The sequence below is a fragment of the Vibrio sp. 10N.247.311.47 genome (assembly GCF_041467535.1).
Classification (GTDB): domain Bacteria; phylum Pseudomonadota; class Gammaproteobacteria; order Enterobacterales; family Vibrionaceae; genus Vibrio; species Vibrio crassostreae_C.
On the sequence record NZ_JBFSUR010000019.1, the window covers coordinates 57672 to 101591 of the forward strand.

The following is a 43920-nucleotide window of genomic DNA, read 5'->3' on the forward strand; positions in this document are numbered from 1 at the left end:
GTCTTTATACAGCTCGCCTGTGTGTTGCTTTTTATCTTTCACTTCGGTCGGGCGAATGCCTTTACCAAATAGATCGATGGCGAACACGTTGTAACCGAGTTCGTTGAGCATCTCAGAACGTTTCTTTTCGTAATCGGTTAAGCCATCCCAATCGTGTATTAGCAGTACTAAAGGTGCTTGGTCACTGGCCTCACTCCAATAACCTTCGTAATCCATCCCATCGACTTGGTAAGTGACGTTTTCTCCTGATATCGCAGAGAAGGGCAGTAAAACTGAAAACAGGCCGAGTGTAGTGAGTTTTCGCATGCGTAATTCCTTTCGATGACAATTGACGTTCCAATCGAAAGTATAGATAACGCGATGATTCTCGCCAGATTTCTGTCTCTAACTTGAAATGTCTGGCAGGGATAGCAGGTGGCTATTACTGATAAACAGCCATCGAAAGGGAGTGCGATGGCTGTTCATGATGCGCTGAGAAATTCTCAGGTCCGCAGAAACGCGGGGGGTATTAGAGTAGAAAAGAACGGATTACTACCAAGTAGCGTTATCAGCGGTGTGACTACTTCGAAGTTCTGGGTACTTACGTTGATAGCGCGGCAACATCGACTCATTACCTAAGATGCCGCCTTGGTGGATATAGATGACGGTTTTTGTTGGGTTCTCTTCTTGCCATTGCTCTAGGCATTGCCACATCAATGGGTCGTAGAGCAGGTCGAATTCAATATCCGTCTGTTCTTGCAGATCCAACCAAGTTTGATAGTCCTGCTGGTAAAGCTTACCAAAGTGGTGTTTGGCTTTAAGTGGTAATATCTGCGGGTGATCGGTTTCGCCGAGTTCATTGAACTGCTGTGTTAGGTAATCACTGCCGCCAACACAAGCGCAAGTTAACACTGGGATGTTGTGCATTTTTAAATGCTTATGCAGATACAGAGCTGTGCTGCCTGTGCCTGCTGGAAGTGCTACCACGAAATCGTGTTTGTTTTCGAAACGCGTCCAGCTGAGTATTTCAATCGCCAGTTGCTTCACGCCGTATTCAGAAAGCTGAGAGCGTCCACCTTCTGGTAACACAATGCATTGTGAGTCAGGTTGTCTTACTTGCTCAATATACTCTTGTGGATGAAGCTCAGAGCCTGTTTCTTTGACTGAAATAACCTTAGCCCCGAGATCGATAGCGCCACGGTAGTTGCCGAGTGGGCGTTCTTGTAGCCATTGAGGCAGGTGGTCGACGTAAAACTCAAGCGTCCAGCCTTTGATTTTCGCAAGTGCGGCGAGTGAGAACAAGGAGTTAGCCTGAGCGGAACCATAGCTTATTAGAGTGGTGGTGTTTGGGCTATCGTCTTCCAGTAGCTTCATGAACTTTCTGGCTTTGTTGCCGCAAAAGTGGGAGTGAAGCTGATCGTCACGCTTTAAGAAAAAGGTGTGCTCGTTGTATTGATGTTGAGTTACAGGGCTATTATTTAGTTTCATCGCACTTAGACAAAATGCTGACTCAGAGCCAGCATTTATAGTTCAAATAGGACTGACGAGTATCTAGTAGCTAGGGACCGCTGTAAACCAACTAAATCAAGTTTTCGTTCGATATTGAGCTTCGAACTATGAACTCATTTACTCTGGGGTGGATGCGGATAGATCGGTTTGAAAGGTGATCTTAGCGGTACATCCACCACAGCTGCGATTGACCAATTCAAAGCCCCATTGGAAGCGTTGACATAAGTCCTCGACAATCAATAAACCTAACCCATGCCCATTTGGATTGTATTGTTCTTGGAGGCCTTCTCCTTGGTCTTCAATCACAACACTCTCGTGGGACAGAGTGACCGTTACGGTGCCACTATTGGTCGCTGCAATGGCATTTCTCAACAAGTTTCCGACCAACATGTTCATTATCGCGCTGGTGGCTTGAATGGTGGGTTCGGATTGAACATGCATGGAAATTTCGACGTCTTTCTCATCTGCCTGTGCTGAGTTTTTTGAGACGATAGCCTCTAACTCTTGTTGGCTAAACAGTCGCAGTGGCGCATCGTCACTGTTTCTTTCGTAACGCACGAGGCCGAGTAGGGCATCGACCATCTCCGACATCTGAACAATGGCTTCGTCAATGCGCTCAATTTGGCGAGATTGAAATTCGGTGGTTTCACTTCTTAGCAGTAATTTATTTGCGCCACGAGCGACCGTTAACGGTGTTCTTAATTCGTGACTTGAGTAACGAGCAAACGCTTGTTCACGTTTGAGTAAGGAATTGATTTCTCTTCGGTACTGATTGAGTTGATCTGTGAGCTGACGAAATTCAACTGCGGCGTCGTCATTGACACTAAATTCTTCATTGAGGTTGAGCTTATTGGATTCCAATTGTTCGGAAATAGAGTTAAAGGGTTCAATCAGTCGTTTAGATAAACGATAGAGTAGAGCACCAAAGCTAAAAATTAGAATAGAGAGTAACGTTAGTACGAAGGTGGTCGCATAAACCAGTTCGTAAATCTCAAACTCGACGCGGTCGATCTCGGAAAGCAGAACGATTGGGTGGGTTTGACCTTTATCAGAATACTCACCAACATACACCATGCGAGAGTTAGGTTCTTCACCTACCTCGCCAACAAAGCTTTCTTTGCCTTTAATGTATTTGAGGTATTCGGCAGGTATCAATGAAAGATCATTGTAGGCGATTGTCAGGTCATCAATTCTTAACGTACCGCTTTCCCCTGCTTGGAATAAACCAACCGCATAGTTACGGTCGATCAGGATGCGTCTTTCACCGACGCGATCTTCTGACATGTAGAGTGCGGCAACAAAGACTAAATAGACAAAGGCCGATACAATCACGGCCATTAACCCAAAGAAAACCGCTAAGCGGCCGGTTAGGGTTTTGGTGCTCGTGAGAACATTTAAAATCAATTCGATGACTCCAGACGGAATCCAACTTTAGGGACGGTAATCAACATCTGAGTATCAAACGGCTTGTCGAGTTGGTTACGTAATTGATAGATGTGACTGCGCAACACGTCATTGTTGGGTTCGTCTTCTTCCCAGAGTTTGTAGGAAATATCTTCGCGAGTAACCACTTCTGGTGCTTTTTGGCACAACATCTCAAGGATGGTGTAAGTGGTTGGGTTGAGTGCGAGTAACTTATCTTGACGGTAAGCTTTACGCGTTTTTTGGTCGATGGTGAGTTCATCAAACTGCAATTTAGAAGAAGCCACTTTTCCTCGGTAACGACGAACAAGCGCTTTCATTCTGGCTTCCAAAATATCCAAATCAAAAGGTTTGGTTAGATAGTCATCGGCACCATGCTCAAACCCTTTTAACATATCATCGCGGCTATCTAACGCAGTCAACATCAAAATAGGTGTCGCGTTGCCTTGGTCTCGCAGTTTATTACAAACCGTGAGGCCGTCCATTCTTGGCAACATCAGATCCAATATGATGATATCAAATGAGTTTTCCAACGCGAGTTGCAGGCCGAGTTCGCCGTTGTCCGCATAATCGAGTTCCATGCCAATACACTCAAAATAATCAAACAAGACACCTGCGATTTCACGGTTATCTTCGACTAATAGAACTCGTTTCATTTTGATTCTCATACAGAAATAGACGGTAACATTATCCTGAGTGAGCGTGAAAAATATGTCAATAACATAACTTTCACTTATGAGGGGGTAGATTGGATTCAGATTAAAAAATAGAAGAACGTATTATGTCTGAACTTCATATTAGCCGACCTAAAGTCTCCACATCACGGATCAATCCCGCCGTTTCACTATCGATCATTGTGCCGTTTTACGATGAACAAGAGGTGTTAGAAGAGTTTCATTCTCGCTTAACCAAGGTACTGGATAGCTTACCCATCACCAGTGAAATTGTTTATGTCGATGATGGCAGCAAAGACAACAGCTTGGATTTGGTGAGTTCATTCACTTCAATCAATAGCTCAATTTCTGTGATCGGTTTAAGCCGTAACTTTGGTAAAGAATCAGCGATGAGTGCTGGCCTCGAACACTGCCGAGGACAAGCTGTGATCTTGCTCGATGCCGATCTACAAGACCCACCCGAGCTGATTCCTCAAATGATTGCCAAATGGCGCGAAGGTTATGACGTCGTCAATATGCAGCGTAGCCAACGTGATGGTGAAACGTGGTTTAAGAAGTTTTCAGCAGCAAGCTTTTACAAAGTCATGAACGTGGCAGCGAAGATCGATGTTCCAGAAAATGTCGGTGATTTCCGACTGTTAAGCCGAGAGGTTGTCGACCATATCAACCAACTGCCTGAACGTAACCGTTACATGAAAGGCATCTTTTCATGGCCAGGTTTTAGACAAGCAACGATTCAGTTTAAGCGCGATGCTCGCTTCTGTGGCGAGACGAAATGGAACTACCTGAAACTCATCGGATTGGCGATGGATGGCATCACATCATTTTCTATCCGCCCACTGCGTATTGCGACGGCCGTTGGTGGATTAGTGGCGCTTACCGCTTTTGTGTATGGCGTCTTCATCGTGTTCAAAACCATGATGTTTGGTGAGCCTATTACTGGCTACCCATCCATGATGGTGGTTCAACTTGCCCTTGGCGGCATTCAACTTCTGAGTATTGGTTTAATGGGGGAATACATAGGTCGTATTTTCATTGAAACCAAGAACCGCCCTTTGTATCTGATTCAATCGGTGGTCGATACCCCAGCATTAAAAACACATTTTAAATTAGAGGAGTCAGCATGAGCCTGAACCGAACGCACCTATGGTATTTGTTGGCTTTTGCATTGGTTCTAAGGCTCTTATCTCTGGCGACATACCCTTTAATGGATACTACGGAAGCGCGCTATGGAGAAATGGCTCGCTTGATGGTAGAAACCGGCAATTGGTTAACCCCTCAATTTGATTACGGCATCCCTTTCTGGGGTAAGCCTCCGATGTTTACCTGGATGAGCGCGATTGGCATTGAGCTGTTTGGTTTGAGTGAGTTTGCTGTGCGTGCACCACACTGGCTAGCAGGTTTTGCGACGATTCTGTTGGTTGCATACATGGCTAAGCGTACCGGACAAAGTGCCTTGGTGGCGGCTGTGGTATTGGCGACATGTGGGATTTTCTCTATTGCGGCGGGTGCTGTGATGACCGACATGGCGTTAACGTTAGCGATGACCATTGCCATGTTAGGTTTTTACCTATGTTGGTTAGGAGGAGAGAGTTGTAAGGGAGAGGGCAATGCTGAGACTAATCGGTCTTGGGGTTATGTTGGTTTCATTGGTTTAGCACTAGGCTTGCTTGCAAAAGGGCCGGTAGCGATTGTGATCATGGGTATCGCTGTTTTCCCTTGGTTAGTATTGCAACATGGCTTCTTTGGCGCTTTCAAAGTGTTATGGCAACGCTTTCCACTGTTGTCTGGCTTAGGTGTGATGCTGGCGATTGCCTTGCCTTGGTACATCATGGCTGAAATGGCAACACCGGGTTTTATTGATTACTTTATTGTTGGCGAGCACTTTAAGCGTTTTGTTGTGAGTGGCTGGGAGGGCGATTTATACGGTTCTGCCCATGACCAAGCAAGAGGCATGATCTGGTTGTTTTGGCTTCAAGCGGCTGCACCGTGGTCGATTGTGTTGCCTATTTTGACTTTCGCCCGTCGTAAGAAAATCGCAGAAGTTAACGCTGAACATAGTGGATTGTTTTCATTCCTCGTGTGTTGGTTGGTCTCTCCTCTGATTCTTTTTACCATGGCGGGTAATATTCTTCCTGCCTATGTGTTGCCAGGCATTCCTGCCCTTGGCTTGTTGGTGGCAATGCTTGTAGTAGAAAAAGATAAGAAGTGGTTCTCGAGTGTGGCTTTAGTGCTACCTGTGTTGCTAATGATTGCATTGGTCTACCTCAACTTAGGCAAAGCGAATGAGAAAAGTGACCGTATTATCTTCGAACAGATTACGGATGAAGCGCCGAGCTTTTATGTCGGTAAACGACCGTTCTCCGGGCAGTTTTACAGTCATGGACAAGCGAAAAAGTTACTCGATGTTGAACAGTTAGATGGTATCGACAAGTTCTATCTGATTGGTAAAAGAGCGGAAGTAGAAACCAAGATTAAAGACAACGCGTTAACCTGTATTTTAGAACCGACGGTGAAGATCAAGCGCGCTCTATTTAGTTGTCATAGCCAAAACATCAAACCAAATCTATCGTTGAGCCATATTCGAAGTGATGGCGATGTTCAATTTTAACTCGTCATCGAGACTGTTTAGCCACAAGTTCGACGTGCTAAACCAAAAACTACAACCTCATCATAAGATGATTAAATTCGCTATGGTGGGGTCGGGTGGCTTTGTTGTCGATTGTGCCGTGTTTGCGTTGCTGCATTACGTTATTGGGCTGCCGTTAATGAGTGCTCGAATTGGCTCTTTCATCGTTGCAGCAACGACAACCTGGTTTGGAAATCGAGTGTTGACCTTTGAATTCAAAGGGCAGGGGAATTGGTCCGAAAAGCTGATTCAATGGCAAAAGTTCATGTTCTCTGCATCAATATCGGCGATACCTAATTTGCTGTGCTTTAAGTTGATGACTGAATTGCTGCCTGCATTTACTGGGGCAGTGTTTATCGCAATGGCGGTTGGCATCTTGGTGGGCATGGTCAGTAACTATTTGCTTAGTCAGTATTGGGTGTTTGCTCGTTAGGCTATCTTGTAACAGACACAAAAAAGCGCAGCTAAATAGCTGCGCTTTTTTGTGTTTTTACGATAGCGAAGTCAATCGGTTCGCGATATTAGCGTTGTGCTGCGCGCTGGCGGTTCTTGCCGTTACTTGCAGGTTTGCCACCTTGACCATTGCCCGCTTTGTTACGGTTTGGTTTGCCATTTCCGCCGCCATTACCTTGTGATTGCTGACCACCAGGACCTTTCTTAATGAAGCCAGTCGCTGGTTTACGAGCATTGCCATTACCGCCACCTTGGTTAGCATTACCTTGGCTACCGTTGCCGTTACCATTCGGCTTCTTGCCACCCGGTTTCTTACCAGAGTGGTTACGTGGGCTTTCGCCACCAAGACCTGGCTGAGATTTACTGTGCTTAGTCGCAAAGCGTTGTGAACCGTGACGACCAGACTTACGACGTTGTGCCGGTGTTTGTGCATCAAAGTCTTCTGCTGGTACTAGGCAGTTTGCTTTGTCACCAATTAGGTGCTGTTTACCCATGCTGATCAGTGCTTCACGGATGATTTTCCAGTTTTCAGGATCGTGGTAACGAAGCAGTGCTTTATGCAGACGACGTTGACGATCACCTTTCGGCACAGGAACATCTTCACGCTTCTTATATTTCACGCGTTTCAGAGGGTTAGTCTCTGAGTAGTACATCGACGTTGCATTACACATTGGCGATGGGTAGAAGTTCTGTACTTGGTCACACTCGTAGTTGTGCTTTTTCAGCCACATTGCAAGGTTAAGCATGTCTTCATCTTCTGTGCCCGGGTGAGCAGAGATAAAGTAAGGAATTAAGTACTGTTTCTTACCGGCTTCAGCGCTGTACTTCTCGAACATCTCTTTGAAACGATCGTAAGTGCCCATGCCCGGCTTCATCATCAGATCCAGTGGGCCTTTTTCAGTATGCTCTGGAGCAATCTTCAAGTAACCACCAACGTGGTGAGTCACAAGCTCACGAACGTATTCTGGAGATTCAATCGCTAAGTCGTAACGTACACCAGAAGCGATCATGATCTTCTTAACACCCGGTACTTTTCTCGCAGAGCGGTACAGGTCGATAGTGTGTTGATGGTCTGTGTTTAGCTTTTCACAGATTTTCGGGAACACACATGATGGACGACGACAGTTAATTTCAGCTTTTGGATCTGAACAACCTAAACGGTACATGTTCGCCGTTGGGCCGCCCAAGTCAGAAATAGTACCTGTGAAGCCCGGTACTTTATCTTTAATGTCTTCGATCTCATCCAAGATAGATTCTTTCGAACGGTTCTGAATGATGCGACCTTCGTGCTCTGTGATTGAACAGAAAGAACAACCACCAAAACAACCACGCATGATGTTAACCGAGGTTTTGATCATGTCGTATGCTGGGATTTTCGCTTTGCCGTACATCGGGTGCGGAACACGCTTGTACGCAAGGCCAAACACGTAGTCCATCTCTTCTGTGGTCAATGGAATAGGCGCTTGGTTAATCCAAAGCTCGCGATCACCGTGACGTTGAATCAGAGCACGACCTGAGTACGGGTTTGTCTCAAGGTGCAGAATACGACTAGCGTGAGCGTAAAGAATACGGTCATTGTTTAGCTTTTCGTAACCTGGGATACGAACCGCTGTAGTTTTTGCATCGTGACGAGAAGGGCGAATAGTAATAGGTTGCGCTTTTACTTCTTCTTTTTCGTCTTTCTTGGTATCACACTGAGTTTCAACTTCGTACGGGTTAACCGGAACATACGCTTTGTTCGGCTTTTCGATACGAGAAGAGTCAATGATCTTGAAGCCTTCAGGGGCCGCAGGAAGATTGATAGCAGTACCGCGGATATTGGTCAGCGTAGACATGTCTTCACCATCGGCAATGCGGTGTGCTACTTCAACCAGTGCACGCTCAGCGTTACCAAAAAGAAGAATGTCAGCTTTTGCATCAAACAATACAGAGCGGCGAACTTTATCTGACCAGTAGTCGTAGTGAGCTACACGACGTAAGCTCGCTTCAATACCACCAAGCACGATTGGCGTGCCTTTGTAAGCTTCACGACAACGTTGAGAATAAACCAGAGTTGCACGATCAGGACGCTTGCCACCTTCATTGTTCGGAGTATAAGCATCATCGTGACGTAATTTGCGATCAGAGGTGTAGCGGTTGATCATGGAGTCCATGTTACCCGCTGTGATGCCGAAGAATAGGTTAGGTTTACCTAGCTTCATGAAGGCATCTTTATTGTCCCACTTTGGTTGAGCAATAATGCCCACGCGGAAACCTTGAGCTTCAAGCAGACGGCCGATGATAGCCATACCAAAGCTCGGGTGATCGACATAAGCGTCACCAGTTACAATAATAATGTCACAGCTATCCCATCCAAGAGCATCCATCTCCTTTCTACTGGTAGGCAAAAAGGGTGCAGTTCCGTAGCACTCGGCCCAGTATTTTTTGTGTTCGTGAATAGGAGTGATATCGCTGTACATATTTCAACCTCTGATTTTTGAGGCGGGAATTATAGCGGCATGAGCCTAGACTAGCCAGTAGAACATGCCCCTGTTAGTTCTGGTGTCTTTCGTCTTTTTACGGTAAATGGCGATAAAAGAGCCATACAACAGCATAGTTGAAGCCTTGAATAACGTCGCTAATTTGTGATTTTGATTAGTGTTCGCAGCAGTTTTTGATATTATTCGCGAAAATAAGTCTGAAGAAGTAGATCCACAATGGTCGAAACGTTATTAGTACAATTTGCTCCGATGCTTTTAGGAACCCAACTGATCTTAACCCTCATCTTGGTGAAAGGGGATATTTGTCCGGGGCAGCGTGGTCGGATCCACAAGATGTTACCTGCGATTGGCGTGCTGTGGCTTGCCGTCGCTTCAGTAAAAATTGAAGCCTTTCTGGTCGTGTTCGCGATCTTTTATTTCTATTCTCAAGTTCAAACCAAGAAGACTCGCGATTCTGGTCCTATCTGGGTGATGTACTTGGCCTGTGGTTTAGCGTTGTCATATGTTGCTATACAAGCGACTGAGCAAGCAACCGCTGTTGGTATCATTACTACTTTGCTGCTAGTGGTACTGTTAGGAGCAGCGTTTGGCCATCTACTACTGACGATTGCAAGGACACGGTTGCAGGCATTTCATCGAGTGCTTCCTGTTGTGGGCGTGCTAACCGGTATGTTGGTAGTACTGGCGACCGTCGTGAGTGTTTACTCTTTGTCTGAAGCTCAATTAGAACCTGTGATTTCCACTTTGCTATTTAGTTTTGCTTTGTTGATCTCCTCAATCGTGGTGTGGTGTTGGCATTTACTGTTCGCAAGAACGCCTGAAAAGCTTCAACTGAGTATTTCGTTGTTGATGTTATTGGTGGCCGTTGTGGGTTTAACGCCAGTTTGGGCGCTTTAATCACGCACTTTCATTAATTACGTATTCTTGTTAAGAAGTGTGATCTGTTTTTTAGCGTGACGTTGGTAAGCGTTCTAAACTTAACTCTAGTCAGTGTGTTCGTAAGGAGTACGAGATGGATTTAAGCAACGTCAAAGGTTTCGATAGCATTATTTTGCTAGGAATCGTTAATGAAAAACTTCGCCTAGAATGCGATAGCTTTGAAGAGCTGATCAGCATGTATGAAATGGATACAGAAAGTGTTGTGGGCAAGCTCGATATGCTTGGCTATCAATACGATCCATTGACTAACCAGTTTAAGTCTTACTCGAGATAAGCTAAAGATTAGCGCATCTTTTATCGAAAATGACATGCATCGCGTGTTGTGGGTGTTGAGAGAAAAAAAGTCACAGATTATCTGTGACTTTTTTGTTTCTGACGAATCGATCGAGCTTAACTTAGCCATAAATCATCTTTAAACGACCTCTATGCCATCTAAGTGACTCTTACTTTGCTGTCTTGCCGTGCTAAAGAAAGCTTGCAGGTAACGTTTGTCTTTTTCTGAGTTTCTTACTGCGGCAAACAGTCTTCTTGAAAGCCCTTTACCTAACGGTTTGCTGGCTATCAAACCTTGTCTTGAGAACTCACTGATCGCCCAATTTGGTAATGCCGCGACACCTAATCCTGCCGATACCATTTGCACCAACATTAAGGTGTTGTCTGCTTGTTTCCACTTCTTAGGTTCTACACCTGCTGGTTGCAAAAAGTGCTTCACTACGTCTAAACGCTGCTTTTGAACTGGGTAGGAGAGCATAGTGAGATCGCTAAGATCTTGCGGTTCAATGCTCGCCTTTTCTGCCAAAGGTGAGTTGATTGCGGTGATCAAACGCATCTCAAAATCAAAGAGTGGTTCGTAGTGAACCTCAGAGCGAGGCTGTATATCAGAGGTGATCACCAAATCTAGCTCGCCTGCCATTAGCGCGGGTAGCGGCTCAAACCCAAAGCCTGACGAGAAATCTAGCGTTACGCTTGGCCAAGCCACTTGATATTCCTTCAAAGCAGGCATTAACCATTGGAAGCATGAGTGACATTCAATCGCCATGTGCAAACGACCATTCACATCCTCTTTCAGGCTCGCGAGTTCGTTCTCCGCTTTAGCTATTCTTGGCTGTATCTCATCGGCAAGCCTAAGCAAAATCTCACCTTCAGAGGTGAACTTAACTGGTCTAGTTTTACGTAGGAAAAGCTGACCACCGATACGCGCCTCAAGGTCTTTCAGTTGGTGAGAAAGCGCCGACTGAGTCAAGTGAAGAGAAGTTGCCGTCGCTGTTAGCGAGCCGCTGTCTCTTAAGGTAGTCAATGTTCGAAGGTGTTTAAGCTCTATCATGAGTTTTCCTCATATTCCCTAAGCCAATTCAATATTTCTTAATAATCACCCTACGGGGTTTTCTTTCATTTGTAAACGTCTAGATGTCCAGATGGATTTAATTTTTTCAGCTTTAGATTATTCAAGATGAATATTTTTAATAAACAAGATGAATATTTGGACGTTGTTCATCGTTCAGATTAGGGAGATAGTTTAGCCATCCAGACGCCTTATAAAGAACTTAAACCATAAGCTAGGCAGTTTGATCGAACACTAAAAATTATTGAATAAGGAACAGGTTCATGACTACGACAACGCATATTTTAGGCTACCCACGTATCGGCGAAAAACGCGAACTCAAATTCACTTTAGAAAAATACTGGCGCGGTGAGATTAGCCAATCAGATTTAAAGCAACTCGGTAGCGAACTAAGAAATCGTAACTGGAATGTACAAGCTGACGCGAATCTTAGCTTTGCAACTGCGGGTGACTTCGCATGGTACGACCATGTATTAACAACGACTTTACTTCTAGGCCACGTACCAAAGCGCCATACTGGTGGTTCTGAAGATGAAAAATCCTTCCCAGATTTAGATACTTTGTTCCGTGTGGGGCGTGGTCAATCTCAGGTTCAGTCGACTTGTTGCGGTGGTACGCATACGTCTAGTGACGGCACTAAAGATAGCTCTGCGGCTTCTGATATGACTAAGTGGTTCAACACCAACTACCATTACATTGTGCCTGAGTTCAGCAAAGACGATTCCTTTGAAGTGAGCTGGCCACAACTGTTTGACGAAGTGAGTGAAGCGATAAAATCCGGGCATAAGGTGAAGCCAGTTTTGTTAGGCCCGTTATCTTATTTATATCTTGGTAAAGAAGTGGAGGAGGGTTTTGATCGTTTATCTCTTCTTCCGCGCCTTCTTACCGCTTACCAAGCAATTTTGGCAAAACTCGCTAAGTTGGGGGTTGAGTGGGTTCAAATCGATGAACCAATTCTTTCGCTTGAGCTTGAGAGTCAATGGGCAGATTCATTCAAGTTGGCGTATCAAGTGATTCAAGGTGATGTAAAACTGCTGCTCACTACTTATTTTGATTCGGTGACTGATACCTTAGATAAGATAGTAGAGCTACCAGTTAATGGCCTACATATCGACTTAGCAGCAGCACCACAGCAACTTGATGAAGTAGTGGGTAAGTTACCTGAACACTGGGTACTTTCAGCAGGGGTGATTAATGGACGAAACGTTTGGCGAGCTGATTTAGCCGCTCAACTAGAGTTACTACAACCAGTGAAAGAGAAGCTAGGAGACAAACTTTGGGTAGCAAGTTCATGTTCACTTTTGCATAGTCCAGTCGACCTTGAGTTAGAAGATTCACTCAGCGATGAAGTGAAGAGTTGGTTTGCTTTCGCGAAACAGAAAGTGACCGAGGTGAGTATATTGGGTGCTGCACTAGACGGTAACCACAATGCTATCTTGGCGTGTGAAACCTACAGCCAGCCGATTGTTGCACGCAAGAGCGCGACTCATGTGAATAAGCCGCAGGTTCAAGCTCGTATTAACACCATTACCAAAACCCTAACCGAGCGAAGTGCTCCTTATGCCGAACGCGCTTCACATCAGTCTGAGGTGTTAGGTTTACCATTATTGCCAACCACAACAATTGGTTCATTTCCACAAACCGGAGAGATCCGTGTTCAGCGTAGTGCTTACCGCACTGGCAAACTGAGTGAAGCGGAATACAACACCGCGTTGAAAGGTCATATTGCGGATGCGGTGAAACGACAAGAAGCACTTGATTTGGATGTACTGGTTCATGGTGAAGCTGAACGTAATGATATGGTGGAGTACTTTGCTGAAAATCTAGCAGGCTTCCAAACTACCAAATTTGGTTGGGTACAAAGTTATGGCTCTCGTTGCGTGAAACCTGCGATTGTGGTTGCGGATATCGAGCGTGAAAAACCAATGACGGTGGAATGGTCGACCTATGCTCAATCTCTGACTTCAAAGCAGATGAAAGGCATGCTAACTGGGCCTGTTACTATCTTGTGTTGGACATTCCCACGTGAAGATATTTCACGCAAAGAGATAACCAATCAACTGGCGTTTGCGTTGCGAGATGAGGTGTCTGATTTGCAAGACGCAGGTATCAACATTATTCAAATTGATGAGCCTGCCATTCGTGAAGGTTTGCCATTGAAAAAGCGTGACCATGCAGAATACTTAGAGTGGGCAGTGGATGCCTTTAAGATTTCAGCTGCGAGTGCTAAACCAGAAACTCAGATTCACACCCACATGTGTTACAGCGAGTTCAACGAGATCATTGATTCAGTCGCTGCGCTAGACGCCGATGTGATTACCATAGAGACTTCTCGTTCGAACATGGAACTGCTGAAAGCGTTTGAAGAGTTCAACTACCCGAATGCGATTGGGCCTGGCGTTTATGACATCCACTCACCAAACATTCCTTCAGAAGAGTGGATTGTTGATTTACTTAAGAGAGCGGCAAAGAAAATCCCAGCAGAACGTTTGTGGGCAAACCCTGATTGTGGGCTGAAGACGCGTAACTGGGCAGAGACAGAAGCGGCACTGGCTAATTTAGTTTCAGCGACTAAAATGCTGCGTAAAGAGTGGGAGTCGGCAGAAGCATCAGCATAATTAAAGCTAGGGTGTTATCGTTCTAAAAACAAAAGTCTGAGAAAAGAAAGGCCTCGCATCTGCAAGGCCTTTCTTGTTTGTTACTAGCTTAACGTTAGAAATCAAATCTAGTTAATGCTCTGACATGTCTCTTTGCTGATTAGCTTTTCAACCATCAGTTGTCCGCGAGTGTTGCGAACCTTAATGTTGTAAGCCAAGCCCATGTCAAGGTTTGCTCTAACTTCAGAGTTGGTGCAGTAGCTGTTAACACTCATATCTACGACTTGGTTTAAAGGCTTAGCACCTTTAGCGTCTTGGTTGTAGATCATCATGATCTCGATAACGGTGTTTTTTGCCAGTACACGCATGACTGACAGTGGGCCATACTCAATCGGCAGGCCGGCAGATAAAACGCCAGCACGGTGTTGCGCCATCATTTCAAGCTGTCTTTGTTGGTCTTGCTCACTTGAAGCACAGCCTGCGAGCAGAGCTAAAGCCAGAGAGCCAATAATCCATTTTTTCACGTTAAAATACTTTCTTGAATGGTTTTACAATGACATTTTGGTAGACACCTGCCTCAATGTACGGATCTGCGTCTGCCCATACCTGTGCGTCCTCTAAAGAATTAAACTCAGCAATTACAGTAGAGCCAGTGAAGCCGGCTTCACCAGGGTTGTCTGAATCAATCGCAGGCATTGGGCCAGCAGTCAAAAGTCGGCCTTCATCGTGAAGTGTTTGCAGGCGTTCTAGATGTTGTGGGCGAACACTTAGGCGCTTTTCTAATGAATTTTCGACGTCTTGAGAAAAAATCACGTACCACATATTGGTATATCCTTATTTTACTTCACTGAATTGGGGGCGTTTAAATTCGCTATCTTGCTAATTTACGCGAACTAATTGGTATTGGAAGAGCTAATGATAAGAAATTGTGAAATGGTGCGAGAGAGAAGTATGGTCTTTAGCGATTTCATTCGTTGAAACTAAAGACCGTCTACATTAGCAGCTTGGTGAAAAGTACTATTTATTGATCGGGCGAGGCTTACCACCCTCATCGACAGCAACGTAGTTGAACGTTGCTCCACAAACCTTATATCGGTCGCCGATGCCGTGATCAAGTACAGGCTTAACCCACACTTCTAGGTCGATATTCATCGAGCTACGGCCAATCTTGGTGCAGTCACCATAAACACACACAACATCACCCACTGAAACCGGCTGTTTGAACTCAATACTCGATACTGAAACAGTGACAATCTTGCCGTTAGAGATCTCCTTCGCCAGTATGCCGCCAGCAAGGTCAAGCTGAGACATTATCCAACCACCGAAAATCTGGCCTGCTGCATTGGTATCAGAAGGCATCGCCAATGTGCGAAGAAGTAAAGAACCAATCGGGTTCAAAGTTGATTGAATAGTCATTGTTGTACTCTTAATGGTATTGATTGTTTTAAATTTAAATAGATGTGTTTGCCGCGCTCGCGGTGGTCGTATTTTTAACGTATTCACCGAACACAAACAATCAGTGGCCAATGATCACGAGTATCATTGGCCACTGTTAAATAGCATATTGATAATAATTGTATCAAAAAGGGGATGAGGACTCATCCCTTAGGGTTACTTCTCGTCGGTATTTTTATCCGTTAACTCGTTCTGCTGATCTTTTGGTAGATGCTTATAGATGTAGACACCCGTTAGCAAGGTAAATGCAAAAGTAGCGATCAGTAAGCCAAACACTTTGAAGTTTACCCAAACATCCAAGGGTAGGCTGAAAGCAACGTAAACGTTGAGAATGGCACATAGGGTAAAGAACAGCGTCCATGCCCAGTTGATCTTGCCCCATACCGAATCAGGCAGTGTGATCTCTTTGCCTAACATACCTTTAATCGCTGATTTGCCCATGATGTGACTGACCGTCAGGCCAATCGCAAACAGTGCGTAAACGATGGTGACTTTCCATTTAATGAAGTTGTCGTCGTGCAAGAAGATGGTCATGCCACCAAATACGGCAACCATTAGAAAGGTGATGACCTGCATTTTTTCGACTTTCTTGTAGATGAAATAAGTCAAAATAATTTGAACTGCAGAGGCAACGATCAAAGCGCCGGTCGCGGTATAGATGTCGTACATCTTATAAAGCGCAAAGAAAATAATGAGAGGAATGAAATCAAGAATTTGTTTCATGAGACACTGACTATCCAGTTAGTTGAGTTGCTGACAGTCTAACGAAAACTGTCTCGATGCTAAATAGCTCGAGACAATTGGGTGCCAATTAATTCAATCTAACCACTCATCGTGTTTAAAGAGTTGAAGCAGGTTATCGCATTGACGAGGTTTGATAGCGAGGTATCAGCTTTTTGATATCTTCAAGGTAACCTTCGCTCTTTAAGCTGTCTAAGGTGTTTTCGAGCTCTTGCTCACTCATGGCAAAACATGTCGATTTACCGGTCGTTAAGTCGAGATACTCGTGATATTCACGCTCTGTGAAGTGGCCAATTCTGTCCATTAATAGGGTTTTAATTCCATGGTGAATCAAGCCGTAATACGTATGTCTTTGTAAGGTCATAGCCTATCCTCCGTGACAAGCTGCAGTGAAACTGGTGCAACCTGCTGTATATTGGTTGGGTTATCTATGACAAAGCAACTCGAATGCCATTTTCTCCAACGGAACAGAATAAATTCCAGGCTAAATAGAATTGAACTTCTTTTCAAATAGTTAAAGGAAGGTACGTTCTATTCTCTGACAATCAATACGAAACAGACATCAAATAGTTTCATTTTGAGAACGGAAAAATTCTCATTATGACGCTCTCCTGCCGCTTATAAAGAGGCCTACCAACAATGATTGCCGCTAATCGACGAGCCAATCAACAAGCGTAGATAAGGATGTATTTTGTCGATTCTTGGGTTGCAGCAAGAAGTAACCATTTCCAGAGAAGACACTGCCTTCACTCACTTTCACCAATCTACCCAAATCAATATCTTGCTTGGCCAGCGTGATGTCGCCTATGGCAATGCCAAACCCTTGAATGGCGGCGTTCATAGCTTGATCGAGTGTTGCGAATTGTTGGTTGTTCTTGCTTGAAAGGTCGTGGCTGCCTATGTGCTCTAACCAAAGTCGCCAATCACTTTGCTCATTGTTGGCGTGTAGCCAAGTGTATTGGGCAAGCTTGTGTGGCTTGATGATGGTCGATGCGTCGTCGACAAGATGGCTCTGTGTAATGCTTTGTGCTTGGCAAACGGGCGCTAGCTGCTCGTTAAACAATAATTGGCTGATAATCGATTGTTGGTTTGGCTTCTTACCATAGGTAATTACGGCGTCAAACGGATCAAAGCTTGGTTCGAAGACGTGCTTGATGGTCGACGTCAGTTCGACATCAATTTCAGGATAGGCTTGCTGAAAAGACATCAACTTAGGTAGTAGCCAAGAGGTAATACAGCTCGGTGCGTTGAGTTTGATCTTAGACGGAGAGCTAGCCACTTGATTTAGAGCCGATTGCAGCTGATGAATCGTTCCTTGTATCAGGGGAACCAGTTCTTCTCCTTTCGGCGTTAAAGACAATCCGCGAGCATGGCGATAGAAGAGATCACAGCCAAGGCTTTCTTCAAACGACAATACCTGACGACTCACTGCACCTTGCGTAACATTGAGCTCATGTGCCGCGCGTGTAAAGTTGAGGTGCCTTGCCGTAGACAAAAACGCGAGCAAGGTTTTGGTTGAAGGAAGTGTGCGATTCATATCTTTACCTATGACTTTTTATCATGGCTATTATGTGATTATTTCGATTCATTTATCAATAGTGTTCTGTTTGAATGTAAATACTTAATCATCATTTGTGATTCAATATTTGTATAAGTCACATTTTTTGAATATGAAGGCAATGATGAAGACATTGTGATTTTGTGAAAGGGATAGCTTCTTGACATCTTTTATTGATAGCTTAGTGCCTCAGGCTGTAAAAAAATTAATACCTTATCAATCGGCAAGAAGAATTGGTGGTGATGGACGTGTCTGGCTAAACGCCAATGAATTGGAAAGCTCGCTGTTTCAAGGAGAAGCAAGTCACAACCGATACCCAGACTTCTTACCACAAGATATTGCTAAGGCTTATCAAGATTACTGTAGTACCGATGCCGCGACTGTGGCTGTTCGTGGTGCAGATGAAGCGATTGATTTGCTGATCAGAACATTCTGTAAACCGGCGTGCGACAACATACTTATCTGCTCTCCAACGTATGCGATGTATGAGTTTTGCGCTGATGCATTGGCGATTAATACCTTGGACTCTCCATTGCAGGAAGACTTTAGCCTGAACGTCGCTGATATTGTGAATAAGGCAGAACTGGCGAATATCGTGTTTCTTTGCTCACCAAACAATCCAACGGGCAATGTGATTCCTAAATCGGATTTGATTCAGGTATTGGAAGGCACGATTGGGAAGTCGCTAGTGGTCGTCGATGAAGCGTATATCGAATTTGAACCACAAACGTCAGCCGTTAGTCTTATTGAACGCTATCCACATTTGGTTGTGATTCGCACCTTGTCTAAGGCATTTGGACTGGCTGCGGTTCGTTGTGGTTTTATCTTAGCGAGTCAAAATGTGATGCAGTATGTCGCGAAGCTGATTCCACCGTATCCGATGCCAGATTGCTCATCTCAAATCGTGCTAGACGCTTTGTCCGATGAACGAGTCTCAGTGATGCAAGACGCGACGCAAAAGCTGGTTGAACTACGTAACTGGTTTGCTTGTGAGCTAACGCGGTTTGATTTCATCGAGTCTGTTTACCCTTCATCGACAAACTTCATTTTGCTGCGTCAAAAAGCAGGGCACCAAGTGTTCAGTGTCTTGGCGAAGGACGGCATTGTGACAAGGAACCAAAACCATGAACCGGCTTTGCGTAACTGTGTTCGAATCAGTATTGGTAGCCAAGAGAGCATGCTAGAAGTGATAACGTCACTAACACGTTACCAAACCGAATTAGAACAGAGTCAACAAGGCAAACAAATTCAACAAGCTCAACATAAAGAAATTCAATCTCAACTCGATAAAGATCATATCTAGGATGGCAATGATGAAAAAGATAATACTAGGACTCGCTTGTGCGGCCGCTTTACTTGGTACAACGGTACAGGCGAAAGAAATCCGTTTGGCGTCGGACTTTACGTATCCGCCATTCAACTATAAAAACAGTGACGGTGTGCCTGTCGGGTTTGATATTGAGATAGCTGATGCTTTGTGTGAGCAAGCTAAACTCGATTGCACTTGGGTTTCACAAAGCTGGGACTCGCTAATTCCAAGTTTGTTGGCAAGAAAGTCAGATGTGATCATGGCTTCAATGCGTATTACCGAAGAGCGTAAGCGTAAGATCTTGTTTACTGATAAGTACTACCAAACTCCAGCCGTGTTTGTTGCTGCTAAAAGCGCCGAGTTCAGCGTCGATCAGGCAGGCTTAGCAGGTAAAACCATCGGTGTTCAGCAAGGTACGATTCACGATCGCTACGTAACCGACAAGTTTGGCGATGTGGCAAACATTAAGCGTTATACCGGCCAAGATGAAGTTTATCTGGATCTGCAAAACGGCCGTCTAGATCTAACCTTCGGCAACTCGGATCAACTGTCATTAGCTTTCTTAGATAAGAAAGAAGGCGAGGGCTTTGAGTTCAAAGGTAAAGCAGTAACCGACAAAGCCTACATTGGCGAAGGTACGGCTTTAGCACTAAGAAAGCAGGATTCAAAACTGGCGAAACAATTCAATGCCGCGATTGAAGAGATCAGAGCAAACGGTACTTACGACCAAATTGCTGCTAAGTACTTCACGTTTGATATTTATGGTGCTGATTTGTAATTCGTCTAACGCCTAAAAACTAGACCACCAAAAAAATCCGAGGGCTGTGAGGCTCTCGGATTTTTGTTACAAATAATTCGTCCTAGTAAGACTCCCACCGTTGTCTTTATCCCTGCTTATCCACTCTTGTTCCATACGCTCAGTCTAAAACCTTACCTCGACCACCTCAGAAATCGCCGTTCACGACTCGCTTTTTCAATCGATGAGACCTTCTTTGTCCGTGCTTAATTACTGATTTTAAGATCTTAAAATAACACAAACTTGCGCGTGATTTTTGCTAATAGACTGTTCTAAAAGCAGTTGAAAGCGCTCGGAATTCCCCAAAAATCCGAAGTTAGACTGCTTAATGGTCTAATTGGTGCCAAATATGATTGGTATCACAATCAATTCAGCTCTCTGGCAAATAGATGAACCTTAGCTCACAAAATATACACATAGTATTGTAATACAAAATATATGAAGGTAAGAATATTGTAATGAAACGTTACTGCTATGAGCGATGTGCAATAGAACGTTAGATTTCAAACTTAGCTATAGCGTTGCATATAAAAACTGTACCTCTTACAAAATGGATTCTGGAGAAGAACATGAAAAAACACCTACTGACGATTGCAGCGGCTTCAATTCTTATGGCATTTGGCGCTCAAGCAAAAACTTTGACGTTAGGGCATGCAATGTCATTAGAAAGCGCAGCTCACCAAGGCATGGTGATCATGGCTGATAAAGTTAAAGAAAAATCGAATGGTGAACTTACGATTAAGATCTTTCCAAACGGTCAATTAGGCTCTGAACGTGACCAAGCGGAGCAAGTTGTTACTGGCGCGATTGATATGGCCAAAATCAATGGTGGGTTAGCCGAATCTTTTGAACCAACGTTTAAGGTTAATGCACTGCCTTTCTTATTCCGTGACGTTCCACATATGAGAACGTTCATGCGAAGTGAAGCTGCACAAGAGATGTTGCTTTCAAGTGAAGGTAAAGGCTTCATCGGTCTTACATTCTATGACTCAGGCACACGTAGCTTCTACGCTAAAAAAGCCATTAACTCACCGGCTGATCTCGCTGGTATGAAAGTTCGAGTTCCGGGTTCTCCAACCATGATGGAAATGGTTAACCTATTAGGTGGTAAAGCAACGCCTGTACCTTTCAATGAGGTATACACGGCGCTGCAACAAGGCGTAATTGACGGTGCTGAAAATAATATTTCTAGCTTAGTTGAAATGAAACACAGCGAAGTTGCCAAATTTTACTCTATGGACCAGCACATGATGACACCTGACGTGATCATCATTTCAGAATACAAATGGGGTTCATTAACGGCAGAAGAGCAAAAGATCTTAAAAGAAGCTGCTGCTGAGTCTCTTGAAGAGCAGATCAAAATCTGGGATGCAACAGATGACATGAACAAAGAGAAAGGAATGAAAGAAGGTGTCACGTTTGTTGAAGTTGATAAAGCCCCTTTCCGTGCAGCTGTTAAACCTATGATTGATGAGGCGAAAAAAGATCCAAAACTAGCTCCATTCATTGAAAAAATTGAAGCTCTTTAATCAGTCTTAGTGAAAATATAATTTTGCCTTGGCTTTGCTAAGGCAAAATTTTTTGAGGTATCACACCATGTTAGCAACTTTCAGAAACCTACTTGATAGGCTGATTCTTTTTGTCTCTTCTTTTGCACTAATGTTACTTGTCGTTACTGTCACTTGGCAGGTCTTTAGTCGTTATGTTTTGAATGATCCAAGTAACTGGACTGATGAACTTGCTCGTTATGCGATGGTATGGCTTGGCTTATTAGGAGCAAGCTACTTATTCGGTATCAAAGGACACTTAGCAATAACGTTATTGGATGGTTATCTTAAGGGTAAAGCACATATCGCATTACATGTACTCATCAATATCATTTCTGGCGCATTTGTATTTCTAGCAATGCTTCAAGGTGGCATCGCCCTAATGGGAAGAACCACACAACAACTCTCTCCAGCACTGCAATTACCGATGTCGACGGTGTATTCAATATTGCCGATTTCAGCCGTTATTATCCTCATTTATTTGGTCATGAATACGTTTGATCTTTTTTGTGAACCCAACAAAAAATAAGTTTTAAAAGGACTCTATATTATGGATTTGTCCATTGGTGTTTGGCTGCTAGGCCTATTCTTATTCATGATCGCGATAAGCATGCCGATTGCGATTGCAATTGCCATGTCATCTTTAACCATCATGTATTTCATCTTACCGTTTGAAGTCGCCAGTATTACTGCGGGTCAAAAAATCATTACCGGTATTGATAGTTTCAGTTTATTAGCCATCCCTTTCTTTATCCTCGCGGGGAATATAATGAATGTAGGTGGCATCGCGAGTCGACTCATCAACCTTGCAAAGCTCTTGGTTGGTTGGATCCCGGGCTCACTTTTTCACGTGAACATCTTCGCCAATATGATGTTTGGCGCCGTTTCAGGATCAGCCGTTGCAGCAGCTGCTGCGGTTGGTAAAACCTTAGGCCCAGAATTAGAAAAAGATGGTTATGATAAAAACTTAGCAACAGCAGTAAACGTTGCATCTTGCCCGGCAGGCTTATTAATACCGCCGAGTAATTCACTGATCGTATTTTCAGTGGTATCGGGTGGAACATCCGTTGCGGCGTTGTTTATCGCAGGGTATGTCCCAGGTATTCTAATGGGCTTAAGTTGTATGGTCGTCGCCTATTTCATCGCTAAAAAGAAGGGCTACAAAACAAGTGCGAATGACGGCTTCACAACGAAAGATGTGCTGAATATTGTTTGGCAAGCAACACCAAGCTTAGGGCTTATTGTTGTTGTTATTGGCGGTATTATTGGTGGTATATTCACTGCAACAGAAGGGGCATGTATAGCGGTTCTATACTCTTTTATACTGTCACTCTGTTACCGAACCCTCAAATGGGCACACTTTCCGATAATTTGTAGAGAAACGGTTCAGGTTACTGGCATTATGCTGTTCTTGATTGGTGCTTCTACCATTATGTCATGGGCAATGGCGTTTACCGGTCTACCAACCATGATCAGTGATTGGATGCTCTCTATTTCAGACAATCCAATTATCATCTTTATTCTGATGAACCTGATTCTACTGATTGTGGGTATGTTTATGGACCTTACGCCAGCCGTATTGATCTTTACCCCTATCTTTATGCCGATTGCTGAGCATTTAGGCATGCATCCAATTCACTTCGCGATGATGATTATCTTCAACTTATGTATTGGCATTGCAACGCCACCCGTTGGTACGGCGCTATTTGTGGGTTGTAGTGTCAGTGGCTCTAAGATTGAAAACGTTATAAGAAGTATCATGCCGTTTTGTGCCGTATTGATCGTCACACTGTTGGCCATTACTTTTATTCCTGAAATTAGTTTGGCTCTGCCTCGTGCGTTTGGACTCATCAATTAGCCTGACAAGGGTAAGATTTACCGAATCAATATCGATCATTACCTAATAAAAAAACCGCCTCATGAAGGCGGTTTTATTTATCAATCAAACTGAAGCTTAATATTACGCTTGCTGTTTTTGTAGCTCAGCTTCTTTCGCTTCGTCTTCGATTAGAGAATCAACGATGACTGCACATGCTGCATCACCAGTGATGTTCAGAGCAGTACGGATCATGTCGAAGATACGGTCTAGAGCGAACAACAGAGGTAGACCTTCGATAGGGATACCAGCCGCTAGAAGAACTGCAACCACTAGGAAAGAAGGACCAGGAACACCTGCTTGACCAACTGCACCTAGGGTAGACGTTACGATGATAGCAACGTAAGCACCCATAGAAAGGTCGATGTTGAACAGCTGTGCGAAGAAGATAGCAACTAGGCCGTAGTAAATTGCGTTACCAGACATGTTGATCGTCGCACCAAGAGGCAGAACGAATGAAGCCGTAGAGTTACGAACGCCAAGTTCTTTCTCTACCGTTTCCATTGTTACTGGCAGTGTCGCCATTGAAGATGCTGTTGATAGTGCAACCGCTTGAGGCTTCTTCATCGCCACTAGGAACTTCTTCGCAGAAGTCTTAGTGAAGATTTGAATCATTAGCGGGTAAGCAACAAAGCCGAAGATTAGAATCGCAGCGATGTAAACAACGAACAGTTTGAACACAACCATAAGTGCGCCAAAACCGAATGTACCCACAGCTTCTGCCATTAGGCCGAATACGCCAAGTGGTGCAATGATCATAACCTTGTTGATCATCCAAACCATAGCGTCAACAATCGCGTTTACGCCATTGATGATAGGGTCACGTTTCTCTTTCGCTTGTTTAGAAATCGCAATACCGAAGAATAAGCAGAAAACTAGAATTTGCAGAATGTTTGCTTCATTCAGTGATTGGAAAACGTTGGTCGGGATCATGCCTGTGATGGTTGCCCAGAACGTTGGAAGTTCACCTTTCGCAGCGTATTCAGAAGAGAACATGCCTTCAACGCCAGAAACATCGATACCACGACCTGGTTCGAATATTTCACCCATTACTAGCGCTAGTGCTACAGCAAGTGCAGACGTTAGTGCAAAGTAACCTAGAGTGGTCACGCCCACTTTACCTGCTGATGAGCTGTTGCCTAGACCAGCAGCACCTGAAATTAGGGCAACCGCGACTAGAGGGATAACCAGCATCTTGATCAAATTGATGAAGATAGCACCCAGTGGAGCGAACATAGTTGCGCTGTCACCCATCATCGCACCGACTAGGGTACCGATGATCATTGCAATAACGACTTGAACGCCGATGTTGCTTAGTAAACTCTTTTCTTTTAACACTTCCATAACCTCTGTGCTACTAAATATAAAAATCCCAGAACTACTCACCAATGTACGATGTACCATTGGATTAATATTTCGCGAGAAGTTTTACACGTATCTTTTACATTTATCAATATGAGCAGAGATGAAAGAACACCAAAAAGCAGTAATCAAATGTCATTTGATGATTTTTCACACTAAAGCAAACGTTTGCTTTTTGGTTTGTCATTATTTTTATAAATGGTGGTGATGTTTTGGTGGGGTATTATAGGTGTGCTACAGGTTTGTATGAGGTGTTGTTTTTATCAGAAATTTAACAATTGAGAGGGTTTGGACGTGTTCTCGGAGAAAAACTCCCACAGCGCAAATTATCGCACTAGTGGGAGCCTATTTATTATTTTTGCGTTGCCGCTTTCATTGGCGTAACAAACTCAGCAAGTGCTTTAAGCATTGCTTCTGGTTGTTCAACGTTGTTTTCAATGATTTTCACAACCGCAGAGCCAGAGATAGCACCAGCAGCGCCAGCTTCGATGGCTTCTTTTACTTGCTCAGGAGCAGAGATACCGAAACCAAGCAGTGCTGGTGGCGCATCAAACTTGTTCAAACGGTCAAGTAGGGCTGTCACAGGCATGTTTGCTTTGGTTTCTGCACCCGTTACGCCAGCACGAGAAAGTAGGTAAGTGTAACCACCACCTAGCTCAGAAACCGATTGAAGCGTCTCATCACTTGCTGTTGGTGGAGCAATAAATATTGGGTGAATACCAAACTTCTTAGCTGCAGCAACAAACTCGCCACTCTCGTTGGTTGGTACATCAGCAATCAATACTGAATCGATACCTGCATTCGCACAACGCTCGTAGAAGTTCTCGATACCACGTGCGTACACCAAGTTTGCGTACATCAGTAGGCCGATTGGCAGATCTGGGTATTTAGCACGAATTTGACCAATAAGATCAAAACACACATCTGGCGTTACTTTTGAATCTAACGCACGAATGTTTGCACCTTGGATTGTCGGGCCATCTGCAAGCGGATCTGAGAATGGAATACCAAGTTCAAGTGCATCAGCACCCGCTTCAACGAGTGTTTCCATGATCTTAAGAGACTGCTGAGGGTTAGGATCGCCAACCGTTACGAATGGTACAAATGCGCCCTGATTCTTTTCAGCTAAGCGAGTGAAGAGTGATTGATAGCGATCCATTATAATGCTCCTTTCTCTTTAAGAATGTCGTGTACAGAGAAGATGTCTTTATCACCACGACCAGATAGATTAACCACTAATAGCTGTTCTTTCTCTGGGTCATCGTGAGCCATTTTAACAGCATGAGCCAAAGCATGAGATGACTCTAGCGCTGCGATAATACCTTCTTTACGTGCAATCAATTGGAACGCTTCTAGCGCTTCGTCGTCGGTCACGTTGTCGTATTCAGCACGGCCAATAGCATTTAGGTGCGCGTGTTGAGGACCAACTGATGGGAAGTCTAGACCCGCAGATACAGAGTAAGACTCTTCTACTTGGCCGTTCTCATCTTGCATCAGTGGCGCTTTCATGCCGAAGAAGATACCGGTTTTACCGTGCTTAAGCGGCGCGCCGTGTTGGTCGGTATCAATACCTTTACCAGCCGGCTCTACACCGATTAGGCGAACAGTTTCTTCTTCAATGAAATCCGCAAACATACCGATAGCGTTCGAACCACCGCCGACACAAGCGATAACCGCATCAGGAAGGCGACCTTCACGAGCTAGAATTTGGTTCTTCGTTTCTTCACCAATCATGCGTTGGAAATCACGAACAATCGTTGGGAATGGGTGAGGACCCGCTGCAGTACCCAATAGGTAATGCGCGTCTTCATAAGTTGCAGACCAGTCACGTAGTGCTTCGTTACACGCATCTTTTAGCGTTGAAGAGCCAGAATGAACAGGGATAACCTCTGCGCCCATTAGCTTCATACGGAACACGTTCGGGCTTTGACGTTCAACGTCTTTTGCACCCATGTAAACACGACACTTAAGACCTAGTAGAGCACACGCTAGAGCCGTTGCCACACCGTGTTGGCCTGCGCCAGTTTCAGCGATGATTTCCTGCTTACCCATACGTTTTGCTAGCAATGCTTGACCAAGAACTTGGTTTGTCTTGTGAGCACCGCCGTGAAGTAGATCTTCACGCTTTAGGTACAGTTTTGTTTTTGTACCTTTTGTTAGGTTGCGTGCTAGCGTTAGTGCCGTTGGACGACCAGCGTACTCTTGAAGAAGCGTCATGAATTCGCTGCGGAACTCAGGATCGGCTTGTGCATCGATAAATGCTTGTTCAAGTTGGTCTAGTGCTGGCACTAGGATCTGCGGTACGTATTGACCACCGTATTCACCAAAGTAGGCATCGAGTTTAGCCATTGTGTTATTCCTTCAATTCTACTGATGTGTATTCACACCAAGTCATTTAATCTTGTTTGAGCTTCGCAAAAGGCAAAGCTCACAAATATGTTTTTAGTTTCTGCTTTCTAATTTCTAGCGCCGAGCTTGGACTAGTAATTACGAATCGCAGCAAAAGCACGTTGCAGTTTGTCTGCGTCTTTTTTGCCTGGAGCAGATTCAACACCAGAGTTTAGGTCTAATCCTAAGCAACCCAACTTAGCCGCTTGGTTAGCATTTTCTGGGGTTAGACCACCCGCCAACATGATTGCGCTTTGGTTGTTGATTAGGTTCCAATCGAACACTTGGCCTGTGCCACCAGTTTGAGAACCCACTTTAGTATCTAGCAGGTGACGAGTCACGTTGCTTTCCAGTAATTCTGGTAGCGAGCTCTCAGCATCGGGAGAAACACCGTAAGCTTTCCAAATCTCAACGCTTTCAGGTAGTGACTGTTTTAGCTCATCGACAAACGCTTGAGACTCATCACCGTGCAATTGCACAGCGAACAGGCCTAGCTCAGAAACCGTTTTCGCAACGTCAGTAACGCTGTGGTTTTGGAACACACCCACGTAGTTCAAAGGTGCGCCGCTCATAGTCAAACGAGCCGCTTCGATATCCACATGACGCTTAGATGCTTCAACGAATATCAGACCACCGAATACCGCACCAGCTTGATAAGCCTTTGCTGCATCGTCAGAGTGAGTTAAACCACACACCTTGTTTTCACCCAGTGTTACTTTGCGTACCGCAAGCTCGAGGTTCTTCTCTGCCATTAGAGAGCTACCGATTAGGAAGCCATCTGCAAACGTTGAAAGGTCACGAACTTGTTGATGTGTGTAGATGCCAGACTCTGAAATCACAACTGCGTTTGGAGCCAGTTCGCGAATCAGCGGCGCCAACTCTTTAGTACGGTTCAAATCAGTCGAAAGGTCACGTAGGTTACGGTTATTAATACCGATCACCTTTGCTTTTAAAGCGACAGCGCGGTGAAGCTCTTCTTCGTTGCTGACTTCGGTAAGTACACCCATGTTGAGTGAGTGAGCGACTTCCGCCAGCGCTTTGTACTCTTCGTCATCTAATACCGATAGCATTAACAAGATAGCATCAGCTGAGTAATGACGAGCTAGATACACTTGGTAGGTATCAACCATGAAGTCTTTACACAGGATAGGCTGCTTAGCAATGCTGCGAACTTTAGGTAAAAACTCAAAGTCACCTTGGAAGTACTTCTCGTCTGTCAGCACAGAAATCGCGTTTGCGTGGTTGTTGTAAACAGAAGCAATGTAGTCGAGGTCAAACTCGTCACGGATTAAACCTTTTGACGGAGAGGCCTTTTTACATTCAGTGATGAAAACCGTTTGTTCTCCGCTCAGAGCGTCATAAAAGCTGCGGTCTGTTGCAGTTAGTGACGCTTTAAACTCGTCTAATGGTTGAGTCTGCTTACGTGCTTCAACCCATTGGTATTTATCACGAACGATTTTTGCTAATACTTCCGCCATTTCAGCTTCTTTGACTGAAACGTGGGTCGACAGTTTATCGGTAGTCTGTGTCATGTTCTTTGTCTCGATTCGTCGTTCGTTAGGCGTGTGCAGCAAGCTTTTGTACAAGCTCGTATGCTTTGCCAGAGTTCATCGCGTCAATTGCTTGCTGTGCGTTGGCTTTTAGGTCTTCGTGACCAAACAGACGCATCAGTAGAGCAACGTTGACTGCCACTGCGCCAACTTGACCATCAGTGCCTTTACCCGTCAGGATATCGGTTGTGATGGCTTTGTTCTCTTCTGGCTCGCCGCCCTTGATTGCTTCAAGAGGGTGAGTGTTCAAACCAAAGTCTGCTGGTGTCACTGTGTATTCGTGAATTGTGCCATCTTTGATTTCAGCAACCATGGTTTCGCCGTGAATCGCTACTTCATCAAGGCCGCTACCGTGAACAACCGCCGCGCGCTTCATGCCCATTTGCAGCATGGTTTCTGCGATAGGGCGTACCAGCTCTTTGCTGTAAACACCCATTAGCTCGATGTTAGGGCGAGCAGGGTTAATCAGTGGGCCAAGAATATTGAAGATAGTGCGCGTTTTCATTGTTTGACGAACCGGCATCGCGTGACGTACACCAACGTGATACTGCGGAGCAAATAGGAACGCTACGCCAAGTTCATCAACAGCCGTACGCGTGTCTTCTGCTGTCATCGCTAGGTTGATACCGAACGAATCCAATAGGTCAGAAGAACCTGATTTGCTCGATACGCTGCGGTTACCGTGCTTCGCGACTTTTAAGCCACACGCTGCGGCAACAAATGCAGAAGTCGTCGAAATATTAATGGTGTTGTGACCGTCGCCACCTGTACCAACGATGTCTGCGAAATCGTAATCAGGGCGAGGGAACGGGTTTGCATTCGCAAGCAGTGCTTTCGCCGCACCAGCGATCTCATCGGGCGTTTCGCCTTTGATTTTTAGTGCAGTCAGCGCAGAAGCCATCAAGATTGGGTCAAGTTCCCCCTTGATGATCACATCAAACAATTGTTGGCTTTCTTCTTGAGTAAGAGACTGCTGTTCGTAAAGTTTATTAATCTGTTCCATGATCGTTTCCTATTTTCCAGTCTTTTCAAGGCGAAGAGGTTTCTCAAGAGCCCATTCGATAGCGTTTGCTAGAAGCGTTGCACCGTAGGTCGTCATAATTGATTCAGGGTGGAATTGGAATCCACACACCTTGTCTTGTTCTTGAACCACAGACATCACCAAATCATCGACTTCAGCTGTCACCGTTAGGCTATCAGATACATGCGTTGCCACTAAAGAGTGATAGCGAGCGATAGCCAGTGGCGAAGGTAAGCCTTGGTAAGTCGCATGGTTTTGGTGTTCCATCATCGACACCTTACCATGAATGATTTCGCCAGCGCCTGCAACGGTGCCGCCATAGGCTTCAACAATCGCTTGGTGGCCTAAGCAAATACCAATCATTGGCACTTTACCTTTTAGAAGCTGAATCAGCTCTGGCATACAGCCCGCATCTGCTGGAGCGCCAGGGCCTGGTGAAAGCAGTGCAACAGGGTTGTCTAGTTCGTTGATCGCCGCTTCAACTACTTTTGCAGGAATGTTGTTACGGTAAATTTTTACGCTGTGACCTAATGAACGAAATTGGTCTACAAGGTTGTAAGTGAACGAGTCGAAGTTATCGATGAATACAATATCAGCCATGATTACGACTCCTTCTTATGTGTTAGGTTCTTAGTATGAGCTGCTTGAATCGCTGAGATAACCGCTTGTGCCTTGCCGCGAGTTTCATCGGCTTCTGCTTGTGGGTCTGAGTCAAATACGACCCCAGCGCCTGCTTGTACTTGTGCCACGCCATCTTCAACGTAAGCAGAGCGAATTACGATACAAGTATCTAGAGTCCCTTCACCAGTTAGATAACCGACTGCACCACCGTAGCTACCACGACGCGTTTTTTCTACGTCTCGAATAAGCTGCATTGCGCGGATTTTTGGTGCGCCCGTTAGCGTGCCCATGTTCATACAAGCTTGGTAAGCGTGCAGAGCATCTAAGTCTTCACGGAGCTGACCAACAACACGAGAAACCAAGTGCATTACATGGCTGTAGCGGTCTACTTTCAGTAAGTCTGCTACGTGGCGAGTGCCAGCTTCGGCAATACGTGCCACATCGTTACGCGCTAGGTCAACTAGCATCATGTGCTCGGCGTTTTCTTTCTTGTCGGTACGCAGTTCAAGCTCGATACGGCTGTCTAGGTCGAAATCGATTTGACCGTCAGGGCGCTTACCACGACGACGAGTACCAGCAATCGGGTAGATCTCGATTTGGTTGGTTTCTGTCTCGTATTTCAGCGCGCTTTCTGGAGATGCACCGAACAGAGTAAACAGCTCGTCTTGCATGTAGAACATGTAAGGGCTTGGGTTGCTTTGTTTGAGTTCTTTATAAGCCGCCAGTGGGGCAGGGCAAGGTAGAGTGAAGCGGCGTGAAGGTACCACTTGGAATACATCGCCTTTAACTACGTACTCTTTTAAATCACGAACCGTTTGGCAGAAGTCTTCATCTGAAACGCTAGGTACAGCTTCAACGTTGTCTAACGGCGTTACTTCAGTGATGGCTTTCAGGGACTGACACTGAGTTTGAATGTCGGCTAGACGGTCAGTTAATTGCGCTTTGATGTTGTCATCTTGAGCAAATAAGCTCGCGTGAAGTAGGCCTTCGTTCTCTTGGTGATCGAAACGCAATAGTGTTTCAGCTACATAGAAGACAAAGTCAGGACAATTGTTGGTTGCTTCAGCATCACCTAGTGGCTCAAAGTTTGCCACGATGTCGTAAGCGAATAAGCCCGCCATGAATAATGCGTGTTTGTTATCCGCGTCTTGCTCAAAGCTGTGCTGAACCAAACGCAGTGCATCGAATGAAGAGGCTTCTCTTAAACGTGAGTCTTCGTCTAATTCGTTGCTTGGTTCGATAAAAGTCAGCGTCAAAACGTTATCAGTAAGGTCAGATTTAATTTCTGCTTTCACGTTTTGAGTGAGATGTTCGATAAGCGCTTGACCGTTTTCAGTCAATGCTTGAAAGATTACTTCATGTCCGCGACATACGATGCGAACAGCAGAGTCGATAAGGAGTAGGCTTGTCAGGTTCTGTTTAGATTCAATCTCGGCAGATTCCAACAAAAGACTATCAGTTTTGTTTTCACACAAAGTATGAAAAACGCTGGTTGGATCTTGCGAGTAAGGAACTGAGGAATTGATGACCTCAATGGTTCCCAGCTTTTTGATTTCAATGGCCTTGTTCACAAGACCTCCTTTATGATTCTTTAAATTTCCTGCCGTACATAGTCGCATAAAGATACCTTTCACCCAATCTAGAATATGGTCAATTCGATGATTTGTTAGTCAGTTGAATGTGAGATGTTCGACAAATTAAAAAGCCCGCTATTAAAGCGGGCTTAGTGATAACTTTTTTATAAACAAACTGTTTAATTAGAAGTACACGTTAGCCCACCAAGAACTTGTCCAAGTGCGCCACCAATTAAGCTCTGAACTTGCTTCTACTGAAGAAAGTTCTAAAACTTTATCTTTATGGTTTTGGTTAAATTCTTGTAACATGGTGAACCTATCAAATGTGATACTTCGTATTTGTGTACTAGTTAACTAGTTTTCTGCTTGCGGGTCAAGTGTGTTGACACAAATATAACGATAAAAATTGAAAACAATGAAAAAGAATATATGAGAATTGATCTACATAGTCATACAACAGCCTCAGATGGCCGACTTACTCCACCTGAGCTAATTGACCGAGCGCTTGGCTTTAACATCGAAGCGCTAGCGATTACAGATCATGACACGACTGATGGGCTTGCTGAAGCACGCAGCTACATTGCGGATAACAACCTTCCTATTCAGTTGATAAACGGCATTGAGATTTCGACTGTTTGGCAAAACAAAGATATCCATATTGTTGGGTTAAACGTTGATCCTGAGTCACCAGAACTCAAAGCGCTCATTGAACAACAGAAGCAACACCGTATTGGGCGTGCTGAGATGATCGCTCACCGTCTTGAGAAAGCGACTCGTGAAGGGGTGTTAGAAGAAGTTAAATTGATTGCGGGTGATGCACCAATCACTCGCGCTCACTTTGCTAAGTGGCTAGTCGACAATGGCTATGCGAAAACTATGCAGCAGGTGTTTAAAAAGTTTCTTACTCGTAATAACCCAGGTTATGTGCCGCCAACTTGGTGTTCAATGAGTGATGCTGTCACGGCTATTCATGCTGCTGGTGGACAAGCCGTACTCGCTCACCCTGGGCGATATGGACTTACAGCCAAGTGGGTTAAGCGCCTGCTAGCGGCATTTGTTGAAGCGAAAGGGGATGCGATGGAAGTAGCTCAACCTCAGCAAGCGCAACAAGAAAGACGCACACTCGCGGATTATGCTATACAATACAAACTATTAGCCTCCCAAGGCAGTGATTTCCATTACCCATCTCCGTGGATGGAACTTGGACGCAATCTCTGGCTACCTTCTGGGGTCGAAGAAGTATGGAAAGATTGGGAGTTTCAAACGGTTTCACCATCTGAATAGTCTTTAGGTGAGCCAGCTCCTTCTGATGATAGAGTCGAGAGATTCGATAACGAGGATCAACAATGAGCCAGTTTTTTTATGTACACCCAGATAACCCACAAGCACGCTTAATTACTCAAGCGGTTGCGATTATTCGCAATGGCGGCGTTGTGGTTTATCCAACAGATTCCGGTTATGCGCTGGGCTGTCAGCTTGAAAACAAACAAGCACTTGAACGTATCTGTAAAATTCGTCGCATCGATGACAAGCACAATTTCACCTTGTTATGCCGTGATCTTTCTGAGTTATCACTGTATGCACGCGTTGATAACGTGGCTTTCCGTCTGCTGAAAGCACACACGCCAGGTGCTTACACGTTTATCTTTAAAGCAACTAAAGAAGTGCCAAAGCGTTTGATGAACGCCAAGCGTAAAACGATTGGTATTCGTGTCCCAGACAACAAGATTGCACTCGACCTGTTGGAAGCGATGGGCGAACCACTGATGTCGACGTCTCTGATTCTTCCGGGTAACGAGACTACAGAGTCGGATCCAGAAGAAATTCGTGACAGCCTAGAGCATGCGGTTGATGTCATTTTGAATGGCGGTTACTTAGGTGAGCAACCGACGACGGTTATTGACTTCAGTGACGATGATGCCGTGGTTCTACGTCGTGGTGCTGGCGATCCTGCGCCGTTTGAATAATCGCTTTACTGATTAACAGTCTGTAACGATACAGCAAACCTGCCACAGTAAATAACAAGTGCTTTTTGGCAGGTTATTTGCGATAATACGCGACCGCGATTTGGTCGCGAAAAATTCATTCGACGTCTGTGAAGACGACAATTAGGTAGAAAAGAGTAAATGAGCGAAAAATTACAGAAGGTTTTAGCGCGAGCTGGTCACGGTTCTCGTCGTGAACTAGAAGGTTTAATCAAATCTGGTCGTGTAAGTGTTAACGGTCAAGTTGCGAAACTGGGCGAGCGTCTTGAAGACGAGAACTCAGTGATCCGTATCGATGGCCATACTGTTTCAGGCAAGGCTTCTGAAGAAGTGGTTTGTCGTGTACTTGCTTACTACAAACCTGAAGGTGAGCTTTGTACTCGTCACGACCCTGAAGGCCGCCGTACTGTTTTCGATCGTCTACCTAAGATCCGTGGTTCTCGTTGGATTTCAGTTGGTCGTCTTGATGCAAACACATCAGGCCTTTTGCTTTTCACTACTGATGGTGAGCTTGCAAACCGTCTAATGCACCCAAGCCGTCAGGTTGAGCGTGAGTACCTAGTACGTGTATTCGGTGAAGTGACTGAGCAAAAAGTTAAAAACGTTACTCGTGGTGTACAACTAGAAGACGGCATGGCTCGTTTTGAAGATGTTGTTTACGCTGGTGGTGAAGGTATGAACCATACTTTCTACGTAGCGATTAACGAAGGTCGTAACCGTGAAGTTCGTCGTCTTTGGGAATCTCAAGAAACGACAGTAAGCCGCCTGAAACGTGTACGTTACGGTGATATCTACCTTGATAAGAAACTGCCTCGTGGCGGTTGGAAAGAGCTAGATCTTCAAGAAGTTAACTACCTGCGTGAGCTTGTTGAGCTTAAGCCTGAGAAAGAGACACTGTTGGATCTTGATCCTTCAAACACTTCTCGTAAGCGTGAGCGTTCTCGTAGCCAAAAAATTCGTCGTGCTGTTAAACGTCACGAAGAGCGTGCAAACGCACCAAAAGGCCGTAGCAACCAAACTAAGCGTAAGAAGCCTGCAACTCGCGGTACTACAACACCTGATTCAGGTCGTAGCGCTCCAGCTGCAAACAAAGGTAAACCTCAGGCTAACAAAAGTAAGCCTAAACTGAACAACGGTCGTCCGGCTAAACCAGCTAAGCCAAGAACACGTCAGTAATTACGTAATTTCTTACGCGTAAAGCTTCATTAGCTGAAAGCACTGAATACTAAAAAACCTGCTCATTGAGCAGGTTTTTTTACGTCTGGAGAAATAGCAGATGCGGGATGCGAGTAACCGAGTATCGAAAACATGCTGCCATAAGTGACAGTAAGCGAGCTTTTCGCATCTCTTATCTCGTATCTCGTTTCTTTTACTTATGATTCGAAAAGTTATCGCCTTTCGCCAGTCGGTCGTAAAGCACAACATTCACTGATGCCGCTAGATTCATACAGCCGTTGGTCGGAACGTAAATCGTCTCACGACAGAAATCTGTGATCTCTTTCTTTAGCGTGCCATCTTCTGGGCCAAAAATGTAAAACGCGCGTGGTGGGTGCTTGTAATCAGGTAGAGGCTTAGCACCTTCAATCAGATCAACAGCAACCGGCACGCAGCCTACTGGAATAATATCTTTCAGCTCTTCAACACCAATCAAAGGCAGGGCTAAGTGCTTTTCTTTGGTGTCGGTATGGAATTTTCGCGCATGGTCGTAGCGTGTGCCAGTGTAAAACACAGAGTTGGCGCCGTAGCAGCCAGCAGCTCGCATTACAGAGCCTACGTTTTCAGGCGTCTTTGGGTTAACTAGGCCAATGCAGGCATAGCCTTTTGATTGTGTGTCTGTTTTTGCTTTGGTCATAATCAGTGAATCTAACGTTGATGATGAAAGTGATGAATCACGATGGAAAATAGCGTGATAAAAATAGCCGAGCAATGGGCTCGGCTAACTTTTAACTCGCTTACATGAATACTTGTTTACTCATGCAGATGAGCGTCAACAGCGGTATTAGTCGCGTTTCCACAGCATGTGACAGAACTTATGTTCTGGATCACGGCTGATTAACATGCGAGCAAATACGTCGTCTAGAACGTCATCAGCTTCATTCACAAGACCAATGCGCACTTCAGCGTAGATCTCTTTGTCGACTTCAAAGCCAACATGTTCAACCCAATCATCGCCAGTTTCAACAAGCTCTGCTGCGCCACGATCTTCAAACTGAGCAGTGAAAAGAATCACGTCTGCAGGCTCTAGGTTGTCAGGTGCCATCTCTAGGAAGATGTCGTATGCAGTGTCAATTGCGTCGTCATAAGACATTAGGTCGTTAGCTTCGGTCATAATAAGTATCTTAGCTTGCGCGGTTCATGTATTTACGTTCAGCAGTGTTTACTACTACTTTGTCGCCAGTCGCGATGTATTCAGGTACTTGAATAGTAAGACCTGTAGAAAGACGAGCAGGCTTAGTACGAGCAGACGCTGATGCACCTTTGATTGAAGGATCAGTCTCTTCGATAACTAGTTCAACAGATGTTGGTAGCTCAAGCGTTGCAGCGTTGCCGTCGATAAGGATCGCGTACATGCCTTGAGTTTCTTCGTTGATGAACAGTAGTTCGTCTTCGATAGTCTCACCGTTGAAGATGAATTGTGTGTAATCTTCGTTGTCCATGAAGATGTACTCGTTGCCATCAACGTAAGAGAACATTACTGCACGCTTAGTTACGTCAATAGTTTCAACAATTTCGTCAGCCTTGTGGCGAACTTCAGTTTTAACGCCAGTTGCTACATCGTTACCACGGAAGCGGTAAATCTTTTGGCCGCCACGGCCGCCTGGTGTTGTTACTTCGATATCTTTAACGATCACTGTTTTGCTTTCTACTGTGATAGCAAAACCTTTTTTAATTTCACTTGCTCTAGGCATTTTGTGTTTGTCCTTAGTGGGTCTATCCGCTGATTATATCTCGGAGATGCTATAAATAGGAATAGCTTGAATCATAAAGTCACCTAGGCGATCATAGAGTTATAGTTAAATCATTATTTTATTTACCGAAACGACCTATGCAGCTACCCGTTATTGACCCAACACAGCCTTTTCAACCTGAATTTCAACCTGTGGTTAACGATCTGATTACCTTTCTAAAAGGTGGGTTAGGATCTAATCTGCACAGTATTTATATTTATGGCAGTGTGGCTCGTAAGCAAGCCGTCTTCGGTCGCTCCAATCTAGATGTGGTTGTGGTGACCCATCGACCGTTTCCTGACCAACGAACCACTTTGTTGAACACCATCAAATGGCGTTTCCAAAAGAGCTTCCCGCAGGTAACTCAAGTGGCGATAAAAACTACCTTAGTGAGTGAGATAGTCGATTTCGACAATATCTTCACTTGGGGTTTTATGCTCAAGCATTTAGCCGTGTGTGTGCATGGTGAAGACTTATCAGACTGCTATGGTGATTTTGAAACAAGTTGGGAAATCGCTAAGCACTGGAATATGGATGCGGAAAACTGGTTGGCGGTGTATCGCAACAAGATCGCACGAGCGACAACGCCAGAACAACAAGTCGCTGCGCAGGTGATTATTGCCAAGAAGCTTCTACGGGCGAGTTACTCACTGGTGATGTACCGCGATAAATATTGGTACGATGATCCTGTTGAATGTGGCCAACAGTTCTTGAAGTATCACCCAGATCGAGAAGTCGAAATCCAAAGGTTGGGCATTTTACTTTCTGGTCGACCAATCCCTAAACGTTCGGTGATCGGTATTCTTGATGGCTTTGGTGAGTGGTTGATTAAGCAGTATCAGAAAACCGAGTTCAGAATCGGATAGAGATTTATAACCGATCCATTGATACTAAAAAGCAGAGTGTGCTGAAGAACATATCTCTGCTTTTTTCGTTTTAAGAGCATATTGAATATAGTGCTAGAACAAACCCAACTGCTGCCCACTAACTCTTTCAAAGTCTAAACCGATGAAGGGCAGTATTGCCTCTGCGACCGGTTTAATCTGCTTGTCGATATAGTGCTGATAATCGATACCACTCTTTAAATACTCCTTGGGCTCAGGGCCACTCAGAGTAATCAAATACTCAATGCGTCCTTTATTTTGGTATTGAAGAGGGCGCCCTAACTGAGCATTGATCTCATCGGCCATACGAGCTGCGCGAACCTGCGGCGGAATGTTCTTTTGGTATTCATGTAATTTGCGGCGTAAGCGCTTTTGATACACCAATAAATCATCATGTTTGCCAGCAGAGGTTTCATCAACAAACTGTCTGACGTAGTCGGTTGGATCTTGATCGTGAAACACCATCTCATACAAGGTTTGTTGGAATTGCTGTGCGAGAGGTGTCCAATCGGTGCGTGCACTCTCAAGCCCTTTAAATATGATCTTTTCTTTATCGCCTTGAGTGATTAATCCGGCATAACGTTTCTTCGAGCCGGTTTCTGAACCTCTAATGGTCGGCATTAGAAACTTGCGATAGTGAGTCTCGTATTCCAATTCGAGTATTGAGGTTAGGTTGTGGGTCTCTTTTAAGTGATTCGTCCACCAATCGTTGATGTAAGCGACCAGTGTGTTCCCGATCTCGTCTGCTTTTTGCTGATCATAACTGCCGTTCAGAGACACGAAGGTTGAATCGGTATCGCCGTAAATCACTTGATAGCCTTTGTCTTCGATCAGAACCTTGGTTTGCTTCATGATCTCATGTCCACGCATGGTAATTGAAGACGCTAACCGGGTATCGAAGAAACGACAACCAGACGAACCTAACACACCATAGAATGAGTTCATGATGATCTTAATCGCCTGAGAGAACGCTTTCTCGTTGTTCTTCTTCGCCACATCACGTGCAGCCCAAAGGTTTTCGATCATCTCGGGCAAGAAGTGTTTAGAGCGGTGGAATTGCCCACCTCGAAAGCCATCAACGGCTTGGTTTTCTGCTGGGCCTAGTTCAAGCTTCAACCCTTCAATTAGTCCCATAGGGTCAATCAGAAACGAGCGAATGATCGATGGATACAGGCTCTTAAAATCGAGTACCAAAACCGAGTCGTACAGATTGGGAATTGAATCCATCACATAACCGCCGGGGCTCGCAATCCAATTCTCTGGCTCTAAGTTCGGTGCGACATAACCCGCTCTGTGGATTTGAGGCAGATATAAGTTAGTAAAGGCCGCAACAGAGCCACCAACGCGATCCAGCTCAACACCGGTTAATCGAGAGCGCTCAATCGCGAAGTCGAGTAGGTGAGTGTGCTCGAAGATGCTGTTTACCAGTACGCAGTCTTGAAGGTTGTACTTAGCGAGTGAGGGTTTATCGAACTTAAACATTCGGTTTATCTCATCCATACGGTCATGAACGTTATGGATGTCTTTGCCTTCCCCAAGCAGCTCTTGCGATACCGACTCAAGAGACCAAGAACGGAAGTGGTAGGTCGCTGTCTTGAGCATATCAATACCATCCAAGACAACGCGCCCCGGAATCGTGATAAAACCTTGCTGATTTTGAGCAGAACTGCGGAAAAAGCTCGGTTGGTTGTCTCTGCCGATGTTGAGCTTCACTTCGTTCCATTCTGAACGTTTGTGCAGCAGCCTAAAATCGAAGTCGATAACATTCCAGCCAATGATGATGTCAGGATCAAACTCCAAGAACCAAGCTATCATCGCTTCAAGCAGCACTTTTTCGTTGACAACCCATTGGATGTTGGTGTCTGCTTCTTGTGGTTCGCCGACCATGATGACTCGGCTGTCCATCGGGCTGTCTAAGCCAATGGAATAAAGCACGCCTTTTTCTGAGCATTCAATATCAAGTGACACTACTGACAAGTTAGGTAAGTAATCACCTGCTCGGCATTTTGCGTTTGAGACTCGACGATGCTGATTTTTTTGCACAGCAGATCCGGTGAACTCAATACTTCCCTTGATAAAACGTTCCATCAAGAATCGATCGGCGAGTCGAATATCGCTTTCAAAGGTTTGGATTTCTTCGTTGTGAAAGGCTTGCGCTAAACCAAAGCTGCTTCTCGACAGTGAGGTGTAACACGCGGCGAGAGGTGTTTGCTCGAATGTGGCTAATTCTAGAGGCTTAAATTGGCAATCGATCGACTCTTTCGCTGCGATTGCCTGACATGCCTCAACGTCAGATTGAGCGACAAAAAATACCGGTTTTTCATTTTGAATCGTCAGCAGAGTAGGGCCTTGAGGGGTGCTTAACCACAAGTCGATTTGTGTGCGCCCTGAAAAATCTCTTGCTTGTCTTGTGAGTACAAAGCCTTGCTGAATATCCAATGTAGTAACCTATTGAAATGGGGAATCGAATACTACCATCTAGCGACCCTCTGCGCACAAAAGGCAGTAAAAATACTAACTAAATTCTAGTTAGTAGAGGCAAATAACGGGACTCTATAAGCAAATAAGTGAAATTGTCGCGAATGGTTATTCAATGGTATTGAAAATATCTTTATCTTATGTAATTTTATTGGGTATTGTTTTAACTGGTTGATTTTTAGAAAAAGCTTGTTGTTTTAGTTAGCTTATTTGTTAATAAGTACTTGCTAAAGTTCGTGTTTCAGCACATATTCAACAGAGCTTTTTTTTAGTAATTAAGTTAAGATGTACTCAATGCTGCGATCCACTGTTCCTTTGTTCAATTGTTTCAAACAGATGAAATGACACAGTGGTTGCAGAGCCAATTAATAGTGTGGAGATACAAGTTTGATAAATGTTTTCCTTGTAGATGATCACGAGCTGGTTCGCACAGGGATACGACGTATTATTGAAGACGTCCGTGGAATGAACGTAGCAGGGGAAGCTGAAAGCGGTGAAGATGCTGCAAAATGGTGTCGTACTAACAATACTGACGTTATTTTGATGGATATGAATATGCCTGGTATTGGTGGCTTAGAAGCAACCAAGAAGATCTTGCGTTTCAACCCTGATGTTAAAATCATCGTTTTAACTGTTCATACGGAAAATCCGTTTCCAACTAAAGTGATGCAAGCTGGAGCTGCTGGTTACCTTACTAAAGGGGCAGGTCCGGATGAAATGGTAAATGCAATTCGAGTGGTTAATAGTGGCCAACGATACATTTCACCAGAAATTGCGCAGCAGATGGCTTTGAGCCAATTCTCGCCTGCGTCTGAAAATCCATTCGCAGACTTATCTGAACGTGAACTTCAAATCATGATGATGATTACCAAAGGTCAGAAAGTGACGGATATTTCAGAACAACTCAATCTAAGTCCTAAAACAGTCAACAGTTACCGCTACCGTTTGTTCAGCAAATTGGATATCAGTGGCGATGTAGAGCTGACGCATTTAGCGATTAGACATGGAATGTTAGACACTGAGACCCTTTAACACTGAGATCGTATAGTGACCAACTTGTTTGACTCAGTGTCATTTCTCAAGACAGTAACAGAACAGCCCGGCGTTTATCGTATGTATAACGCCGAGGCTGTTGTTATTTACGTCGGTAAAGCAAAGAACCTCAAAAAACGCCTTTCCAGTTATTTCCGTAAAAAAGTCGACAGTGAAAAAACGCGCGCTTTAGTTAGCAATATCGACAAAATCGATGTCACTGTAACGCATACAGAAACAGAAGCTCTTATCCTTGAGCACAACTACATCAAGCAGTACCTACCGAAATACAACGTACTTCTTCGTGATGATAAGTCGTATCCCTATATTTTTATTAGTGGTCACAAACATCCTCGGTTGTCGATGCATCGTGGTGCTAAGAAGAAAAAGGGAGAGTACTTTGGTCCTTATCCTGATTCCGGCGCTGTGCGTGAGACGTTGCACCTAATACAGAAAATCTTTCCTGCTCGTCAGTGTGAGGATACGGTTTATGCCAACAGAACTCGCCCGTGTTTGATGTATCAGATTGGTCGTTGCGCTGCGCCATGTGTCAGCTCAATTATCTCTGATGAAGAGTACAGCGAGCTTATCGACTACGTTCGTTTATTCCTGCAGGGGAAAGACAAGCTAGTTCTTGAGACACTCATCGATAAAATGGACAAGGCAAGCCAAGAGCTTCGCTTTGAGCAAGCCGCTGCTTTCCGTGACCAGATCCAAGCGATTCGACGCGTGCAAGAGCAACAGTACGTATCTGACGACTCAATGGAAGATATGGACGTGTTAGGTTTTGCTCAAGAAAATGGCGTGGCTTGTATTCACATCTTGATGATTCGCCAAGGAAAGGTTTTAGGCAGTAGAAGCCATTTCCCGAAAATTCCAAACAATACGGTGCGAGAGGAAGTCTTTTCGAGCTTTTTAAGCCAATACTATCTTGCACATAATGAAGCGAGAACCATCCCAACTCGTCTCATCCTTAATGCTGATTTGATGGAAGATGTCACACCGATTCAAGAAGCCTTGTGTGAAGTTGCGGGTCGTAAGATTCACTTCAATACCAACCCTTCAGGTACTCGAGGTCGTTACCTTAAATTGTCTAATACCAATGCATTGACGGCTATTACCACCAAGATTAATCACAAGATGACGATTAATCAGCGCTTCAAAGAGCTCCAAGAAGTGCTGTCGATGGATGCTATCAAGCGCATGGAATGTTTTGATATCAGTCATACCATGGGTGAAAGCACGATTGCGTCGTGTGTGGTGTTCAATCAAGAAGGCCCGGTTAAACCAGAGTACCGTCGTTACAACATCACCGGCATTACAGGTGGCGATGATTATGCAGCGATGGCTCAGGCGCTTGAGAGACGTTATTCGAAGCAACTCGATGTCGACAAGATCCCAGACATCATCTTTATCGATGGTGGTAAAGGTCAGCTAAACCGCGCTCATGAGATCATTTCTCAATATTGGGGTGATTGGCCGTTTAGACCAAGAATGATGGGTATTGCGAAAGGCGTGACGCGTAAACCGGGTTTAGAAACTTTGGTAACCCTTGAAGGTGAAGAGTTTAATTTACCTAGCGATGCACCAGCGCTGCATCTTATCCAGCACATTCGTGATGAGAGCCATAATCATGCGATTGCAGGGCACAGGGCGAAACGTGGTAAAACGCGCAGAACCAGTGCTTTGGAAGGAATTGAAGGGGTAGGACCTAAACGTCGTCAAGCTTTGCTGAAATATATGGGTGGCTTACAAGAACTTAAGCGTGCAACTGTCGAAGAAATAGCCAAAGTGCCGGGCATTAGTCATTCTTTGGCAGAAAACATTTATCAAGCATTGAAACAATAGTAAAAATCCCGCACCATTAAAGCGCAATTAATAAGAGCCCAATAATATGCGTTTGAATATACCTAACATTTTGTCCTTACTGAGACTATTTTTGATCCCAGTATTCGTTGTCGTTTTCTATCTACCTTATCAATGGGCTCCTTTCGCTGCTGCGATGGTGTTTTGGGTAGCCGGTTTCACTGATTGGCTAGATGGCATGCTAGCTCGTAAGTTAGGGCAAACGTCTCGCTTCGGCGCCTTCATTGACCCTGTGGCTGACAAAGTGTTGGTCGCTACGGCTCTTATCCTGATTACAGAGCATTACCACTCGATTTGGATAACTATCCCAGCCGTGACTATGATAGCTCGCGAGATCATCATCTCAGCGCTTCGTGAATGGATGGCTGAAATCGGTAAACGCGCAAGTGTTGCGGTATCTTGGGTTGGTAAAGTCAAAACGGTTTCTCAGATGTTCGCTCTTTGGGTACTTATCTGGAGATACGACGACTGGATGGTGTGGGTAGGTTACATTGCACTGTATGTCGCCACCGTTCTTACTTATTGGTCAATGGCACAATACTTGATGGCTGCCAAAGACGATTTGTTAGACGAAAAACATCATTGATGAAGAAGCGAGCTGAGGCTCGCTTTTTTGATCTTTAACCTAAGGTTAAGTTATCAATAGTGGATATCTAATGTGATATAGATCTCCTTTGAATAACCCGCTCACAGTGTGTTTTGAACATAAAGTCAGCTATTTGGCCTGTTTCGTATGAAATCTATTCAAACGAATTAAAAATACAAAAATAATATTGACTCAATCGTCTGAATCCGTAGAATGCATCCCGTACCCAAGAGGATGGCAATGAGCGATTCGATTGGAGTTACTAAGGCGCCTTGGCAGAGTGGCTATGCAGCGGATTGCAAATCCGTGGACCTCGGTT

General features: G+C 44.7%; 42 protein-coding genes and 1 other annotated feature (1 of these 43 cut by a window edge). Of the genes, 18 read left to right on the forward strand and 24 right to left on the reverse strand.

Going from position 1 to position 43920, the window contains the following annotated elements; all coding sequences use genetic code 11:
- The 4 genes from AB6E51_RS13735 to AB6E51_RS13750 all read right to left on the reverse strand — a co-directional run.
- On the reverse strand, window positions 1–306 hold the start of the coding sequence (locus tag AB6E51_RS13735; RefSeq protein WP_372057990.1) for a dienelactone hydrolase family protein. The gene continues 432 nt to the left of window position 1, outside the view; 306 of the gene's 738 nt are visible here — the first part of the coding sequence; the start codon lies at window positions 304–306; its stop codon lies beyond the left edge, outside the window.
- A gap of 225 nt (window positions 307–531) precedes the next feature.
- Window positions 532–1467 carry a pyridoxal-phosphate dependent enzyme gene (locus AB6E51_RS13740; protein ID WP_229647088.1) on the reverse strand — a complete coding sequence of 312 codons (936 nt, stop codon included), beginning with the start codon at window positions 1465–1467 and terminating at the stop codon, window positions 532–534.
- A 138-nt stretch (window positions 1468–1605) separates the two neighbouring features.
- On the reverse strand, window positions 1606–2892 hold the full coding sequence (locus AB6E51_RS13745; protein ID WP_372057991.1) for a sensor histidine kinase: 1287 nt from the start codon (window positions 2890–2892) through the stop codon (window positions 1606–1608).
- Window positions 2889–3566, reverse strand: coding sequence for a response regulator transcription factor (locus tag AB6E51_RS13750; protein ID WP_065585153.1), 678 nt, complete (start codon window positions 3564–3566; stop codon window positions 2889–2891). The genes AB6E51_RS13745 and AB6E51_RS13750 overlap by 4 nt, the downstream gene beginning before the upstream one ends.
- A gap of 125 nt (window positions 3567–3691) precedes the next feature.
- Between AB6E51_RS13750 and AB6E51_RS13755 the strand changes: the two genes are divergently transcribed.
- Genes AB6E51_RS13755 through AB6E51_RS13765 form a run of 3 tightly spaced genes read left to right on the forward strand, consistent with a single transcriptional unit; the run spans window position 3692 to window position 6646 of the window.
- On the forward strand, window positions 3692–4711 hold the full coding sequence (locus AB6E51_RS13755) for a glycosyltransferase family 2 protein (protein ID WP_050634924.1): 1020 nt from the start codon (window positions 3692–3694) through the stop codon (window positions 4709–4711).
- Window positions 4708–6195, forward strand: coding sequence for an ArnT family glycosyltransferase (locus AB6E51_RS13760; RefSeq protein ID WP_372057992.1), 1488 nt, complete (start codon window positions 4708–4710; stop codon window positions 6193–6195). The genes AB6E51_RS13755 and AB6E51_RS13760 overlap by 4 nt, the downstream gene beginning before the upstream one ends.
- Window positions 6182–6646 (forward strand): GtrA family protein, encoded by a 465-nt coding sequence (locus AB6E51_RS13765; protein ID WP_017062031.1) that lies wholly within the window; start codon window positions 6182–6184, stop codon window positions 6644–6646. The genes AB6E51_RS13760 and AB6E51_RS13765 overlap by 14 nt, the downstream gene beginning before the upstream one ends.
- A gap of 88 nt (window positions 6647–6734) precedes the next feature.
- On the opposite strand, the gene AB6E51_RS13770 is transcribed toward AB6E51_RS13765, so the two are convergent.
- Window positions 6735–9032, reverse strand: coding sequence for a YgiQ family radical SAM protein (locus AB6E51_RS13770; protein ID WP_017067347.1), 2298 nt, complete (start codon window positions 9030–9032; stop codon window positions 6735–6737).
- A gap of 330 nt (window positions 9033–9362) precedes the next feature.
- Here AB6E51_RS13770 and AB6E51_RS13775 point away from each other — a divergent pair, with 330 nt between their 5' ends.
- Window positions 9363–10043, forward strand: coding sequence for a hypothetical protein (locus AB6E51_RS13775; RefSeq protein ID WP_029235143.1), 681 nt, complete (start codon window positions 9363–9365; stop codon window positions 10041–10043).
- 115 nt (window positions 10044–10158) lie between these two features.
- Window positions 10159–10359 (forward strand): DUF4250 domain-containing protein, encoded by a 201-nt coding sequence (locus AB6E51_RS13780; protein ID WP_010437991.1) that lies wholly within the window; start codon window positions 10159–10161, stop codon window positions 10357–10359.
- A 138-nt stretch (window positions 10360–10497) separates the two neighbouring features.
- On the opposite strand, the gene AB6E51_RS13785 is transcribed toward AB6E51_RS13780, so the two are convergent.
- Window positions 10498–11409: a LysR substrate-binding domain-containing protein gene (locus AB6E51_RS13785; RefSeq protein ID WP_017063530.1), complete on the reverse strand. Its 912-nt coding sequence runs from the start codon at window positions 11407–11409 to the stop codon at window positions 10498–10500.
- A gap of 281 nt (window positions 11410–11690) precedes the next feature.
- On the opposite strand from AB6E51_RS13785, the gene metE reads away from it, so the two are divergent.
- Window positions 11691–14045, forward strand: a complete 2355-nt coding sequence (gene metE, locus AB6E51_RS13790) for a 5-methyltetrahydropteroyltriglutamate--homocysteine S-methyltransferase (protein ID WP_016789268.1) — start codon at window positions 11691–11693, stop codon at window positions 14043–14045.
- A 107-nt stretch (window positions 14046–14152) separates the two neighbouring features.
- On the opposite strand, the gene AB6E51_RS13795 is transcribed toward metE, so the two are convergent.
- The 6 genes from AB6E51_RS13795 to AB6E51_RS13820 all read right to left on the reverse strand — a co-directional run bounded on the left by AB6E51_RS13795 (window position 14153) and on the right by AB6E51_RS13820 (window position 17757).
- Window positions 14153–14548, reverse strand: a complete 396-nt coding sequence (locus tag AB6E51_RS13795; RefSeq protein ID WP_010437997.1) for a GspS/AspS pilotin family protein — start codon at window positions 14546–14548, stop codon at window positions 14153–14155.
- Between the two features lies 1 nt (window position 14549).
- Window positions 14550–14846 (reverse strand): YciI family protein, encoded by a 297-nt coding sequence (locus tag AB6E51_RS13800; RefSeq protein WP_010437999.1) that lies wholly within the window; start codon window positions 14844–14846, stop codon window positions 14550–14552.
- Window positions 14847–15041: 195 nt separating this feature from the next.
- The gene (gene yciA / locus AB6E51_RS13805) at window positions 15042–15440 is read right to left on the reverse strand and encodes an acyl-CoA thioester hydrolase YciA (protein ID WP_010438001.1); all 399 of its coding nucleotides are present in this window, start codon (window positions 15438–15440) and stop codon (window positions 15042–15044) included.
- 195 nt (window positions 15441–15635) lie between these two features.
- Window positions 15636–16202 (reverse strand): septation protein A, encoded by a 567-nt coding sequence (locus AB6E51_RS13810; RefSeq protein ID WP_372057993.1) that lies wholly within the window; start codon window positions 16200–16202, stop codon window positions 15636–15638.
- Window positions 16203–16335: 133 nt separating this feature from the next.
- Window positions 16336–16584 (reverse strand): hypothetical protein, encoded by a 249-nt coding sequence (locus AB6E51_RS13815; RefSeq protein ID WP_017069991.1) that lies wholly within the window; start codon window positions 16582–16584, stop codon window positions 16336–16338.
- A 285-nt stretch (window positions 16585–16869) separates the two neighbouring features.
- Window positions 16870–17757: a LysR substrate-binding domain-containing protein gene (locus tag AB6E51_RS13820; protein WP_017063534.1), complete on the reverse strand. Its 888-nt coding sequence runs from the start codon at window positions 17755–17757 to the stop codon at window positions 16870–16872.
- Between the two features lie 181 nt (window positions 17758–17938).
- Between AB6E51_RS13820 and hisC the strand changes: the two genes are divergently transcribed.
- The 5 genes from hisC (at window position 17939) to AB6E51_RS13845 (ending at window position 23288) form a co-directional block, all read left to right on the forward strand.
- Window positions 17939–19081, forward strand: a complete 1143-nt coding sequence (gene hisC, locus AB6E51_RS13825) for a histidinol-phosphate transaminase (protein ID WP_102427834.1) — start codon at window positions 17939–17941, stop codon at window positions 19079–19081.
- A gap of 10 nt (window positions 19082–19091) precedes the next feature.
- Window positions 19092–19865, forward strand: a complete 774-nt coding sequence (locus AB6E51_RS13830; RefSeq protein ID WP_372057994.1) for an ABC transporter substrate-binding protein — start codon at window positions 19092–19094, stop codon at window positions 19863–19865.
- 587 nt (window positions 19866–20452) lie between these two features.
- Window positions 20453–21412: a TRAP transporter substrate-binding protein gene (locus AB6E51_RS13835; protein WP_017063537.1), complete on the forward strand. Its 960-nt coding sequence runs from the start codon at window positions 20453–20455 to the stop codon at window positions 21410–21412.
- Window positions 21413–21479: 67 nt separating this feature from the next.
- The gene (locus tag AB6E51_RS13840) at window positions 21480–21959 is read left to right on the forward strand and encodes a TRAP transporter small permease (protein ID WP_004736522.1); all 480 of its coding nucleotides are present in this window, start codon (window positions 21480–21482) and stop codon (window positions 21957–21959) included.
- A 21-nt stretch (window positions 21960–21980) separates the two neighbouring features.
- Window positions 21981–23288, forward strand: coding sequence for a TRAP transporter large permease (locus AB6E51_RS13845; protein ID WP_010438025.1), 1308 nt, complete (start codon window positions 21981–21983; stop codon window positions 23286–23288).
- 102 nt (window positions 23289–23390) lie between these two features.
- Here the strand turns inward: AB6E51_RS13845 and AB6E51_RS13850 are convergent, their stop codons facing one another.
- From AB6E51_RS13850 to AB6E51_RS13885, 8 genes are all read right to left on the reverse strand, one after another.
- Window positions 23391–24710 (reverse strand): dicarboxylate/amino acid:cation symporter, encoded by a 1320-nt coding sequence (locus tag AB6E51_RS13850; protein WP_321163247.1) that lies wholly within the window; start codon window positions 24708–24710, stop codon window positions 23391–23393.
- Between the two features lie 310 nt (window positions 24711–25020).
- Complete coding sequence (gene trpA / locus AB6E51_RS13855) at window positions 25021–25827, reverse strand: tryptophan synthase subunit alpha (RefSeq protein WP_017070760.1); 807 nt, start codon at window positions 25825–25827, stop codon at window positions 25021–25023.
- Window positions 25827–27017, reverse strand: a complete 1191-nt coding sequence (trpB, locus tag AB6E51_RS13860) for a tryptophan synthase subunit beta (RefSeq protein ID WP_017063541.1) — start codon at window positions 27015–27017, stop codon at window positions 25827–25829. The genes trpA and trpB overlap by 1 nt, the downstream gene beginning before the upstream one ends.
- Before the next feature lie 131 nt (window positions 27018–27148).
- Complete coding sequence (gene trpCF, locus AB6E51_RS13865; RefSeq protein WP_372057995.1) at window positions 27149–28588, reverse strand: bifunctional indole-3-glycerol-phosphate synthase TrpC/phosphoribosylanthranilate isomerase TrpF; 1440 nt, start codon at window positions 28586–28588, stop codon at window positions 27149–27151.
- A gap of 25 nt (window positions 28589–28613) precedes the next feature.
- The gene (trpD, locus tag AB6E51_RS13870; protein ID WP_017063543.1) at window positions 28614–29609 is read right to left on the reverse strand and encodes an anthranilate phosphoribosyltransferase; all 996 of its coding nucleotides are present in this window, start codon (window positions 29607–29609) and stop codon (window positions 28614–28616) included.
- 9 nt (window positions 29610–29618) lie between these two features.
- The gene (locus AB6E51_RS13875) at window positions 29619–30227 is read right to left on the reverse strand and encodes an aminodeoxychorismate/anthranilate synthase component II (RefSeq protein ID WP_017063544.1); all 609 of its coding nucleotides are present in this window, start codon (window positions 30225–30227) and stop codon (window positions 29619–29621) included.
- 2 nt (window positions 30228–30229) lie between these two features.
- Window positions 30230–31819 (reverse strand): anthranilate synthase component 1, encoded by a 1590-nt coding sequence (locus AB6E51_RS13880; RefSeq protein ID WP_372057996.1) that lies wholly within the window; start codon window positions 31817–31819, stop codon window positions 30230–30232.
- 125 nt (window positions 31820–31944) lie between these two features.
- Window positions 31945–32059, reverse strand: a sequence feature (Trp leader region).
- Window positions 32006–32131, reverse strand: a complete 126-nt coding sequence (locus AB6E51_RS13885) for a trp operon leader peptide (protein ID WP_009848753.1) — start codon at window positions 32129–32131, stop codon at window positions 32006–32008. Its footprint overlaps the feature before it by 54 nt.
- A gap of 120 nt (window positions 32132–32251) precedes the next feature.
- On the opposite strand from AB6E51_RS13885, the gene rnm reads away from it, so the two are divergent.
- The 3 genes from rnm to rluB all read left to right on the forward strand — a co-directional run bounded on the left by rnm (window position 32252) and on the right by rluB (window position 34983).
- Window positions 32252–33106, forward strand: a complete 855-nt coding sequence (gene rnm / locus AB6E51_RS13890) for an RNase RNM (RefSeq protein ID WP_017061496.1) — start codon at window positions 32252–32254, stop codon at window positions 33104–33106.
- A 62-nt stretch (window positions 33107–33168) separates the two neighbouring features.
- On the forward strand, window positions 33169–33789 hold the full coding sequence (locus AB6E51_RS13895; protein WP_009848751.1) for an L-threonylcarbamoyladenylate synthase: 621 nt from the start codon (window positions 33169–33171) through the stop codon (window positions 33787–33789).
- A gap of 159 nt (window positions 33790–33948) precedes the next feature.
- Window positions 33949–34983, forward strand: coding sequence for a 23S rRNA pseudouridine(2605) synthase RluB (gene rluB, locus AB6E51_RS13900; protein WP_017055112.1), 1035 nt, complete (start codon window positions 33949–33951; stop codon window positions 34981–34983).
- A gap of 193 nt (window positions 34984–35176) precedes the next feature.
- Here rluB and AB6E51_RS13905 read toward each other — a convergent pair whose 3' ends face one another.
- The 3 genes from AB6E51_RS13905 to yeiP all read right to left on the reverse strand — a co-directional run bounded on the left by AB6E51_RS13905 (window position 35177) and on the right by yeiP (window position 36716).
- Window positions 35177–35659 (reverse strand): RNA methyltransferase, encoded by a 483-nt coding sequence (locus AB6E51_RS13905; protein ID WP_017061495.1) that lies wholly within the window; start codon window positions 35657–35659, stop codon window positions 35177–35179.
- 147 nt (window positions 35660–35806) lie between these two features.
- Complete coding sequence (locus AB6E51_RS13910; RefSeq protein ID WP_004741258.1) at window positions 35807–36136, reverse strand: HI1450 family dsDNA-mimic protein; 330 nt, start codon at window positions 36134–36136, stop codon at window positions 35807–35809.
- A gap of 10 nt (window positions 36137–36146) precedes the next feature.
- Window positions 36147–36716 (reverse strand): elongation factor P-like protein YeiP, encoded by a 570-nt coding sequence (gene yeiP, locus AB6E51_RS13915; protein WP_017055115.1) that lies wholly within the window; start codon window positions 36714–36716, stop codon window positions 36147–36149.
- Window positions 36717–36853: 137 nt separating this feature from the next.
- Here yeiP and AB6E51_RS13920 point away from each other — a divergent pair, with 137 nt between their 5' ends.
- The gene (locus AB6E51_RS13920; protein ID WP_017061494.1) at window positions 36854–37621 is read left to right on the forward strand and encodes a hypothetical protein; all 768 of its coding nucleotides are present in this window, start codon (window positions 36854–36856) and stop codon (window positions 37619–37621) included.
- A 93-nt stretch (window positions 37622–37714) separates the two neighbouring features.
- Here AB6E51_RS13920 and AB6E51_RS13925 read toward each other — a convergent pair whose 3' ends face one another.
- Window positions 37715–40078, reverse strand: a complete 2364-nt coding sequence (locus AB6E51_RS13925) for a DNA polymerase II (protein ID WP_372057997.1) — start codon at window positions 40076–40078, stop codon at window positions 37715–37717.
- Window positions 40079–40504: 426 nt separating this feature from the next.
- On the opposite strand from AB6E51_RS13925, the gene uvrY reads away from it, so the two are divergent.
- Genes uvrY through pgsA form a run of 3 tightly spaced genes read left to right on the forward strand, consistent with a single transcriptional unit; the run spans window position 40505 to window position 43601 of the window.
- On the forward strand, window positions 40505–41149 hold the full coding sequence (gene uvrY, locus AB6E51_RS13930) for a UvrY/SirA/GacA family response regulator transcription factor (RefSeq protein ID WP_004729778.1): 645 nt from the start codon (window positions 40505–40507) through the stop codon (window positions 41147–41149).
- Between the two features lie 15 nt (window positions 41150–41164).
- Window positions 41165–42997, forward strand: a complete 1833-nt coding sequence (uvrC, locus tag AB6E51_RS13935) for an excinuclease ABC subunit UvrC (RefSeq protein ID WP_372057998.1) — start codon at window positions 41165–41167, stop codon at window positions 42995–42997.
- 46 nt (window positions 42998–43043) lie between these two features.
- Window positions 43044–43601, forward strand: coding sequence for a CDP-diacylglycerol--glycerol-3-phosphate 3-phosphatidyltransferase (gene pgsA / locus AB6E51_RS13940; RefSeq protein WP_017061490.1), 558 nt, complete (start codon window positions 43044–43046; stop codon window positions 43599–43601).
- The last annotated feature ends 319 nt before the right edge of the window (window positions 43602–43920 follow it).

Bases quoted from the DNA above. Each gene is read 5' to 3' on its own strand.
- AB6E51_RS13740 (WP_229647088.1), bottom strand. From the start codon at position 1,467: ATGAAACTAAATAATAGCCCTGTAACTCAACATCAATACAACGAGCAC.
- AB6E51_RS13750 (WP_065585153.1), bottom strand. From the start codon at position 3,566: ATGAAACGAGTTCTATTAGTCGAAGATAACCGTGAAATCGCAGGTGTC.
- AB6E51_RS13755 (WP_050634924.1), top strand. From the start codon at position 3,692: ATGTCTGAACTTCATATTAGCCGACCTAAAGTCTCCACATCACGGATC.
- AB6E51_RS13760 (WP_372057992.1), top strand. From the start codon at position 4,708: ATGAGCCTGAACCGAACGCACCTATGGTATTTGTTGGCTTTTGCATTG.
- AB6E51_RS13765 (WP_017062031.1), top strand. From the start codon at position 6,182: ATGTTCAATTTTAACTCGTCATCGAGACTGTTTAGCCACAAGTTCGAC.
- AB6E51_RS13770 (WP_017067347.1), bottom strand. From the start codon at position 9,032: ATGGATGCTCTTGGATGGGATAGCTGTGACATTATTATTGTAACTGGT.
- AB6E51_RS13775 (WP_029235143.1), top strand. From the start codon at position 9,363: ATGGTCGAAACGTTATTAGTACAATTTGCTCCGATGCTTTTAGGAACC.
- AB6E51_RS13780 (WP_010437991.1), top strand. From the start codon at position 10,159: ATGGATTTAAGCAACGTCAAAGGTTTCGATAGCATTATTTTGCTAGGA.
- AB6E51_RS13785 (WP_017063530.1), bottom strand. From the start codon at position 11,409: ATGATAGAGCTTAAACACCTTCGAACATTGACTACCTTAAGAGACAGC.
- metE (WP_016789268.1), top strand. From the start codon at position 11,691: ATGACTACGACAACGCATATTTTAGGCTACCCACGTATCGGCGAAAAA.
- AB6E51_RS13800 (WP_010437999.1), bottom strand. From the start codon at position 14,846: ATGTGGTACGTGATTTTTTCTCAAGACGTCGAAAATTCATTAGAAAAG.
- yciA (WP_010438001.1), bottom strand. From the start codon at position 15,440: ATGACTATTCAATCAACTTTGAACCCGATTGGTTCTTTACTTCTTCGC.
- AB6E51_RS13810 (WP_372057993.1), bottom strand. From the start codon at position 16,202: ATGAAACAAATTCTTGATTTCATTCCTCTCATTATTTTCTTTGCGCTT.
- AB6E51_RS13815 (WP_017069991.1), bottom strand. From the start codon at position 16,584: ATGACCTTACAAAGACATACGTATTACGGCTTGATTCACCATGGAATT.
- AB6E51_RS13820 (WP_017063534.1), bottom strand. From the start codon at position 17,757: ATGAATCGCACACTTCCTTCAACCAAAACCTTGCTCGCGTTTTTGTCT.
- AB6E51_RS13830 (WP_372057994.1), top strand. From the start codon at position 19,092: ATGAAAAAGATAATACTAGGACTCGCTTGTGCGGCCGCTTTACTTGGT.
- AB6E51_RS13835 (WP_017063537.1), top strand. From the start codon at position 20,453: ATGAAAAAACACCTACTGACGATTGCAGCGGCTTCAATTCTTATGGCA.
- AB6E51_RS13840 (WP_004736522.1), top strand. From the start codon at position 21,480: ATGTTAGCAACTTTCAGAAACCTACTTGATAGGCTGATTCTTTTTGTC.
- AB6E51_RS13845 (WP_010438025.1), top strand. From the start codon at position 21,981: ATGGATTTGTCCATTGGTGTTTGGCTGCTAGGCCTATTCTTATTCATG.
- AB6E51_RS13850 (WP_321163247.1), bottom strand. From the start codon at position 24,710: ATGGTACATCGTACATTGGTGAGTAGTTCTGGGATTTTTATATTTAGT.
- trpA (WP_017070760.1), bottom strand. From the start codon at position 25,827: ATGGATCGCTATCAATCACTCTTCACTCGCTTAGCTGAAAAGAATCAG.
- trpB (WP_017063541.1), bottom strand. From the start codon at position 27,017: ATGGCTAAACTCGATGCCTACTTTGGTGAATACGGTGGTCAATACGTA.
- trpCF (WP_372057995.1), bottom strand. From the start codon at position 28,588: ATGACACAGACTACCGATAAACTGTCGACCCACGTTTCAGTCAAAGAA.
- trpD (WP_017063543.1), bottom strand. From the start codon at position 29,609: ATGGAACAGATTAATAAACTTTACGAACAGCAGTCTCTTACTCAAGAA.
- AB6E51_RS13875 (WP_017063544.1), bottom strand. From the start codon at position 30,227: ATGGCTGATATTGTATTCATCGATAACTTCGACTCGTTCACTTACAAC.
- AB6E51_RS13885 (WP_009848753.1), bottom strand. From the start codon at position 32,131: ATGTTACAAGAATTTAACCAAAACCATAAAGATAAAGTTTTAGAACTT.
- rnm (WP_017061496.1), top strand. From the start codon at position 32,252: ATGAGAATTGATCTACATAGTCATACAACAGCCTCAGATGGCCGACTT.
- AB6E51_RS13895 (WP_009848751.1), top strand. From the start codon at position 33,169: ATGAGCCAGTTTTTTTATGTACACCCAGATAACCCACAAGCACGCTTA.
- rluB (WP_017055112.1), top strand. From the start codon at position 33,949: ATGAGCGAAAAATTACAGAAGGTTTTAGCGCGAGCTGGTCACGGTTCT.
- AB6E51_RS13905 (WP_017061495.1), bottom strand. From the start codon at position 35,659: ATGACCAAAGCAAAAACAGACACACAATCAAAAGGCTATGCCTGCATT.
- AB6E51_RS13910 (WP_004741258.1), bottom strand. From the start codon at position 36,136: ATGACCGAAGCTAACGACCTAATGTCTTATGACGACGCAATTGACACT.
- yeiP (WP_017055115.1), bottom strand. From the start codon at position 36,716: ATGCCTAGAGCAAGTGAAATTAAAAAAGGTTTTGCTATCACAGTAGAA.
- AB6E51_RS13920 (WP_017061494.1), top strand. From the start codon at position 36,854: ATGCAGCTACCCGTTATTGACCCAACACAGCCTTTTCAACCTGAATTT.
- pgsA (WP_017061490.1), top strand. From the start codon at position 43,044: ATGCGTTTGAATATACCTAACATTTTGTCCTTACTGAGACTATTTTTG.